Here is a 55127-nt window from a genome sequence, read left to right on the forward strand (position 1 = left end):
CTTGCCTGCGATAGCGGTGTATCAGTGCCATATTTGCTGGCTGACCCAGCGCCATCGCAGGCAAGCCAGCTCCCACAGTTGGATTGTGGTGTGCCTGGGATATTTTTTGCTTATGAATGTGATCGCCACGCTTGCCGTAGCGTCATTACTGGCTCAATTTAGCGGCATCGTCCCGGAAGACCCCAGCCTTCATGTCCTCGACCTCGTTCAAGCAGTCCATGCGGCGCCTTTGGGCACTGGATAAGTTCAGTTACAGCGTACGGGTGTTTATCGCCCTCACCGGCAGTATGGCGCTGTGCTGGTATCAGGATGAAATGTCGCTGCTGATCCCGCTGTTCCTGGGGATTATCGCCAGCGCCCTGGCCGAGACCGATGACAGCTGGCAAGGCCGCCTCAATGCACTGGCGGTAACGCTGGTGTGTTTCAGCGTGGCGGCGCTGTCGGTGGAGTTGCTGTTTCCCTACCCGTGGATCTTTGCCATCGCCATTGCCCTGGCGAGTTTCTGCCTGACCATGCTCGGCGCCCTGGGCGAGCGCTATGGCGCGATTGCCTCGGCCACCTTGATCCTGTCGGTCTACACCATGATCGGCGTGGACCAGCGCGGTGGCGCCCTCACCGACTTCTGGCACGAGCCTTTGCTGCTGGTGGCCGGCGCCGCCTGGTATGGCGTGCTGTCGGTGCTGTGGCAGGCGCTGTTTTCCAACCAGCCGGTGCAACAGAGCCTGGCCCGGCTGTTTCGCGAGCTGGGGCGTTACCTCAAGCTCAAGTCGTCGCTGTTCGAGCCCATTCGCCAACTGGACGTCGAAGCCCGCCGCCTGGAACTGGCGCAACAAAATGGCCGGGTGGTGGCGGCGCTCAATGCGGCCAAGGAAATCATCCTGCACCGTGTCGGCAATGGCCGGCCGGGCTCCAAGGTCAGTCGCTACCTCAAGCTGTATTTCCTGGCCCAGGACATCCACGAACGCGCCAGTTCCTCCCACTACCCCTACAACGCCCTGGCCGAGGCGTTCTTCCACAGTGACGTGCTGTTCCGCTGCCAGCGCCTCTTGCGCCAGCAAGGCAAGGCCTGCCAGGCCCTCGCCGAGTCGATCCAGTTGCGCCAGCCGTTTGTCTATGACGCCAGCTTCGCCGAGGCCCTGGGCGACCTGAATGCCTCCCTCGAACACCTGCGCATCCAGAGCAACCCGGCCTGGCGCGGGCTGCTGCGTTCGTTGCGTGCGCTGGCGGCCAACCTGTCGACCCTCGACCGCCTGCTCAGTGACGCCAGCAACCCCGACAGCCTGGCCGATGCCAGCGACAGCAGCCTGCTGGACCGTTCGCCGCGCAACCTCAAGGAAATGTGGACGCGCCTGCGTACCCAACTGACCCCGACTTCGCTGCTGTTCCGTCACGCCCTGCGCCTGCCCCTGGCGCTGAGTGTCGGCTACGGCATGGTGCATTTGATCCACCCGTCCCAGGGCTACTGGATCATCCTCACCACTCTGTTTGTCTGCCAGCCCAACTACGGCGCCACGCGGCGCAAGCTCGGCCAGCGGATCGTCGGCACAGCCATTGGCCTGACGGTGGCCTGGGCGCTGTTCGACCTGTTCCCCAGCCCCCTGGTGCAGTCGATGTTCGCCATCGCCGCCGGGCTGGTGTTCTTTATCAACCGCACCACCCGCTACACCCTGGCCACCGCCGCCATTACCCTGATGGTGCTGTTCTGCTTCAACCAGGTGGGCGATGGCTACGGGCTGTTCCTGCCGCGCCTGTTCGATACCTTGCTCGGCAGCCTGATCGCCGGGCTCGCGGTGTTCCTGTTCCTGCCAGACTGGCAAGGCCGGCGCCTGAACAAAGTGCTGGCCAACACCCTGACCTGCAACAGCATCTATTTGCGCCAGATCATGCAGCAATATGCCGCCGGCAAGAGCGACGACCTGGCCTACCGCCTGGCCCGGCGCAATGCGCACAACGCCGACGCCGCGCTGTCCACCACCCTGGCCAATATGCTGATGGAGCCTGGGCACTTCCGTAAGGAAGCCGATGTGGGTTTCCGCTTCCTGGTGCTGTCCCACACCTTGCTCAGCTACCTGTCGGGGCTGGGTGCACACCGCGATACCCAACTGCCGACGGACGTGCGCGAGCACCTGATCGAAGGCGCGGGCAAGACCCTGGCCAGCAGCATCGACGAAATCGCCACGGGGCTGGCGAACAAACAGCCGATTGCGGTGCAGAGCGATGCCGAGGAAGCGCTGGCGGTGGAGCTGGAGCAGATGCCGGATGAGATCGATGAGGCGCAAAGGCTGGTGCAGACGCAACTGGCGTTGATCTGTCGGCAGTTGGGGCCGCTGCGTACGCTGGCGGCGCATTTGATCAAGGAAACCAGTGCGGCCTAGGGCCCTATCGCGAGCAAGCCCGCTCCCACACTTGAAAGTATTCGCAGATCAAAATGTGGGAGCGGGCTTGCTCGCGATGGCGGCCTTAAGAACACTACATCCCATGTTGCTTAAGAAGACGCGCATAACTGCCATCCGCCTTCATCTTGCTGATCTCCCGATCAAACCCGGCAACAATCTGCTCATGCTTGGGGTTTTTCAGGCTGACCAGAATATGCAGGCTGTTCTCGCTCAAGGCCTTGGGCAAAAACTCCACCGCATTGCGTACCCTGGGTGACTCCCGTGCCAGGTAAAAACGCGCGACATACTCGTCCTCCACCGTCAGCCGCACCCGCTGGGCCGCCAGCATGCGCACGGCCATGGCGAAGTTATGCACCGGGACTTTGTGCAAATGGGGATCGGCATCAAAGTCTGCCGAATAGGCGTAGCCACGCACCACGGCGACAGGGTAGTCGTGCAATTGCTGCAGGTTCTGGAACTCGATGGGGTCATTGCGGCGCTTGATAAAACGCACGCGGTTGAGCAGGTACTCGGCGGAAAACTGCCCCAAGTGCGTGCGCGCCTCGTCGTACCAGGCATTGATCAGCACGTCATAACGCCCGTCACCCACCCCCATCAATGCCCGCGCCCACGGCACCTGCTCGAAATCACTGGCATAGCCGGCACGCGCCAGGGCGGTGCTGACAATATCAGTGGCCAGGCCACCATTGACCAGGCTCGCATCGGTAAACGGCGGCCACGCATCCGCCACCAGGCGCAAGCGTTCTGCGGCCACCGTCGGGACCAACAACAGCAATACGATCAAAGCAACGGCACGAGACAATCGCAGCATGCTTAATGTCCTTGCACAACGGGCAGTTCCTTGCGGGCGATGGCACCTGGCGGGAGGTCTTCCAGGTTCTGACTGTAGCTTATCGCTCGCGGTGTACCGCAGATTACACAAAGAACCCCACGGCGAAAGCACTCAATGATGGCAAATTGACGCCACTCACAAAAAACGCGGTTTTACCGGTGTTTGCACCGTCGCCCAAGACAGTCGCCGGCCAGGGCATTACTATCCGGGTCAGGTCTTTATGCGAGATGGAACAATGACTGTCGATTGGGTTTGCAAGCACCACAATGATCTGGGCAAGGAACAGCTCTACGCCATTTTGCGTCTGCGGGCAGCGGTGTTTGTGGTCGAGCAGAAATGCATCTACCAGGATATCGATGACCAGGACCTGGAAGGCGATACCCACCACCTGATGGCCTGGCAGGACAACCAACTGGTGGCCTACCTGCGCCTGCTGGACCCGGAGCTGCATGGCGGTGACGTGGTTATCGGCCGTGTGCTGGTGGCCGAGGTGGCCCGGGGCACCGGCCTGGGCCACCAGATGCTGGAGGAAACCCTCAAGCAGATCGACGATATCTGGCCGCAGACGCCGATCTTTCTCTCAGCCCAGGCGCATTTGCAGGGGTACTACGCCAGATATGGGTTCAAGGTCGAGGGGGAGGTGTATCTGGAGGATGATATTCCGCATATTGGGATGCGGCGCGCCTGAGGACGCCATCGCGGGCAAGCCCGCTCCCACATGTGGCCGCAATCAACCTGTGGGAGCGGGCTTGCCCGCGATAGCGCCAGGCCTGTCACCGCGAACTCAGGGATAACCCAACACCTGCTTGACCTGCATCAGGTTGCGCTCAATCCAGCTGCGGTCAATCACCCCCCAGTCGCGAATCCGATAGCGCCCGGCATGATTGCGGGCGCCCTCTTCCTGCTCGAATTCACAGACGATATCCAGGTCCGCCAACGCGGCGATGGTGTCCTGGGCCGTGCGCCGGGGCATGCCGGTCGCTTCGGTCAATGCCGGGACGCTGCTGGCCAATTGGCTATCGATCAGATACGCCACATACAGGCGGCGGTAGAAACTGCTCTTGGTCTTGCTCACATCCATGCTCGCTTCCTCTTGGTTCAATCCCGCGCCGCACCCTGCAAGTCGCGGTAGGTCAGGTACACCCGCAGGTCGAACTCCACCTGGTGGTAGCCGGGCAACATGTATTCGCAGAGTTTATAGAACGCTTTGTTGTGGTCCGATTCCTTGAAGTGCGCCAGTTCGTGGACGACGATCATCTTCAGGAACTGCGGCGCCGCCTCCTTGAACAACGCCGCGATGCGGATCTCTTTCTTGGCCTTGAGATTGCCACCCTGTACCCGCGAGATCGTGGTGTGCAGGCCCAGGGCGCGGTGGGTCAGGTCCAGGCGGTTGTCGAACAGCACTTTGTCGATGGCCGGCGCATTGCGCAGGTGCTCCTGCTTCAAGGCCAGGGCGTAGCTGTACAACGCCTTGTCACTCTGCACCCCATGGCGCTCGGGGTAACGCTGGTGCAGGTAGTCGCCCAGTCGATCCTTGGCGATCAATTGGCGCACTTGCTCTTGCAGGGCGGCGGGATAGGCCTGGAGGTATTTCAGCGCAGTCATGGGTTCAAACGGCAGGGGCGTGAGGCCGCCAGTGTAGCGAATTCAGCAGGGGCCTGCGCGCAGGGCAAACGACTGTGGCCAGTGGGCAATGTCCTCGGCGGTCAGGGACAGGGCCACCAGCGGCCCCTGGATGAATTGGCAGCCATTGGCCTGCAGCCAGTGGCATTGCTCAAGGGTTTCTACCCCTTCGGCAATCACCAGCAAACCGAAGTGCCCGCACAGCTCGATAATGCTGCGGGCCAGCGCCGCCTCCCGGGGCGAGCCGAGCACGCGGGCGACCAGGCCCGGGTCGAGCTTGAGTGTGTCGAACTCCAGGTCACGCAGGTGCGCCAGGGAGCAGTGGCCCGAGCCAAAGTCATCCAGGGCAATCCGCACGCCCAGGCGCCGTAGCTGCTTGAGCTGCTTGGTGGACTCTTCAATATTGTGCATCAGGCTTTCTTCGCCGATTGCCACTTCCAGTTGCCGCCCCTGCAGCCCATGTCGCTCCAGTGCCTGCTGCAGTTGGGTCGCCAGGTTGGGCATATTGAACTGGCTGCTGCTCAGGCTCACGCTCAGCACCCAGTCGTCGTGCATGACCGGTGCCCAGGCCTGTCGCGCCAGTGCCACCTGGTGGTAGATCCAACTGCTGAGTTGGCTGATCAGGCGCGTCTCTTCCAGCAAGGGCAGGAACAACCCAGGCGGCACATCGCCAACACTCGGGTGCTGCCAGCGCAACAAGGCCTCGACCCCGCGCAGGTGCCCATCCACCAGGGACACCTGGGGCTGGTACACCAACGTCACCTGCTTGTTGTCGATGGCCTCGCGCACACTGCTTTCAAGCAGCAGGCGCGAGCGGGCGCGGCCGTTCATTTCCTGATCGTAATAGCGATATTGCTGACGCCCCGCCCGCTTGGCTTCGTACATGGCGATATCGGCGGCGCGCAGCAGGCCCGTGAGGTCGCGACCGCAATCGGGGAAGGTGGCAATGCCGATACTGACCCCCAGCATCACCTCCAGGCCATCCACTTGCTGGCAAATCGACACCCGCTCGATCAACTGCTCGGCGAGCTTGGCGGCCTGTTCCGGGTATTGCAGTTCCAGCAACGCGACGAACTCATCCCCCCCAAGGCGGCCAAGAATGTCACAACTGCGCAGGCACAGCTCCAATTGCTCCGAGACCCAGCGCAACACCCGGTCGCCGGCGTCGTGCCCCACGCAATCGTTGACCCGCTTGAAGCCGTCCAGGTCCATGTACAGCAGCACCGTGGCCTGCTCGCTGCGCTCGTGGCGCAACAGGCTCGTTTCTACGGCCTGGTAGAACCCCCGCCGGTTGAGCAGGCCGGTGAGCGGGTCGGTGACGGCCTGGGATTCGAGTTGTTGATGCAGGTGCCGCACTTGCGACATGTCCTGCACGGTCACCACCATGGCCTTCTGCTCCCGGGGCAGCGGCGCACAGGACATCGCCACCGGCAGCTGCTGGCCGGGCGCGGTGCGCAGGATCGCGTCATGCAGGCGCCAGGTTTCGCCGCGGCGGTAAGCGGCGTACAGCTCGCAGCCGAACCAGTCAGGCATATGGGGCTTTTGCAGGAAGCCCAGGAGCGCCTGGCCTTGCAACTCGCCCACCGTGGCATTGAGCAAGCGCGAAATGGCAGGGTTGGCATAGCTGATCACCCCGTCTTCGCCCACCACCAGGATGCCCTCGGCGGCGTTGTCGAGCACCGAGGCATTAAAGGCCCGGGCCAGTTCCAGGTCATGACTCAAACGCTGCAAGGCCCGCCGGTTGCGCTGATGCTCCAGCAAGGCCTGGACCTTGGGCTTGAGGATATGCGGGTCGAAGGGCTTGAACAGGTAGTCGATGGCGCCGCTGGCATAGCCTTCCAGCACCGCGGCGGGCGATTGCTCATTGGCACTCAGGAAGATGATCGGGGTCATGCGGGTACGCTGGCTGCCGCGCATCAAGCGCGCCACTTCAAAGCCGTCCATGCCCGGCATCCGCACATCCAGCAGCACCAGGTCGACGTCACGTTCGAGCAACAGCCCCAGGGCTTCCTCGCCAGAGGCCGCCGTCACCACCTGCCAGTCGTCGCGCTGCAGGAGCGCACGCATGCTGATCAGGTTTTCCGGGTAGTCATCGACCACCAGGAGCACTGAACAGCCTTCGGCTGGGGTTGGAGCACCTTCCATGCGGACTCTCTTCCTTGAGGATTCATTCCGGTCATTTTTGTGACAAAACCGGACATTCTATGTGGAGTCACTCTAGCCCTGGATCCCATAAAGCAGAAGGCGCGACAGTGCCATCATTGCGCCAAAGACCACACAACCGACTAACGGTCAGCACCTACAGCCCACGGATTACGGGAAAGATGGCTTTTTGACAGACTATTGGCGCCAATAAATCGCCATAAAGTCATTAACAAACAGTGACCAGCCGCTTATAAAGAACGCGGCAACCCTTGGGCCAAAGCCTTTTGACCCCCTCTTTACGTACAGCAAAGGCGCACTCAATGATTGATCTGTCCACCTGGAACCTGAGCATCCCTGTCGGCACCCCGCCCGCCACCATCGACACGCCCAAACTGCTCAGTGGTTTCAATGGCAAATACTTCCAGGCCGAAGGCAGCAGCGTGCAATTCTGGTCTCCCGTCACCGGCACCCGTACCGAAAACGCCATCTACCCGCGCAGCGAACTGCGGGAAACCTATGCCGACGGCCGACTGCGCAACTGGACCTACCCCGAAGCCGACAACTACCTGCGTGCCACCCTGGCCATCAACCAGGTGCCCTCCTCGGGCAAGATCGTGATCGGTCAGATTCACGCCTATGACAGCCAGAAACCGCTGCTCAAAGTCGAATACCAGTACAAGGAAAAAACCCGGACCGGCAACATCGTCGCCAAGGTGCGCATGCGCCCGGATGACAGCAAGGGCCGGGTGATTATCGTGGCCGAGAATGTGCCCCTGGAGCGCAACTTCACCTACGTCATCCACCTGAACAAGGCCGGGCTGCTGAGCATCGAGGCCGCCAACGGGCAATGGAACGAACGCCTCGGCGCGGCCTGGGGCAAGAAGCCGCTGTACTTCAAGGCCGGTGTGTATGTGCAAGACAACAGGGGCGATAGCCAGGAAGGCGGCAAGGTGACGTTTGCCAAGCTGGATATCGATCACCACTGAATTGGCAGGCCTGGATCAACGGGTTAGTGAATGTTGATACAGGCCTTCGGACCACTATGGCTCAAAGCCACAGTCCTCCACCGAGGAAGCGCTGCACAGGTTTTCCTGCCAGTGAGTGCCCACTGCCTTGGGCAGTGCCGTAAAACGGCGCGACATACGCAAATAGTCGTTCATGTCTGTCCCTCCGTAATCGCAACTCACATAGTAGATAGTCTCCTTGGTCTCCGAGTCTTTTCCCGTTTTGATGGCTGCTCTCTCAAACTTCAACTTTTCTACCAGTGACGCCTCCGCTGTCGAGCCTTCCCCTTCCCAATTTCCACCCACCGCCATAGCGCTGTAGCTGGAACCGTCCCCGGCATTCTTTTGGAGGTTTTCAACCGGAGGGCACGTCCATTGCGCAGCATAGCTATTGCTCATCAGGGCTAGCAGCCCGATTGCCGTCAGCGAATAAAACTTCAAAATGCTTACGCCAGGAAAAGCCTTTGCTGTGTTGGCAGTGATCATTTTGCGTACTCCTTTACTGGGTTCGAGCCTTGATAGTGCAAGACTCAATCAAGTGGGAGCTACTGTGAGTTCTGACAGTTTTTTAGAAGGTTTCGGTATAGCTTCTATTCCATTGCACGACGCTTTAGGACAGAACCGCGACCCAGGGTCTCGACTTTTTTGTAGGACAATTCGAGTATGGCGCCGCGCACGCGCAATGCTTCCCTATAAGAAAGTCATGGAGACTCACAATGCCCTTCACTCGCACCCTACTCGCCCTGTCCATGGGCATGGTTCTGCTGCAAAACCCGGCCCTCGCTGCCCCGCCGCTGTCGATGACCGACGGGGTGGCCCAGGTCACTATCCAGGACAGCAACGCCTGGGTTGAGATCAGCAAAGCCGCGTTTGAACACAACATCCGCACCCTGCAAACCAGCCTCGCCGACAAATCGAAAATCTGCGCGGTGCTCAAGGCCGACGCCTACGGCCACGGCATTGGCCTGCTGATGCCCTCGGTGATCAAGCTCGGCGTGCCCTGCGTGGGCGTGGCCAGCAATGAAGAGGCCCGCGTGGTACGCGAAAGCGGCTTCAAGGGCCAACTGATCCGCGTACGCACCGCCGCCCTGAGCGAGCTGGAAGCCGCCCTGCCGTACAACATCGAAGAACTGGTGGGCAACCTCGATTTCGCCGTGCGCGCCAGCCTGATCGCCGAGCATCATGGCCGCCCGCTGGTGGTGCACCTGGGCCTGAACTCCAGCGGCATGAGCCGCAATGGCGTGGAAATGACCACCGCCCAGGGCCGCCGCGACGCCGTCGCCATTACCCAGGTGCCAAACCTGGAGGTGAAGGCGATCATGACCCACTTCGCCGTCGAAGACGCCGCCGACGTGCGCACCGGCCTCAAGGCCTTCAACGAACAGGCCAACTGGCTGATCAACGTCGCCCAACTGGACCGCAGCAAAATCACCCTGCACGCCGCCAACTCCTTCGCCACCCTGGAAGTGCCCGAGTCGCGCCTGGACATGGTGCGCCCCGGCGGCCTGCTGTTCGGCGACACCGTGCCGTCGTTTACCGAATACAAACGGGTGATGCAGTTCAAATCCCACGTGGCCTCGGTCAACAGCTACCCCAAGGGCAACACCGTCGGCTACGACCGCACCTACACCCTGGCGCGGGACTCGAAACTGGCCAACGTTACCGTGGGCTATTCCGACGGCTATCGCCGGGCGTTCACCAATAAAGGCATCGTGCTGATCAATGGGCATCGCGTGCCCGTGGTGGGCAAAGTGTCGATGAACACCCTGATGGTGGATGTGACCGACGTGCCGACCGTGAAGAGCGGCGATGAGGTGGTGTTGTTTGGCAAGCAGGGCAATGTGCAGACGACCCAGGCGGAGGTAGAGGATATTAATGGGGCGTTGTTGGCGGACCTGTATACGGTTTGGGGGAATTCAAACCCCAAAATACTGGTCGATAAATAAGCCGAACACCCTCCAAATGTGAAAGCGGGCTTGTCGGGTCGCCGCATCGCCGCGATGGCGGTGTATCAGTCAGCATTTTTAGTGACTGACCCGCCGCTATCGCGGGCAAGCCCACACATGAATGTATTTTCAAAGCCCAGCCACAAAAAAACCGCATCTCTGCGGTTTTTTTATTAACACCTGAGGTTTAGTTAGCCTTATTACTCACTTTAAAAAGCCCTTCAAATTTACCACCCTTACACAACTTACATTTCTAAATAACAGTCATTCCAAAAAATTCTAAAAAACTGTCATTTCTTACAGATGAAAGTAACAATCACCGCCCCTATCATTTTCCTCGCACCACCCAGGAAGGGTGAAGCTGAAACCGGGAGTTATCTGATTCGCCCATCAACTTTCTCTAATAAAGGAATATGAAATGGCCATTTCAATCAACTATGCACAAAGCACTTCAACCGGGACCATTACCGTCGGCGGCACAGGCGCCGCACCAAATACTGTTCTAAACTTACAGCAAGCCAACACCGGATATCTCTATGGGCAAATGACCTCAAATTACGATGGCAATTTTGCTGGAACATTTGCAGGTATCCCTTCAGGAACACGACAAGATTTGACGATCTACGATATAACCAACGGTCGATACACGCCTTACCAGTATGTAGACGTCCGATAGACCAAGATTAATAATCTGAGACATCCCTCTAAACACTACAAAAGCAACCGAAGGAAGTTTGCTCAAACATCGCCACAAAAAAGCCCGCATCGCTGCGGGCTTTTTCAGTTAACGCTTCAGGTTTAATCAACCTTGGCGTTCAACTCACCCTTCAAGTACCGCTGATACATCGCTTCCAGCGAAACCCGCTTGATCTTAGGGTTAGAGGGTGAATCGATCCGCCCCGCTTACCCCTCTTCACAAATAACAAAACTTTTGCTTACAACAACTATCGCAAAAAAATATTAAAAACTGTGAATTATGACAGGTGCGCCACGCTGATTGAGGCTCTACTCTTTACACGAGTCCATATAACACCCTTATCTCTAAGATCGCACACTTATCTAACGGAGTAAAAATCATGAAAAACTTCACTCTTACGAAGCCACTTGACTTTAGAAAAACACTAACCACCGCTGCTCTCTTTGCATGCACACTTACCTTACCACTATTAAGCTATGCAAAGGAGACAACATACATCTGCTATATTTCACTACCTCAAAACCCAACTCAAACTGTCACAGCCTCCTCGGCGAGTGAGGCAGCTGAAAAAGTAAAAAAAGACATAGCAGATACAGCCAAAAGAATCTATGGCATGACTTCCGTAGACGTTTCATGCATAGAGGAAAAGTGAAAAATTAACGTCCGATTTTCGCCATATTCAAATAGCCCTATTTATGAACCCTGTTCAAAAATATTCATCGACCCAAAGTAAAACTTTCAGATATGAAAAAACCCGCATCTCTGCGGGTTTTTTCAGTTAACGCTTCAGGCTTAATTAACCTTGGCGTTCAACTCACCTTTCAAATACCGCTGATACATCGCTTCCAACGACACCGGCTTGATCTTCGACGCATTACCAGCAGTGCCGAACGCTTCGTAACGTGCAATACACACATCACGCATGGCCGTTACGGTGGCGCCGAAGAATTTACGCGGGTCGAACTCGCTCGGGTTGGTGGCCATCAGGCGACGCATCGCACCAGTGGAGGCCAGGCGCAGGTCGGTGTCGATGTTGACCTTGCGCACGCCGTGCTTGATGCCTTCGACGATTTCTTCAACCGGGACGCCGTAGGTTTCTTTGATGTCGCCGCCGTACTGGTTGATGATCGCCAGCCACTCTTGCGGTACCGAGGAAGAACCGTGCATCACCAGGTGGGTGTTGGGGATGCGTTTGTGGATTTCCTTGATCCGGTCGATGGCCAGTACGTCGCCGGTAGGCGGCTTGGTGAACTTGTAGGCGCCGTGGCTGGTGCCGATGGCGATGGCCAGGGCGTCGACCTGGGTGCGCTTGACGAAGTCAGCGGCTTCTTCCGGGTCGGTCAGCATCTGGCTGTGATCCAGCACGCCTTCGGCGCCGATGCCGTCTTCTTCACCGGCCATGCCGGTTTCCAGGGAACCCAGGCAGCCCAGCTCGCCTTCTACCGAAACACCGCAGGCGTGAGCCAGGGCGACGGTTTGTTGGGTAACACGCACGTTGTAGTCGTAGTCGGTCGGGGTCTTGCCGTCTTCGCCCAGGGAGCCGTCCATCATCACCGAGCTGAAGCCCAGTTGGATCGAGCGCTGGCACACGTCAGGGCTGGTGCCGTGGTCCTGGTGCATGCACACCGGGATGTGTGGGAATTCTTCGATCGCGGCGAGGATCAGGTGACGCAGGAACGGGGCGCCGGCGTATTTACGCGCACCGGCCGAAGCCTGGACGATCACTGGGGAGTCAGTCTTGTCAGCGGCTTCCATGATGGCGCGCATCTGCTCAAGGTTGTTGACGTTAAAGGCTGGGACGCCGTAGCCGAATTCGGCTGCGTGGTCCAGCATTTGACGCATGCTGATAAGTGCCATTGTGTTGTCTCTCCCGGTCGAGGGTCGTTAATCGTGCAAGCCTGCCGTAGCGGCGGCTGCTATTCAAGTTATTGCAGATCAAGGGGTTGAGCCTTGGCCTGCTGAATCGTTATTGCAGGGTGCGGTTCGCAATCTTTGTCGAATTGGAACCGGATCCCATGTGCTCTGTATTACTGGGCCTTGCAACCCCGGCCGATCAAATCATCGGTGGCAACCCAGTAAACCAGGCCTTCCTCACCTTTTGTGTGAAACGCCAGCTGCTCATTGCTGTACAGCGCGCCGGAGGCCGCCACGTCTTGCTTGAGGCGATACACCTGGTCGGAGCCGCCAAGGCGCACATCCACCTGCTTGCGGTCGCTGCCGACAAACCGCCAGTTCACCTGGGCCTGGCTGTCACAGACCCAGGTGGTCCAGGTGTCTTGCTGCGGCTGTGCCTTGTTGAACATGTTCAGGTTGGCACAACCGGCCAATAGAGCCAGTGCTGCCAGGGCGATAACGCCTTTCATTGCCAATCCTCGAACGGCGGCCTGGGGCCGCCATTGCTGTCGGTTAGTGAGTCAGACCCATCAAGGGCAACCCTGTTCCTTACCTTTGGGCGGGGAGTCGTATTTCTCCAGCCTGTCAGGCCCTATGCGCTTGCTGATCACCGGCATGGTCTCAGCCTGCCAGTCGGCCTGGTAGCAGCCCGTGTGCGGCGCAGCCCCTGGTGCCTCTGGCGACGCCTTGGGCGCGCTGCCGCAGCCGGCCAACAGGCCCGCGGCAATCACCAGCGCGAATGGCTTGATCATGGGAACGCTCCTTTTCCAGACCGAGGGGCTCAGCCCTTGGCTCGACTTTCCAGCACTTCAACGGCTGGTAGCACCTTGCCTTCGACAAACTCAAGGAACGCGCCGCCACCGGTAGAAATGTAGGAGATCTGCTCAGCAACGCCATATTTATCGATGGCCGCCAGGGTGTCGCCACCACCGGCAATGGAGAATGCCGAGCTTTCGGCAATCGCCTTGGCCAGCACTTGGGTGCCGTTGCCGAACTGGTCGAACTCGAACACGCCGACCGGGCCGTTCCACAGGATAGTGCGGGAGGCTTTCAGCAGTTCGGCGAAGTTGGCTGCAGTTTGCGGACCGATATCCAGGATCATGTCGTCAGCCGCCACATCGGCGATCAGCTTGACGGTGGCTTCGGCGCTTTCGGCAAACTCCTTGGCCACTACCACGTCCACCGGCAGCGGCACGCTGACCTTGGCCGCGATGGCCCGGGCAGTGTCCAGCAGGTCCGGCTCGTACAGGGACTTGCCTACCGGGTGGCCAGCAGCGGCCAGGAAGGTGTTGGCAATACCGCCGCCAACGATCAGTTGGTTGCAGATCTGGCTCAGGCTGTTGAGCACGTCCAGCTTGGTCGACACCTTGGAGCCAGCCACAATGGCGGCCATTGGCTGGGCCGGTGCACCCAGGGCCTTGCCCAGTGCCTCCAGCTCGGCAGCCAGCAACGGGCCCGCAGCGGCCACCTTGGCGAACTTGGCCACGCCATGGGTCGAACCCTCGGCGCGGTGCGCGGTGCCGAAGGCATCCATCACGAACACGTCGCACAGCGCCGCATATTGCTGGGCCAGTTCGTCGCTGTTCTTTTTCTCGCCCTTGTTGAAGCGCACGTTTTCAAACAGCACGATGTCGCCGGCCTTGACGTCGACGCCGCCCAGGTAGTCAGCCACCAGCGGCACTTCGCGGCCCAGGGCCTTGCTTAGGTAATCGGCTACAGGCTTGAGGCTGTTTTCGGCGGAGAACTCACCTTCGGTCGGACGACCCAGGTGGGAGCAGACCATCACGGCCGCGCCTTTTTCCAGGGCCAGCTTGATGGTCGGCAGCGAGGCCAGGATTCGCGCATCGCTGGTGACTACACCGTCCTTGACTGGGACGTTGAGGTCTTCGCGGATCAGTACGCGCTTACCTTGCAGATCGAGGTCGGTCATCTTCAACACGGTCATGGGTCGCAGTTCCTGAATTACTGTTGAGGTTGTTTAGAGGCGATGTGCAGATAATGTTCCGCCACATCCAGCATGCGGTTGGCAAAGCCCCATTCGTTATCGAACCAGGCCAGGATATTCACCAGCCTTGGCCCGGAAACACGGGTCTGGCTGGCATCCACAATGGCCGAATGCGGGTCGTGGTTGAAATCACAACTGGCGTGCGGCAACTCGGTGTAGGCCAGCAAGCCCTTGAGCGGGCCGCTGGTGGCGGCGTCGCGCAGGATCCGGTTGACCTCGCCGGCGTCGGTGTCGCTGACGGTCTGCATGGTGATATCCAGGCACGACACGTTCACCGTCGGCACACGCACGGCTTTGGCCTGGATTCGCCCGGCAAGTTCCGGCAGCAGGCGTTCGATACCACGGGCCAGGCCGGTGGACACCGGGATCACCGACTGGAACGCCGAGCGGGTGCGGCGCAGGTCTTCATGGTGGTAGGCGTCGATCACCGGCTGGTCGTTCATCGCCGAGTGAATGGTGGTGATCGACACATACTCCAGGCCAATCGCCTGGTCCAGCAGGCGCAACAACGGCACGCCGCAGTTGGTGGTGCAGGAGGCGTTGGACACCAGCAACTCGTCACCGGTCAGGCAGTCCTGGTTGACGCCATAGACGATAGTGGCATCCACATCCGCCTCGCTGGCCATCGGCTGGGAAAACAGCACGCGCGGCGCACCGGCGTCGAGGAAGCGCTGGCCATCGGCACGGGTGTGGTAGGCACCGGAGCATTCCAGCACCAGGTCGACGCCCAGCGCCGCCCAGTCGATGCCCTCGGGCGTGGCACTGCGCAAAACCTTCACGCAGTTGCCATTGATATGCAGACAATCGCCGTCGATCCGCACTTCGCCGGGGAACCGGCCGTGGGTGGAGTCGAAGCGTGTCAGGTATTCGATGCTGGCCATGTCGGCCAGATCGTTGATGGCGACGATTTCAAACCCGGCCGCCGCCCCTCGCTCGAACAGCGCACGCAAGACGCAACGACCAATCCGGCCGTAGCCGTTGAGTGCAACTTTGTAGGGACGGGGTTCAGGCATGGGGTTCTCGATCAATGTTCGTTCAGTGTTGAATGTTCCATCGCTATCGCGGGCAAGCCCGCTCCCACATTAGACCGCGATCCAAATGTGGGAGCGGGCTTGCCCGCGATGGCGCCAGTACAGACAACGCAGACTGACTTAGTCTTCCAGCAGCTCTTCAGCCTGACCCAGGATGTTTTCCAGGGTGAAACCGAACTCTTCAAACAACGCTGGCGCTGGCGCCGACTCACCGTAGGTGGTCATGCCGATCACGCGGCCTTCCAGGCCCACGTACTTGTACCAGTAGTCGGCGTGAGCCGCTTCGATGGCGATACGCGCGCTGACCTGCAACGGCAGGACCGATTGCTTGTAGTCCGCGTCCTGGGCTTCAAACACGCTGGTGCACGGCATGGACACAACGCGTACGTTGCGGCCCTGGGCGGTCAGCTTGTCGTAGGCCTGGACGGTCAGGCCCACTTCGGAACCGGTGGAGATCAGGATCAGCTCCGGCTCGCCGATGCAGTCCTTGAGCACGTAGCCACCACGGCTGATCGCGGCGATCTGCGCGTCGGTACGCACCTGGTGTTGCAGGTTCTGGCGGGAGAAGATCAGCGCCGATGGGCCATCCTTGCGCTCGATCGCGTGCTTCCAGGCCACGGCCGATTCGACCGCGTCCGCTGGGCGCCAGCAGTCCAGGTTCGGCGTGGTGCGCAGGCTGGTCAGTTGCTCGACCGGCTGGTGCGTCGGGCCGTCTTCGCCCAGGCCGATGGAGTCGTGGGTGTACACGTGGATCACGCGCTTCTTCATCAGCGCGGCCATGCGCACGGCATTGCGCGCGTATTCCATAAACATCAGGAAGGTCGCACCGTAAGGCACCAGGCCGCCGTGCAGGGCAACACCGTTCATGATGGCGCTCATGCCGAACTCGCGCACGCCGTAGTACATGTAGTTGCCGCTGGCGTCTTCAGCCGAGACACCTTTGCACCCTTTCCACAGGGTCAGGTTGGAACCGGCCAGGTCAGCCGAACCACCGAGCAACTCAGGCAGCAGTGGGCCGTAGGCATTCAGCGCATTCTGGCTGGCTTTGCGGCTGGCAATGGTTTCGCCTTTGGCGGCCACTTCGGCGATGTACTCGTCAGCCTTGGCCGAGAAGTCCAGCGGCAGGTCGCCATTGAGGCGGCTCATCAGCTCATTGGCCAATGCCGGGAATTGGGCGGCGTAGGCTTCAAAACGCTGGTCCCACTCGGCTTCAGCGGCGCGGCCGGCTTCCTTGGCGTCCCACTCGGCGTAGATATCCGCCGGGATTTCAAACGGGCCATGGTTCCACTTCAGCGCTTCGCGGGTCAGGGCGATTTCCGCGTCACCCAACGGGGCGCCGTGGCTGTCTTCCTTGCCTTGCTTGTTCGGCGAACCGAAGCCGATGGTGGTCTTGCAGCAGATCAGGGTCGGCTGCTCGCTTTTACGCGCCGTTTCAATAGCAGTCTTGATCTCTTCTGGATCGTGGCCGTCGACATTGCGGATCACCTGCCAGTTATAGGCCTCGAAACGCTTGGGCGTATCGTCGGTGAACCAGCCTTCGACTTCGCCGTCGATGGAGATGCCGTTGTCATCGTAGAAAGCGATCAGCTTGCCCAGGCCCAGGGTGCCAGCCAGGGAGCTGACTTCGTGGGAAATGCCTTCCATCATGCAGCCATCACCCAGGAACACGTAGGTGTGGTGATCGACAACATTGTGGCCGGGACGGTTGAACTGCGCCGCCAGGACTTTTTCCGCCAGGGCAAAGCCCACGGCATTGGCTAGGCCCTGGCCCAGGGGACCGGTGGTGGTCTCCACGCCTGGGGTGTAGCCGAATTCCGGGTGGCCCGGGGTGCGGCTGTGCAGTTGGCGGAACTGCTTGAGATCGTCGATGGACAGGTCGTAGCCGGTCAGGTGCAGCAACGAATAGATCAACATCGAGCCATGGCCGTTGGACAGCACGAAGCGGTCGCGGTCGGCGAACGATGGGTTGCTCGGGTTGTGTTTCAGGTAGTCACGCCAAAGTACCTCGGCGATATCCGCCATGCCCATCGGGGCACCGGGATGGCCGCTGTTGGCTTTTTGCACGGCATCCATGCTGAGGGCACGAATGGCGTTGGCACGCTCACGACGGCTGGGCATCGCTGTTCTCCTGAGGGTTGAATAAAAGAAACGGAAAAAAGGACCGGCATTTTCCCTCAGCCAACGCCTTCGGGGCAATGACAGATACCGACTTATGTAGGTTTTTCCTGTGGTTTGGACTGCATTGGCGGCCAGAACACTTCCCGCCGTTCGTCTAAAGGTTATAGCGCCTGCTTATAACCACCGATTATCGACCAATATCAAAACTTTTTGATATTGGCCTTGCGAGGATTTGACCTCATCACTAGACTGCTGGCCTTATGAACTTACCTGCGCCTTCCATTCGCCCCGACGATTGCGATGAGCTGGCCGCCCTGTGCAAGGCCGGCGGCGATTCGCTGCGCCTGAATGTACTGCGCGCCCTGGCCAACGATTCGTTTGGCGTGCTGGAACTGGCGCGGATCTTTGCCATTGGCCAGTCCGGCATGAGCCACCACTTGAAAGTGCTGGCCCAGGCCGACCTGGTGGCCACCCGCCGTGAAGGCAATGCGATTTTTTACCGTCGCGCCCTGCCCCACACCGATTTGCTGGGGGGCAAGCTGCACGCAGCCTTGCTGGAAGAAGTAGACAACCTGGCCCTGCCGGCTGACGTGCAGTCGCGGATCGCTCAGGTCCACGGGCAACGCGCCGCAGCCAGCCAGGATTTTTTCTCACGGGTGGCGGACAAGTTCCGCGCCCAGCAGGACCTGATTGCCGGGCTGCCCCAATACCGCGAAAGCGTGCTGGCGCTGCTCGACAAACTGGGCTTCGACCAAGGCGCCACGGCGCTGGAAGTCGGCCCGGGCGACGGCGGGTTCCTACCGGACCTGGCCCGCCGCTTCCACCAGGTGACGGCGCTGGACAACAGCCCGGCCATGCTGGAACTGGCGCGCCAGCTGTGCGAGCGCGAGCACTTGGGCAACGTCAGCCGGCGGCTGGCCGATGCCTTGGATGATGTAGGGCTACAAGCCGATTGCGTGGTGTTGAACATGGTCTTGCACCATTTCGCCGCTCCGGCCGATGCCCTCAAACAAATGGCCGGTTTGCTGCAACCGGGCGGCAGTCTTTTGGTAACCGATTTATGCAGCCACAACCAGAGTTGGGCCAGGGAGGCCTGCGGTGATCTCTGGTTGGGGTTTGAACAGGACGATCTGGCCCGTTGGGCCACTGCTGCGGGACTCGTTCCCGGGGAAAGCCTGTATGTAGGCTTACGTAATGGTTTCCAGATTCAGGTCCGCCACTTTCAGCGGCCAACTGGCGACACTCACCATCGGTAAATATCAGGAAAACATCGAGATGAGCGAATATTCCCTTTTCACCTCCGAGTCCGTGTCTGAAGGGCATCCGGACAAAATCGCCGACCAGATTTCTGATGCGGTGCTGGACGCCATCATTGCTGAAGACAAGTTCGCCCGCGTGGCGTGCGAGACGCTGGTGAAAACGGGCGTAGCGATCATCGCCGGTGAAGTCACCACCTCGGCCTGGGTCGACCTGGAGCAGATCGTCCGTGACGTGATCACCGACATCGGCTACACCAGCTCCGACGTCGGCTTCGACGGCGCGACCTGCGGCGTGATGAACATCATCGGCAAGCAGTCGCCCGACATCAACCAGGGGGTCGACCGCGCCAAGCCGGAAGACCAGGGCGCCGGCGACCAGGGCCTGATGTTCGGCTACGCCAGCAACGAAACCGACGTGCTGATGCCGGCGCCGATCACCTTCTCGCACCAGTTGGTCAAGCGCCAGGCCGAGGCCCGTAAATCTGGCCTGCTGCCTTGGCTGCGCCCGGATGCCAAGTCCCAGGTCACCTGCCGTTACGAAGGCGGCAAAGTGGTGGGGATCGACGCCGTGGTGCTGTCGACCCAGCACAACCCGGAAGTCTCCTACAAAGACCTGCGCGAAGGCGTGATGGAGCTGATCGTCAAGCACGTGCTGCCTGCCGAGCTGCTGACCAAGGACACCCAGTTCCACATCAACCCGACCGGCCAGTTCATCATTGGTGGCCCGGTGGGCGACTGCGGCCTGACCGGGCGCAAGATCATCGTCGACAGCTACGGCGGCATGGCCCGTCACGGCGGCGGCGCGTTCTCCGGCAAGGATCCATCCAAGGTTGACCGTTCGGCCGCCTACGCCGGTCGCTATGTGGCCAAGAACATCGTCGCGGCCGGCCTGGCCGAGCGTTGCGAGATCCAGGTGTCCTACGCCATTGGTGTGGCCCAGCCTACATCGATCTCGCTGAACACCTTCGGTACCGGCAAAATCAGCGATGACAAGATCGTCAAGCTGGTGCGTGAGATCTTCGACCTGCGTCCGTACGCAATCACCACCATGCTCGACCTGCTGCACCCGATGTACCAGGAAACCGCGGCCTACGGCCACTTCGGTCGTACCCCTGAACAGAAGACCGTCGGCGACGACACCTTCACCACGTTCACCTGGGAAAAAACCGACCGCGCCGACGACCTGCGTACCGCCGCCGGCCTGTAATCGCTGTATGCAACACCCAAGGCCCTGCCGGGTTTTCCCGGCGGGGCTTTTTGTTGCAGTTTTTTTGCCGGCCCGACTGGCTCGCGATGGCGGGCCTGGCAAATAGTTCACATTTATTGGATCCAACCCTTGCAGGCCAAATGATGGCCCACTAAAATCCGCGCCCTCCCGAGCATTCACCCCACCTGGATATTGCATTGCGCCTGCTCGGGACAGCCAAGTGCGCAGGCAATCGAACATTGAGGTTTTTCATGCGTATTTCCACGCTCGCCCCTGCCGCCCTGCTGCTCAGCCTGTTCACCCTGTCCGCGCAAGCTGCTGACCTGAGCGGCCTGACTGGCGCCCTGACCTCCCAACTGGGCGGTGCTACCGGCAACTGCGAAAAACAGAGCCAGGAGCTGCAAGCCAAGGTCGATGCGGCCAAAGCCAATGGCGAAGACCTGAAAGTGAAAGCCATGCAGGCTGCACTGGACCAGGTAAACAAAGGTTGCAAAAAAGTCGGCGAGTCCCAGGGCAAGCTCGACGAAGCCTCGCAAAAGCAGCAAGCCAAGGCTGACAGCAATGACACCGTGAAAGCCCTGGGCGGTCTGTTCAAGTAAGCAGAAACACCCAGTAAAAAGCCTCGCGCCTGCGGGGCTTTTTTATGGGCGTTTGCTTGTTTTAGGCTGGGCGCCCCTTCAGAGCAAGGATGCTCATGATGACGCCACGCCTGCTGACCTCCCTGCTGTTGATGCTCTTTCCCCTCGCCCCTTGGGCGCAGGGCTGCCCGGACTGGCCAGCCGACAAGGCCCGGGACGAAATCACCGCCCTGCAACGGCAAATCAGCCTGTGGGACGACAGCTACCATCGCCTCGGCCAATCCCTGATCAGCGACGAACTCTACGACCAGGCCCGCTGGCGCCTGGAGCAATGGCGGGGCTGTTTTGCCCAGGCGCCGTCAGCGGCCGACAATCCCCTGTCCAGCGCGCGGGGCAGCGTCGCCCATCCAGTCCCGCACACGGGGCTTGAGAAGCGGGTCAATGACCGCGCCGTGGCAGACTGGATCCAGGCCCGCAGCGACCTGTGGATACAACCCAAGGTCGATGGCGTGGCCGTGACCCTGGTCTATCGCGCGGGGCGCCTGGCCCAGGTCATCAGCCGCGGCGATGGCCTGTTCGGCCAGGACTGGACCACCTCGGCCCGCAAGATCCCCGGCATCGTGCAACAACTGCCCGAGGCCATCGACCTGCTCTTGCAAGGCGAGTTGTACTGGCGCCTGGAGGCCCATATCCAAGGGGAAACGGGCGGCCTGAATGCCCGCAGCAAAATCTCCGGGCTGATGAACCGCCAACAACTGAGTGATGCCGACGCCGCCGGTATCGGCCTGTTCGTCTGGGCCTGGCCACAAGGGCCGGCGGACATCAGGCAGCAATTGGACAGCCTCGCTCACTGGGGCTTTGTCGACAGCCGGCGCTACAGCCAGCCTATCGGCACCTTTGAACAGGCGCGTTACTGGCGCGCTTTCTGGCTTGGGCATCCATTGCCCTTCGCCACGGATGGCGTGGTGCTGCACCAAAGCCAACGTGCCCCGGCCAGTCGCTGGCAAGCCAGTGCGCCGTACTGGGCCATCGCCTGGAAATACCCGGTCATCAAAGCCCTGGCCCATGTTCGCCAGGTGCGGTTCAAGATCGGCCGCACCGGCCGTATCACACCGATCCTGGAACTGGACCCGGTGCTGCTCGACGATCGCCAGATCAAGCGCGTCAGCCTCGGCTCGTTGAAACGCTGGCAAGCGCTGGATATCCGCCCCGGCGACCAGGTGTCCATCAGCCTTGCCGGCCAGGTGATCCCACGGCTCGACCAGGTCATCCTGCGCAGCTATCCACGGGTCGATGTCGCGGTACCGCTAGCCAGCGATTTCCATCACCTGAGCTGCTGGCGGCTGGCCCCGGCCTGCGAGGAACAACTGCTGGCCCGGCTGACCTGGCTCAGTGGCAAGCAGGGCCTGGATCTGCCACACATTGGCCGCGAGACCTGGAGCCACTTGATCCAGGCCGGGCAAATCAACGGTTTGGTGGATTGGTTGAACCTTGATGAGACAGAGCTTGCTACCATTGACGGATTCGGCGACCGCAGCAGTGCACGCCTGCTTGCGAGCCTGCGCAGTGCGCGCCAGCGGCCGTTCGCTCAGTGGCTGACGGCGCTGGGCGTTCCACCCACTGCGCGCAACAACCTGGCCGGCGGTTGGCATGCCCTGGCCGCCCGAGACACGCAAGCATGGCAGGCCGAAGCGGGAATCGGCCCGGGGCGGGCGGCGCAGTTGAGCGCTTTTTTTCGCGACCCCCAGGTGGTGGCCATGAGTGAAACACTGCGGGCAGCCGGGATAGACGGCTTTTAGTCCCAACCCGCGACATTAACCGGTGCTGGCAGAAATCACCCTGCCCACCTGACAACGATCTTGTTGATTTTGGAGTTTTTATGAAGTTTCTTGCACCGCTTGCCCTGCTGACCCTCACCAGTTTCCTGGCCACGCCATTGCTGGCGACCGAGACAGCCGCGCAACTGACCGGTTGCGCCGCCAAGCGCCAGGCCATCAGCCAGCAGATCGAACAAGCCAAGGCCCACGGCAACAGCGAGCAACAAGCCGGCCTGGAAAAAGCCTTGAGCGAAGTCACCGAGCACTGCACCGACGCCGCCCTGAAAAAGGAACGCGAGAACAAGGTGCTGGATGCCAAGCACGAAGTCAGCCGCCGTCAGGCCGACCTCGACAAAGCCATGAAAAAGGGCGACTCCGAGAAGATCAACAAGCGTAAGGACAAGCTCGCCGAATCGCGCAAAGAACTACAGCAAGCCCTCGACGATCTGGACAAGTAAGACCCATAAGACCGAGCCTCAATGGTCGCGAAACTGCTTATGACAGGCGCTGCAGGCATCTTCGACCTTCTGCACGGCCGGCCCCAGGTTACTGGCCTTGTAAGGCTGCACCTGGCTGGCGATCACCAATTCACCGGTGGCCGCCTCAAGGTTGCGCGCCAGTTCCTGGAACTGGGCCTGTTTCTGCCATACGTCGTCCTTGGCGCTGGTGTGGTCTTCTTCGCGCACCGTTGGAAAGTGTTGCCACGGCTCGTGGGACAGGGCGTCGAGCTTGACCGCACCCTCGGCAAATTTCGCCCCGTCGAACGGGATGCGACCACGCAGCATGCCACCCAGGTCTTCGCCGGTCTTGAGCATCTGCTTGAAAATGGCCTTGCGCTGGCCCAGCGGCGAGTTCGGGTCCACGCCACCGCAGGCGGTCAGCGTCAGGCAGGCCAGCAATACAACAGTCAGTTTTTTAAAAGTCATGGTGGCTCAGGGTCACGGGAAACGGCGGCCAGTATCCTCGCCCCACCCGTAAAGGCCAATAGCCCTATTAATAATATGGATGCTTGCGCGGTAACGTGCGTGGGCAATCGCCTTGGGAATTACTTGCATGAATAACCTGTTCAACCCCTGGAGCCGCCGGCTGGCCTGGGCTCTGCCGATGATCGCGCTGCTGGCCGGATGCGACGGCGGCAATGCTCCGGCCCCCAAGCCCGAGCCGGAAAAACCCCACGCCGTAGCGACCTATGTCAGCGCCACCTGGGAAGCCCTGCCGACGGTCTCGGACAACGACCTGCTAGCCGGCTTCGAGTCCTGGCGCAGTGCCTGCCAACGCCTGAAAAACGACCCGGTATGGGGCACCACCTGCGCTGCAGCCGCCAATGTGCCGGGCAACGCCAGCGATATCCGTGGCTTCCTCAAGCAACAGCTGGACGTGTATGGCTTGCGCTCGGCGGACAATACCCCCAATGGCCTGATCACCGGCTACTACGAACCGGTCTACCCGGGCAGCCTCACCGAGACCAAGACCGCCCATGTGCCCGTGTTTGGCGTGCCGGACGACCTGATCATCGTCAACCTGGAAAGCATCTACCCCGAACTCAAGGGCAAACGCCTGCGCGGGCGCCTGGAAGGCCGGGTGCTCAAGCCCTATGACGATGCGGGCACCATCAACCAGCAAGGCTCCAGTGCCAAGCCCATCGCCTGGCTGACCCAGCCGATGGACCTGCAATTCCTGCAGATCCAGGGTTCGGGCCGTATCCAACTGGCGAACGGGCGCCAACTGCGCGTGGGCTATGCCGACCAGAACGGCTTCCCTTATCGCCCTATCGGCCGCTGGCTGGTGGAGCAAGGCGAGCTGAAGAAAGACGAAGTGAGCATGGGCGCGATCAGTGCCTGGGCCAAGGCCCATCCTGAACGGATCCCGGAACTGTTGGCGAGCAACCCAAGCTACGTCTTCTTCAGCACCCGCCCCGACAGCAATGAAGGCCCACGCGGCTCGCTGAACGTGCCGCTGACCGCCGGTTACAGCGTGGCCGTGGACCGCAAGGTCATCCCACTGGGCAGCCTGTTGTGGTTGTCGACGACCCGTCCCGATGGCGCGCCGATCGTACGACCGGTAGCGGCCCAGGATACAGGGGGGGCGATTGTCGGTGAGGTGCGTGCGGACTTGTTCTGGGGCACGGGTGATGCAGCGGGTGAATTGGCCGGGAATATGAAGCAGCAAGGCCAGATCTGGATGCTGTGGCCCAAGGGCGCGGCACTGCCTAAAGTGCCGGACGCCCCGACAGGAAGCTAAGATGCAAATGTAGGAGCGGGCCTGTGTGGGAGCGGGCTTGCCCGCGATTGCAGTGGGTCAGCCAACCAATCTGTCGCTGATACTCCGCTATCGCGAGCAAGCCCGCTCCCACACGGGATCTACGGTGGGCTTTACATCGAGACGAAGAAGAAGCTCGCAATCAACGCCATGCCCACGAACCACACCAGCGAACGCAAGATCGCCCAGTCCGCCAGGTAGCAGATGATGTACAGCAGGCGGCTGGTGATAAACAGCACCGCCAGTACGTTGATGGTCACCAGTTCCGCGTTGCCGGCCAGGTGGGCAATGATCACCGCAGCGGCAAACGCCGGGGTCACTTCAAAGCTGTTGAGCTGTGCACTATGGGCGCGCTTAGCGAAGCCTTCGAGGGTTTCGAGGAAGGCCCGGGGGTCATGGTTCTGCCGGGGGCCGAACTTGCCACCACTGAACTTGGCCACGCCGGTACACAGGTAAGGCAGAAAAATTGCGATCAACACACACCAGAAAGCGACAGTCATCACTCATTCCTTTTTTGGTTTTATCGGCTGGTTAGAGTTTCATCACGAACATGCCGATCAGCACCAACCCACAGGCTAAGAGCCGGGAGCGGCCGAAAGGTTCTTTCAGGTAACGCATACCGAACAACACCACCAGGATCACGCTGACTTCCCGCAGCGCGGCGGCCTCGGCAATCGAGCCCAACTGCATGGCCCAAAGTACCAGAGCGTAGCTCAACAACACGCACAATCCCACGCTCAACCCCAACCGCCACTGGGTGCGCCAGAACAGGCTGAACGCCGCGCGCTTGCGCACCATGGCCAGCAAGGGAAAGGGCCAGGCGCTAATCAGGGTCAGCCAGACCAGGTAGTCCAACGGGTGCGACCAGCGTCGCAGCGCCTGCCCATCAAGGAAGGTATAGCAGCCAATGCACAGGCCGATCAGCGCCACCACCGGTAACATCGACCAGGGCAACCGATCCCCGCCACCGCCTTGCCACAACAGGCACAACATGCCGAACGGGATCAGCAGGATGCCGACAATCTGCTGGGTACTGAGGACTTCCCCGGCAAACACCAGGGTCAACGCCAGCACCACCAGCGGCGACAAACCACGCATCAGTGGATACACCAAGCCCAGGTCGCCGACGCGGTAGGCCTGGATCAGCAGGTAACGGTAGAGCAACTCGAACAGGGCCGACGCGATGATCCACGGCCAGATTTCCAGGGGCGGCAGCGTCACAAACCCTACCGCCAATAGCACAAACAGCAGCGCAACGCTGTCCATGCAGGCGATCACCAACAGGCGTTCGCCGCTGAATTTGATCAAGGTGTTCCACGTCGCATGCAACAGTGCGGCTATCAGTACCAGGACTGTCGCAAGCAATGGAACCTCCTGTAAGTGATTCGTGATGTGTCAGCACATACATATACCAAATACCGCGCTGGCGCACCCTGGCCTCACTGATCCTTGTCGGTCCGCTGCGGATGCCTGGGGGCCGCCGCCTTTTTGCCCGGCAGGCTGCATTCGCTGCGAATCTGCGCATGGCTGATCAGCGCGAAGATAAAACTGCCGCCGATGATATTGCCGGCCAGGGTCGGCCCGGCAAACACCAGCCAGAAGTCCTTCCACGGCAGTTCGCCGGCAAATACCAGGTAGGACACCTCTGCCGAACCGACGACGATGTGGGTAAAGTCGCCCAGCGCCATCAGGTAGGTGATCAGGATAATGATCCACATCTTGGCGCTTTCCATGGACGGGATCATCCACACCATGGTGGCGATCATCCAGCCGGAAACGATGCCCTTGGCGAACATCTGGCCCGTGTCGTTTTCCATGATCTTGCGCCCGATTTCGAGGAAGGCCTGGTCAGTCCTGGTGTCGAAGATCGGCAAGTGCAACATCACATAGGCCACCAGCAACGTGCCACACAGGTTGCCCACCAGCACCACCGTCCACAGCCGCATCAGGCGCCCGGCATTGACCAGGGTCGGCTTGCTCATCACCGGCAGCACAGCGGTCAGGGTGTTTTCGGTGAACAGTTGCTGGCGTGCGAGGATCACCGCGAGAAAGCCCGCGCAGTAGCCAAAGCTGGCGATCACCTTGAAGGCTTCGCCGTCGGGCAGACGGGAATTGAGCAACCCCATGGCCATCAATGACAGGCCCATGGTCAGGCCGGCGGCCAGCGCCGACCACCATAGCGCCGCGACGCTGCGCTCCAGCTCCTGGTCGCCCTGGGTGCGGATGATTTCATGTAACACCGCCGCCCGGGGTGGCTGGTTCTTGTCCACATCCTGCTGCTCTGCCTGCGACAGGTTGGGAGTCTTGCCGTCTTCTTGCGTGGCCATGGGCGTACCTGAACGTTGGGTGACGATGTTCAGGTACGACCTACCAGCCATCACCAGCGTTCAATGGCCACTTACTGACAAGGAAGGTTACTCGCTGTCGTCCTTGAACTGGTCTTTGACGTACTTGATCTCGGTACGACCATGGGGGGCCGGCAGGCCGTCTTCGCCGAGGTTGACGAAGACCATTTTTTCCACGGTGAGGATGCTCTTGCGCGTGATCTTGTTGCGCACTTCACAGGTCAGGGTGATGGAGGTGCGGCCAAACTCGGTGGCGGTGATGCCCAGTTCGATGATATCGCCCTGGCGCGAAGCGCTGACAAAGTTGATCTCGGAGATGTACTTGGTCACCACCCGCTGGTTGCCCAGTTGAACGATGGCGTAGATCGCGGCCTCTTCGTCGATCCAGCGCAGCAGGCTGCCACCGAACAGGGTGCCGTTGGGGTTGAGGTCTTCGGGTTTTACCCATTTGCGGGTGTGGAAGTTCATGTTCACTCCAAAGCGTCTTGCCGAATGATGGCCGACATCATGGCAGAGCGCCGGCCCAAGCTCTACGAGCCATTACCTATCAGCGCCATGAGCGATCTTCATGAGCCCGACAGAAAGGCTTGGGAAGTCAGGCGCAGGCAGCTATAATCGCCACCGCTTCAAACGGTCATCGGTGATCGATACCGTTCTCCCGCCACCTGTCCGAGGGGCGCTGCAGCAGGCCCTGGCCTGTCAGGCTCGGATGGGGCGTTGCCCAGCCGGGTTGTCCTGGCTGGATACTAAACGCACAACGGCGCCCATTCGCACACTACGAATGGAGGCTCTTCATGAGCGCTGTAATCACGCCTGCAGGTTTTACCGACTACAAAGTCGCCGATATGTCCCTCGCTGCCTGGGGCCGTCGCGAAACCTTTATCGCCGAATCCGAAATGCCTGCCCTGATGGGTCTGCGCCGCAAGTACGCCGCCGAGCAGCCGCTCAAGGGCGCGAAGATCCTCGGCTGCATCCACATGACCATCCAGACTGCCGTACTGATCGAGACCCTGGTTGCCCTGGGTGCCGAAGTGCGCTGGTCGTCCTGCAACATCTTCTCGACCCAGGACCAGGCCGCTGCCGCCATCGCCGCTGCCGGTATCCCGGTCTTTGCCTGGAAAGGCGAGACCGAAGAAGAGTACGAGTGGTGCCTGGAGCAAACCATCCTCAAGGATGGCGCGCCTTGGGATGCCAACATGATCCTCGACGACGGCGGCGACCTGACCGAGCTGCTGCACAAGAAGTACCCGGCCATCCTCGACCGTGTCCACGGCGTGACCGAAGAAACCACCACCGGCGTGCACCGCCTGCTGGACATGCTGGCCAAGGGCGAGCTGAAAATCCCGGCCATCAACGTCAACGACTCGGTGACCAAGAGCAAGAACGACAACAAGTACGGCTGCCGTCACAGCCTCAACGATGCGATCAAGCGCGGCACCGACCACCTGCTGTCGGGCAAGCAAGCCCTGGTGATCGGCTACGGTGACGTGGGCAAGGGTTCGTCCCAGTCCCTGCGCCAGGAAGGCATGATCGTCAAGGTTTCCGAAGTCGACCCGATCTGCGCCATGCAAGCGTGCATGGACGGTTTTGAAGTGGTCTCGCCGTTCATCGACGGCCAGAACGACGGCACCGAAGCCAGCATCGACAAGGCCCTGCTGGGCAAGATCGACCTGATCGTGACCACCACCGGTAACGTCAATGTCTGTGATGCCAACATGCTCAAGGCCCTGAAAAAGCGCGCCGTGGTGTGCAACATCGGTCACTTCGACAACGAAATCGACACCGCTTTCATGCGCAAGCACTGGGCATGGGAAGAAGTCAAACCTCAGGTACACAAGGTTCACCGTACCGGTGCTGGCAGCTTTGATCCGCAGAACGATGACTACCTGATCCTGCTGGCCGAAGGCCGCCTGGTGAACCTGGGCAACGCCACCGGCCACCCAAGCCGCATCATGGATGGCTCGTTCGCCAACCAGGTACTGGCGCAGATCTTCCTGTTCGGCCAAAAATACGCCGACCTGTCGCCTGCCCAGAAAGCCGAGCGCCTGACCGTGGAAGTACTGCCGAAGAAACTCGACGAAGAAGTGGCCCTGGAAATGGTCCGCGGCTTCGGCGGCGTGGTGACGCAACTGACCAAGACCCAGGCCGACTACATCGGCGTGACGGTTGAAGGTCCGTTCAAGCCGCACGCCTACCGCTACTGATCGGCCCTGCCGGCGCCGGCTCCTCTGTGGGAGCCGGGCTTGCCCGCGATGCAGGCACCACGGTATTCCAGCAATACCGCGCTGATGCTATCGCAGGCAAGCCAGCTCCCACAGAAAGCCCGGCACCCGCATCGATTGTGTATGCCTTCCAGGTTTTTGAGTTTCCAAGGGTATTACCATGTCCCAAGACCGTCGCTACAGCTTCGAGTTCTTCCCGACCAAGACCGATGCTGGGCATGAAAAACTAATGGCGACTGCCAAGCAGTTGGCCAGCTACAACCCCGATTTCTTCTCCTGCACCTACGGCGCAGGTGGCTCGACCCGTGATCGCACGATCAACACCGTGCTGCAGCTGGAAAGCGAAGCCAAGGTGCCCGCCGCGCCGCACCTGTCGTGCGTGGGCGACAGCAAGGCCGACCTGCGTGGCCTGCTGAGCCAATACAAGGCCGCCGGCATCAAGCGTATCGTTGCCCTGCGTGGCGACCTGCCGTCCGGCATGGGCATGGCCAGCGGCGAGTTGCGCTATGCCAATGACCTGGTGAGCTTCATTCGTGAGGAAACCGGTGATCACTTCCATATCGAAGTGGCCGCCTACCCGGAAATGCACCCGCAGGCACGCAACTTTGAGGACGATCTCAACAACTTCGTGCGCAAGGCCAATGCCGGCGCCAACAGTGCGATCACCCAGTACTTCTTCAACGCCGACAGCTACTTCTACTTTGTCGAGCGCGTGCAGGCCATGGGTGTGAATATCCCGATCGTGCCGGGCATCATGCCGATCACCAACTACAGCAAGCTGGCGCGCTTCTCTGACGCCTGCGGTGCAGAAATCCCACGCTGGGTACGCAAGCAGCTGGAAGCCTATGGCGATGACGTCAAGAGCATCCAGGCCTTTGGCGAGCAGGTCATCAGTGACATGTGCGAGACCTTGCTGCAAGGTGGCGCACCGGGGCTGCACTTCTACACCCTGAACCAGGCCGACCCGAGCCTGGCGATCTGGAACAACCTCAAGCTGCCACGCTGAGGCTGCCCTCCCGTACCGCCGACCCGGACTCCTTCCCGGCTCGGCGGCACAATAAAAGTTCAGGTTTGCGGCCTGAAGATCCCCGATCCAGAGCTTCTCTTTACCCTGAGACAGTCGTAACCTCAGGGTATGCCCGTCATTCTCCAGTTGTTGACCGCTGTCCTTTTCACTTGCCTGAGCCTAGCCGCCCACGGCGAGAAACTACGCATTGTCACCGAGCCCTGGGCACCTTACGTCTACGAAGAAAACGGCCAGATGCGCGGGCTCGACTACGAGACCACCGTCATCGTGTTCCAGCGCCTGGGGATCGAGGTGCAATGGCAGTTCCTGCCCTGGAAACGTTGCCTGGCCATGCTCGACCAGGGCCTGGCCGATGGCGCGCTGGATATTTTCCACAGCCACGAACGCGACGCTGCGCTGCTTTACCCCAGCGAACCGCTGTCCAAGGTTGAGTTTGTGATGTTCTACGCCAACGAACGCCCGCATCCATTCCAGACCCTGGATGACCTCAAGGGGCTGACCATCGGCACCTCCCCTGGCTACCTGTATAGCGCCGGGTTCAGCGAATCCACCCTGTTTACCCGGGAACCGGCGCCCAGCCATGAGGCCAACTTCGGCAAGCTGGCCCGTGGTCGGATTGACCTGGTGATCACCGACCGCCGGGTTGGCCAACATGTGCTCAAGGCGTTGGGCCTGGAACACCAGGTCACACAGGCGCCACCGGTGATCAGCAGCCAGAAGCAATTCCTCGCCGTGCGCCGTGGCGCGGGCATGGACCTGCTGGTGCAGCGCTTTGCTGCCGAACTCAAGCGCTTCAAGCAAGAGCCGGCCTACGCAGCCCTGAGTGCGAAATATGCCGGTATCCATGCGAAAATAGCGCCCTCGCCGCGGCTGGACGACACCGTTGAGCAGCAGGAAAGCAGCGCGCAGTGATTGCTCTGTTATACTCCGGCCTTTCCGCCAGGCTTACGCCCGGCCGCTGTGGTCGTCTAACAGGCATCCAACCCCGCTACTGCGCAGCTTTGCAGCCCGCGCGAGCTGTTGGAGTGCGTGCCAGCCCCAGCAGGACCGGACGGGGTTGCGTTCCTCTAAACGCGATTCGCGCCCGGCAAGATTATCCCTTTGGGCCAAGCCCTAACTACAAACAGGATTACTCATGTCCTTTGCTTCCCTCGGTCTCTCCGAGGCTTTAGTCCGCGCCATCGAGGCAGCGGGCTATACCGAGCCTACTCCGGTGCAACAGCGGGCTATTCCCGCCGTGTTGCAAGGTCGCGACCTGATGGTCGCGGCTCAGACAGGTACTGGTAAAACCGGCGGCTTCGCCCTCCCGATTCTGGAGCGGTTGTTCCCCAACGGTCACCCGGACAAATCCCAACGTCACGGCCCGCGCCAACCCCGCGTACTGGTCCTGACCCCCACCCGCGAACTCGCCGCACAAGTGCATGACAGCTTCAAGCTCTATGCCCGCGACCTGAAGTTCGTCAGCGCCTGCATCTTCGGCGGCGTCGGCATGAACCCTCAGGTTCAGGCCATGTCCCGCGGGGTTGACGTGCTGGTCGCCTGCCCAGGTCGCTTGCTCGACCTGTGCGGCCAAGGCAGCGTCGATCTGTCCCACGTGGAAATCCTCGTGCTGGACGAAGCCGACCGCATGCTCGACATGGGCTTTGTGCATGACGTGAAGAAAGTCCTCGCGCGCCTGCCGGCCAAACGCCAGAACCTGCTGTTCTCGGCAACGTTCTCCAACGACATCACCGCCCTGGCCGGCAAGCTGCTGCACAACCCCGAGCGCATCGAAGTCACGCCGCCCAACACCACGGTCGAGCGTATCGAGCAACGGGTGTTCCGCCTGCCTGCCAGCCACAAGCGTTCGCTGCTGGCCCACCTGATCACCGCCGGTGCCTGGGAACAGGTCCTGGTGTTCACCCGCACCAAGCACGGCGCCAACCGCCTGGCCGAATACCTGGACAAGCACGGCCTGACCGCCGTCGCCATCCACGGCAACAAGAGCCAGAACGCGCGGACCAAGGCCCTGGCCGACTTCAAGGCCGGCTCCGTACGGATCCTGGTCGCCACCGATATCGCCGCCCGTGGCCTGGATATCGACCAACTGCCGCACGTGGTCAACTTCGAGCTGCCAAACGTCGATGAAGACTACGTGCACCGTATCGGCCGTACGGGCCGGGCCGGTCGTTCGGGCGAGGCCATTTCCCTGGTCGCCCCGGATGAAGAAAAACTGCTGAAAAGCATCGAGCGCATGACCAAGCAGAAAATCGCCGACGGCGACCTGATGGGCTTCGATGCCAGCACCGTGGAAGCCGAGAAACCGGAAGTGCGCGAGCGCCCGGACGTGCGTAACCCACGCAACCCACGCGGTCCCAAGGGCGATGGCCCGAACGGCGGTGGTGGTGGCGGTGGTCGTCGCGACAAAGGCAAGGACAAGGGCGGCAAGGACAAGGCGCCCACCAACGGCCGTGGCGAACGCCCAGCCCGTGAGCAGAAGCCCCGCGAAGGCACCCCGGCCCGTGAACAGCGCCAGCCGAGCCAGCCGCCACGCGCCGCAGCCGACCGCGCACCGGATGAGTTCCTCGACGATGACGTGGATAACTTCGGTAACCGCGTAGACTACGTGCCCCAGGCCAAACCGGCCCAGGGTCGTGGTCGTCGCCCGGGTGCCCCGGCACCGGGTGCAGGTGCTCCGCGCACCGGCGGCCAGCCACAGGGTCGCCAGAACGCTCCGCGCAGCAGCAACGGCGCCACCACCGGCACCCCACCGGCCAAGCGCAATGGTCCGCGTAACGGCGCACCACGTGACGGCCAGGCCCGTCGCGAAGAGTCGCGCAACCGCCGCCCCGCCCGTGATGAGCAGCCACGCTCCTCCGAGCCAGCCGTGCAGAACCCGCGCAGCGGCACCACGCCGAAGATCATCCACAAGGAGTCGAAAAGCGATCGCTTCCCGACACCTGAGCAGTTGGATCAACTGCCAGGCCGCCCTCGTGGTGAAAAACCAGCGTTGCTGACCCGCAACCGCTAAGTTGCTGGCATAAAAAACGCCCCGTATCTTGCGATACGGGGCGTTTTTTTATGCCTTCAAACTACTGTAGGAGCAAGCTTGCTCGCTCCTACAGACAAAGCATTACTTCGCTTTTACACCTTCAAAGGTGATGTACAGCTCAACCTTGTCGGACTGTGGACCTACATCCATACCATCCTTGTTGAACTCTTTGCGGCTGATGCTGGTGGTGCCTTCAAAGCCGGCACGGTAGCCACCCCATGGATCCTTGCCTTCACCCAGGAACGTAGCCTTGACCACGATTGGCTTGGTGACCCCGTGGAAAGTCAGGTCGCCAGTGACATCGGCAGTCAGCTTGCCATCGGCATTCTTGCCGGTTGGCTTGACGCTGGTGGAGACAAACTTGGCATCCGGGAATTTGCCCGACTCCAGGAAGTCCTTGCTGTTAACGTGCTTGTCGCGCTCGGCATGGTTGCTGAAGATACTGGCGGTGCGCACATTCACTTCGATCTTGGCATCTTCAGGCTTGGCAGCGTCAAAGCTGAACTTGCCGTCCAGGTCCTTGAAAGTACCGGTGATGAAGCTGTAGCCCAAGTGGCTGATCTTGAAATCGACGAAGGCGTGCTGGCCTTCTTTGTCGATCACGTAGTCAGCCGCCATCGCCGAACCAGCAGACAGCAGGGCAGAACCAATTGCCAGAGCGGCGAGAGTTTTTTTCAACATGCTTTCTATTCCTTGTGAGTCGAGGTTGAACATCAGGCTTTGCGCCCCAGCATACGGACCAGGGTTGCATCACGATCAATGAAGTGGTGTTTCAAGGCAGCCACGCCATGCAGGCCGGCAAAGACCACCAGCACCCAGGCCAGGTACAAATGCACCAGCCCGGCTACATCTGCCTGGTCCGGTAGACCGGAAACCACGGCAGGAATTTCAAACAAACCAAACACCGGGATCCCGACACCGTCTGCGGTGGAAATCAGATAGCCGGCAATCATCACCGCAAACAGCCCCAGATACAGGAACCCGTGGCCGAATGCGGCACCGATACGAGTCAGACGGCTATAGCTGGCCAACGCTGGCGGCGGCGGGCTGAGCAGGCGCCAGACAATGCGCACCAACATGACCGCAAACAACGTAAGGCCAATGCTTTTGTGCAAATCCGGCGCGTCTTTACGCCAGGCGCTGTAATAGTCGAGACCGACCATCCACAAGCCCAGCGCAAACAGACCGAACACCACCAGTGCCACGCCCCAATGAATCACAATGCTGACCCAGCCGTAGCGGGTCGATGAGTTTCGTAGTTGCATTAACCAAATCCCGTAAGAGCCGTGCTCAAGACTAGCGTTTTACTTATCGATATAAAGCGGAAAATTTCGCTATGAAACATCGAAAAAAACGATCTTAAAGAGTACACAGATTAAGTTAACGATGGATTAACGACTATTCCTAAGATACGTGACAGACCGTCCTGCATTTATCGCGAATTATCCTACAAACGCTCAATTGGGTTGTGACACCGCCCGCCATTGCATAGGCTTGCGCGATTGTTTTGCCTGCGCGGGTCACGGCAGCGCTTCGAGGAGACGAAAAGATGGGCTTGAATAACCAGTGGATGCAACGCGACCTGGCGGTGCTGTGGCATCCCTGCACCCAGATGAAAGACCACCAGCAGCTGCCGCTGGTGCCAATCAAGCGCGGTGAAGGCGTGTGGCTGGAAGACTTTGAAGGCAAGCGCTACCTCGATGCTGTCAGCTCCTGGTGGGTCAACGTGTTCGGCCACGCCAACCCGCGTATCAACCAGCGTATCAAGGATCAGGTGGACCAACTGGAGCACGTGATCCTCGCCGGCTTCAGCCACCAGCCGGTGATCGAGCTGTCCGAGCGCCTGGTCAAGCTCACCCCCGAAGGCCTGACCCGCTGCTTCTACGCCGACAATGGCTCATCGTGCATCGAAGTCGCGCTGAAAATGAGCTTTCACTATTGGCTCAACCGCGGCCAGCCGAATAAAAAGCGCTTTGTCACCCTGACCAACAGCTACCACGGCGAAACCATCGCCGCGATGTCGGTTGGCGATGTGCCGCTGTTCACCGAGACCTACAAGGCCTTGCTGCTGGACACCCTCAAGGTGCCAAGCCCGGACTGCTACCTGCGCCCCGATGGCATGAGTTGGGAAGAACATTCGCGCAACATGTTCCAGGCCATGGAACAGACCCTGGCGGATAACCACGCCAGCGTCGCCGCCGTGATCGTCGAGCCGCTGATCCAGGGCGCCGGTGGCATGCGCATGTATCACCCGGTGTACCTCAAGCTGCTGCGCGAAGCCTGCGACCGGTATGGCGTGCACCTGATCCACGACGAAATCGCCGTGGGCTTCGGCCGCACCGGCAGCATGTTCGCCTGTGAACAGGCGGGTATCCGCCCGGACTTCCTGTGCCTGTCCAAGGCCCTGACCGGCGGCTACCTGCCCCTGGCCGCCGTGGTCACCACCGAAGATGTGTACAGCGCCTTCTACGACGACTACCCGACCCTGCGCGCCTTCCTGCATTCCCACAGCTACACCGGCAACCCGCTGGCGTGTGCGGCGGCCCTGGCGACCCTGGATATCTTTGAAGAAGACAACGTCATCGAACACAACAAGGCCCTGGCCCAGCGCATGGCCACCGCCACCGCACACCTGGTGGACCATCCCCATGTGTCGGAAGTGCGCCAGACTGGCATGGTGCTGGCCATCGAGATGGTGCAGGACAAGGCCACCAAGGCCGCCTACCCGTGGCAGGAACGGCGTGGCCTGAAAGTGTTCGAGCACGCCCTGGAGCGCGGCGCGTTGTTGCGGCCCCTGGGCAGCGTGGTGTATTTCCTGCCGCCGTATGTGATCACCCCGGAGCAGATCGACTTTTTGGCCGAAGTGGCCACTGAAGGCATTGATATCGCCACCAACAGCACAGTCAGCGTGGCCGTACCCAAGGACTTCCACCCAGGCTTTCGCGACCCCGGCTGATTGAACCCAGCCTATTAATCTGGCGCCTGGCCTGCCGCATCGCGGGCAAGCCCGGCTCCCACAGGTTTTGCATTTTCCCGAGAACAGAAATGAGACTGTCCCGCTTTTTCACCGATACCCCGTTGAGCCTTGGCGACCACGAGTTGCCCGAGGCCCAGGCGCACTACATCAGCCGCGTGCTGCGCATGAATGAAGGCGATGCCGTGCAACTGTTCGACGGTTCTGGCCAGGAATTTCGCGGCAGCCTGCTGGAAGTCGGGAAAAAACGCGTGACGGTGCAACTCACCGAAGCCTTCGCCGGCCAGGTCGAATCACCGCTGCACATTCATCTGGGCCAGGGCCTGTCCCGGGGCGAGCGTATGGACTGGGCCATCCAGAAAGCCACCGAGCTTGGGGTCAACGCCATCACGCCGATCTTCAGCGAGCGTTGCGAAGTACGCCTCAAGGACGAACGCGCCGACAAGCGCCTGCTGCACTGGCGCCAGGTCGCAATCAGCGCCTGTGAGCAATGCGGGCGCTCCACGGTGCCGGTGATTCACCCACCGTTGTTGCTGGCCGATTGGTTGCAACAGGCCGAAGCGGATTTGAAGCTGGTGCTGCACCCGGTGGCCGAGCCACTGGTGAGCCATGCCAAACCGTCGAGCCTGGCGTTTTTGATCGGCCCGGAGGGAGGCTTGACCGATGGCGAAGTCCAGACCGCGCAAGGCGCAGGCTTCCACGCCGCACGGCTGGGGCCGCGGGTGTTGCGCACCGAGACCGCGCCGGTGGTGGCACTGGCCGTTGCACAACAGCTATGGGGCGACTTCTAACCCCACCTTGCAAACCCAATCAAACTGTAGGAGCTGGCTTGCCTGCGATGGCGGCATCAAGGCCTGCGCAAGACTTGCGGGCATCATCGCCGGCAAGCCGGCTCCTACAGGCTGGGTGTTTTATTCCACCGGATCACTCACCGGCTTGGCAATAATCGCCTTCAGCTCGCTGGTCATGGGGAATTCCAGGTTCAAGCCCTTCGGCGGGATCGGCTGTTCAAACCAGCGCTGGTAGATCCCGTTGATTTCCCCCGAGCTGTACAGCTCGCCCAGGGTCTCGTTGACCACCGCCAGAAACTGCGGGTCGTCCTTGCGCACCATGCAGCTGTAGATTTCCCGCGACTGCTCCTCGCCCACCACCACCCACTTGTGCGGGTCTTGGGCCTTGGCGCGCTCGCCGTAGAGCAATGCGTCGTCCATATAGAACGCCACGGCCCGGCCCGACTGCAGCATCTGGAACGCCTCGCCGTGATCCTTGGCGCTGATCACCGACATATCCAGCTTGTGCTCATGGTTGTAGCTCTTGAGGAACCGTTCGTTGGTGGTGCCGGCGGTGGTCACCACGTTCTTGCCGCGCAGGTCGGCGAAGCGCTGGATGCCGCTGTCGTTGGCGGTAAGCAACTGGCCCTTCACATAGATAAAGCCATAGGAAAACGCCACCTGCTTCTGCCGCTCGGCCGTCACCCCGGTGGAGCCGCACTCCAGGTCCACGGTGCCGTTGATCACCAACGGGATGCGCGTCTGCGAGGTGACCAGGTTGTACTTCACGTTGAGCTGGGGCACGCCGGTCTTCTGCTGGATGCGCTCGACTATCTTGCTCGCCAGGTCCACCGAATAGCCCATGGGCTTGCCAGTGTGGTCACCGACATAGGAAAACGGCACCGACGCATCGCGATAGCCCAGGGTGATGCTCTTGGCATTCGCGATCTTGGCCAGGGTGCCTGTCAGCGGCGCTTCATTGGCCTGGGCCTGGGCCGCCAGTAACAGCCCGAGGGCCGTGCCGATCAACGTGATTTTTTGCATTGTTATTCTCCGTTGGTTTTCTTGTTATGGGCGGCGTACAGCGATAACGCTGATTTCCACCAGCACACCGGGGCGTGCCAGTTCCGCCTGCAGGGTGGTGCGGGTCGGTGCCTGGCCGGGCGTGAGCCAGGCGGACCAGACATCATTCATCGGCGCAAAGCCCTCCTGGATATTCTTCAGGTAAATGGTCGCGTTGAGCAGATGATCCTTGTCGCTGCCGGCTTCGGCCAGCAGCGCATCAATTTTGGTCAGCACCTCTTGGGTCTGGGTGGTCACGTCCTGGCCGTCGCCCGGCACCTGGCCGGAGAGGAAGACCAGCTCCTGGTAGGTCACGGCGCCCGACAGGCGATTATTGCTGTTGATCCGGGTGATGGTCATTGCAGTGTCCTAAGCGGCGCGGGGCGCAAGGCCCTGCATATCAATGGAAGTGGTGTGCTGGCCGATCAACTCCGCCAACAGCTGGCCGCTGCCACAGGCCAGGGTAAAGCCCAGGGCGCCGTGGCCAAGGTTGAGCCACAGGTTGCGGTACACACTGGCGCCAATCAACGGCACGCCACTGGGGGTGGCCGGGCGCATGCCGGCCCATTCGATGGCCTGGCTGTAGTCGCCGGCCAGGGGGAAGGTCTCACTGGCCTGGCGCTTGATCAGGGCCAGGCGCTTGGGCTCAAGGCCGGTATCAAAGCCGACGATGTCGACCATCGCCGCCACCCGCAATTGCTCGCCGATCCGTGCATAGACGATCTTGCGGTCATAGTCGGTGATGCTGATTTTTGGCGCGGCGTGCTGCGCGCCAATCGGTACGCTCAGGCTGTAGCCCTTGAGCGGGTACAGCGGCAGCACGATGCCCGGCAAGGCCAGCTCGGGGCTGCGGACTCCAGCGGCCAGCACCAGATGCTGCACCGGCATCACCTCGCCGCCCAACTCAATCCCCTGCACCGTGCCGTTGGCCTGGCGGATACCCGTGACCTTGCGCCCCAGCACAAACCGGCAACTGCCCGACGCGGTAAGGCGTGCCGCCAATTGCTGACAGAAGCCATGACAATCCGCCACTTCTTCATTGGGTGTGTAGATGCCCCCGACAAAATCCGTGGCCCCCAGGGTCGGCTCCAGGCGTGTGCAGTCGGCCGCCGACAGCACTTGCTGTTGCAGGCGATCAAGCACCTTATTGCGAGCGTGTTCAAAGGTGTGGTGGCTGCGAAACGTCACCAGCTTGCCATTGCGTTTCCAGTCGAAGCCGTCCAGCCCGTCTTCTTCACGCCACTGCTGCAAGGTGCCCTGGCTCAAGGTGGCCAGGCGCAACAAGTGGCCAGCATTGCGCTTGTTGACGGAGGCCCGGCAGGCACCGAGGAACGCGGCCATCCAGCGCCATTGCGCCGGGTCCAGGCGCGGGCGCAGCTTTAACGGCGAGTCGCCGCGCAACAGCCAGCCAATGGCTTGCAACGGCACGCCTTTGTCCGCCAGCGGCGCAACGTAGCGATAGGACAACTGGCCGCCATTGGCAAAACTGGTCTCGCTGCCCAGGCTGTCGCGGGCTTCGACCACCGTCACGTCCATGCCGGCGCGCACCAGGGCATAGGCGCTCGCCAGACCGATGACCCCACCGCCAATGATGCAAACCTGCTGAGCCATGTCGATTCCCGAGCGTTGTAATGAACACCAAGATTAGGGCCAGGTGACAGGCGCCGGACAATGAATAAAGATGGGCCACCTATAAACAAAGGTTATGGACTCGTCATGCGCTTGCGTCATATCGAAATCTTCCAGGCCATTCGCCAGACCGGCTCGGTCAGCGCCGCCGCGCAGTTGCTGCATGTCTCACAACCGGCGGTGACCAAGGTGCTGCAACATGCCGAGCTGCAGTTGGGTTTCCCGCTGTTCCTGCGCATACGCGGCAAGCTGCAGCCAACCCCGGAGGCCCTGGCTCTGGAACGTGAAGTCGATAAGGTCAGCGAAAGCCTGCAAGGCGTGCGGCGCCTGGCCCAGAACCTGCGGCGCGCACCCGGCCAAAGCCTGCGCATCGGCGCCACACCGGCCCTGGCCTTGTCGTTGTTGCCACCGGCGATTGGCGAATGGACCCAGCGCTACCCGGACATCGCCTGCGAACTGTCCAGCGCCCACAGCCGCGAACTGGTGCAAAACCTGCTGATGCGCGAGATGGATGTGGCGCTGACCCTCAAGTCCCCGGACCATCCCGGGCTCAAGGCCCAGGCATTGGCCCACGGCGTGCTGGTGGCCCTGGCGCCACGGGGTTTCTGGCCGGCGGCGGAGCTGGGCAAACCCTTGCCGTTGATGGCCCTGGCGGGCGCGCCGTTGATTGGCCTGTCCAGTGCCGACCCACTCTCAGCGCGGCTCGACAGCTACCTCGAAGCGGTCGAGCCGCCGCCCAGGGTGCGGATCTCGGTACAGACCTATTCCCTGGCCCGCGCCATGGTGGAATCCGGCGCCGGCCTGGCGGTGATCGACCCCTTCACGGCGCTGGGCGCCTCCACCGACAGCACCTGCATCCGCCCCCTGGCCCCGCCGCTGCCCATCACCTTATATGCCCTGACCCGTGCCGACGAGCCACCGCCGCATATGTTGGCGAGCCTGCTGGAGATCTTTGGCAGTCGTGCCCAAGAGCAGTTGGACCGCCTGTAAAACACCACAAAATCCATGTGGGAGCTGGATTGTGTGGGAGCTGGCTTGCCTGCGATGCAGGCACCTCGGTTTATCAGTTACACCGCAGTGATGCGATCGCAGGCAAGCCAGCTCCCACACAAGCCAGCGCCTACAGCTTCAGAGCACATAGCGCATGATCGCCACAAAATGCAGCAGGCTGCCGCCAATCACAAACAAGTGCCAGATCCCATGGGAATGCCTTAACCGGTGCTCCAGGGCAAAAAAGATAATCCCCACCGTGTACAACACCCCACCCGACGCCAACCAGATAAACCCATGCGTACCCAGCGCCGCGATCAGCGGCTTGACCGCCACCAACACAATCCAGCCCATCACCGCATAAATCACAATCGACAAAATCCGCGCCTCCGAGCGCGGCTTGATCTCCTGCAGGATGCCGATCACCGCCAGCCCCCAGACAATCCCGAACAGCGTCCAGCCCCACGCCCCGTTCAGGGTCACCAGGCAAAACGGGGTGTAGCTGCCGGCGATCAGCAGGTAGATCGAAAAGTGGTCGACCTTCTGCATGATCGCTTTCTTGCGCCCGCGCACGCTGTGATACACCGTCGAGGCGCTGTACAGCACCAGCAGGGTAAAACCATAGATCGCCACGCTGACGATCTTCCACGGGCTGCCGTCCAGGCTCGCCACCACCAGCATCCACACCGCGCCGATAAAGGCTGCCACGGCGCCGAGCAAATGGCTCCAGGCGTTGAATCGTTCGCCGTGATACATACCTCATCCACCTCCAAAACGGCTGCACGTCCCCGTAAGGCTCATGCCTGACAGACGAGAGTGCAAGACCGTTATGACGGTTGCGGCGCTTTAAGGGCACAATCGAGCGCATTCCAATAAGAGCCACCGCCATGCTGATCGACGAAGAATTCACCCTCAAGAAACTGGAAATCTTCCTGGCCTTCATGCGCACCGGCAACCTGGCCCGCGCCGCCGCCGAATTGCACACCAGCAATGTCAGCGTGCACCGCGCCATCCACTCCCTGGAAAACGCCCTGCGCTGCCCGCTGTTCAAGCACGAAGGGCGCAACCTCACCCCGCTGGAAAGCGCCTACGTGCTCGAAGAACGCGCGCAAAAGCTGGTGCAGGACGTGGTCGACAGCGTGCGCCTGACCCGCGAAGCCGCTGGCTTCTCCGCCGAGCGTTTCAAGCTCGGCGCCTTGTATTCACTGACGGTCAAGACCGTGCCGCAACTGATCATGGGCCTGAAAATCAGGCGCAGCGAGCTGAATATCGACCTGATCCTGGGCTCCAACGTCGACCTGATGTACAAGCTCAAGAACATGGAAGTGGATGCGATCCTGATCTCCCTCGACGACCAGGCCGTCGAGCCGGACTGCGCGCAGATCCAGCTGTTTTGCGACGACATCTTCCTCGCCACCCCCGCCGACTCGCCCCTGGACCGCGAACAGGAAATCGACCTGGCCCAGGTGCGCGACGCCACCTTCATCACCCTGACCCAAGGCTTCGCCACCCACCAGGACGGCGCACGGGTGTTCAAACAGGCGGGTTTCGAGCCGAAGGTGGCGATGCAGGTCAACGACATCTTTACCCTGCTGAGCATGGTCAGCTCGGGCGTTGGCTATGCGCTGCTGCCGGGGAGGATTGCGGCGGTGTATGAGAACCGGGTCAAGCTGATCCCGTTGCAGCCACGCTACCGGTTGCAGCAGCACATAGGCGTGGTGTTCTTGAAAGCCAAGGAGCGCGATCCGAATTTGCTGGCGTTGTTGGCGGAGTGTCGGATGTATGCCAATCGGCAGGTTTGAAACCGCCATCGCAGGCCCTATCTTTCAATAACGATCTACGCCCTAGCCCACCAACCCCCGCATCACCAAAAACAACAACGAAGGCCCCAACAAACACCCCAGCGCCGTATAAAACGCCGCTGTCAGGCAACCATAAGGCACCAGCTTCGGGTCAGTCGCCGCCAACCCGCCCGCCACACCGCTGGACGTGCCCATCAACCCGCCAAAGATCACCGCACTGCGCGGGCTATTCAGGCCGATCAGCGGCGCGACGAACGGGGTCATGACCATCACCAAAATGGCCTTGATCAACCCCGCCGCAATGGACAGCGCCATCACCTCGGAACTGGCGCCAATCGCCGCGCCGGTCACTGGCCCGACGATGTAGGTCACAGCCCCGGCGCCGATGGTGGTCAGGCTCACTGCATCGGTATAACCAAACGCCATGGCCACCCCGACGCCGGCGATAAATGACGAGCCGACGCCGACAAACAATGCCAGCACCCCCACATACCCGGCGCGCTTGAGCTCATCGACACTCACCCCGAACGCGGTGGCGACGATGGCAAAGTCGCGCAGCATCGCCCCGCCCAGCAGGCCGATGCCCGACAGCAGCGGGATATCCACCACGCCCTTGGCCCCGCCGGTAAACGCACCGCCCACATAGGACAACACCAGCCCCAGCAGGATTGCGATGGCCGAGCCATGCAGGCGGCCTTTGGTGAAGGTGTCGCTGATCCAATAGGACACCCACATGGTCAGGCCGATCACCGCAAAACCACTGATCAGGCCGTAGCCGGTGATGACTTTCATCAAGGATTCATACATGGCGCTCACCCTGCCGACTTGGGAGTGACGACCGCATCCGGCTCACGCTTGCCGATGCGTACCAGCACCGGCACCAGGGCAAATGCCACCAGCACCGCGCAGGTGCCGGCAAGGATCGCCATGGGGCCGCCACTGATGGCGCCATACACGTTTTGCTGGGCGGCCATGGCCACCACAATCGGGATATACACCGCCGCCCAGAAGCTCACACCCTGCTCCGACTTGCCGGTAAACAGGCCACGCTTGCCCAGGTAGCTGCCCAGGCCGATCAGCAGCAACATCGCGATCCCCACCCCGCCGACGTTGGCCGGGATGCCCATCCATTGGCCCAGCAGCTCGCCGACAAACAGGCCTGCCAGGGTACACAGGGCCAGAAACGCCACACCGTAAATAATCATGCTGGTAGTCCTCTTGATGCTTGATCGAAATTGTTGTTTTTGTGCTTCGACAGCCAAGGTCATGCTTTATCGATGGTGGCGGCCCTCCTGTTCCAGCAAGGCCTGCAAGGTGTCCAGGCGCGCGCCCTCGAAGGCGATCACCGTGCCTTGCTCAAATACCCGCCGCGCAAGGCCGGTGAGGACCGCACCCGGGGGCAGTTCGATATGCAGGCGCACGCCGCGCTCATAAGCGCTTTGCACAGTGCCGCGCCAATCGACGAGGCGACACATGTTGGACGCCAGGTCGTCGCGCAACTGCGCGGGATCACGAATTGGCCGCGCCCGGGTGCTGCTCAGGTAGGGGATGGCCGGCGCCTTGAGCGTGACCTTGGCGAACGCCTCGGCCAGTGTTTGCGCAGGCGTATCCAGCAACGCGCAATGGGACGGCACGCTGACGGCCAGGCGCTTAGCCACGCCCTGGCCTTTGACGCGATCCGCGACCCGTTGCATGGCTGCGTCGCTGCCGGCAATCACGCACTGGTTGTCGGCATTGATATTGGCCAGGTACACCGGTGAATCGGGGCCATGGACTTCGGCCAGCACATTTTCGACGGTGGATAACTCCACGCCGATCAGCGCGGTCATGCCATAGCCCTGTGGATAAGCGCGCTGCATCAGCTCGCCGCGCAGGCTGACCAGCCGCAGCGCATCGGCAAACGCCAGGGCGCCGGCAATCACCGCCGCCGGATACGCGCCGATGGACAGACCCGCCACGTAGTCCGGCGTGTGTTGCAACTGACGGGCATGGGCCACGCCGGTGATCAGCAGGCACAGTTGCACAGCGCGGGTGCTGGCCAGGGCCTGCGCCGAATCGAGCTGGCGTACATCTTCGCCCAACACGTCACGGGCCTCATCGAGGACGCTGGCGGGCAGTTGCTGGAGCATGCCCGGGCGTTGGGCGCCCTGCCCCGGAAACACCAGGAGGCTGCTCATGCCACGGCCTGCCAAGGGTCGCTGACCAGTTGCGCACCGCTGGCGGTTTTCAGCAGCACCCGCCGCGCTGGGCCGGCCCATTCCCGCAAGGCGACCGCGCCGTAAGGGGTTTGCAATTGCAGGTCCACGGCACACGGCGCGGTGTCCAGAATCGCCAGCAGAGCCTCGGCCTCGCCACGCTCAAGACGCTCGGGAGTGCGCAGCAGCAAATCCAGGTCGCTCTGGGCATGCAGTGCCTCAATGCCCGTGGCCAACTCGAAACCCGCGCTGCCGGTAATCCCCCAAACCTTGCACGCCAGCACCGGGCGCAGTTGATCGAGGGCGCACAACGCCGGCAAATCCCGGGGCGAAATCACCCCGCACAGCGCCTCCGGCGTCACCCGCCTTTGCACTATCGCCTGGGGCATCACGGCCGCAAAACGCTGCTCACGCAAACGCCCGCGCACACCCACCGCCACATAGCCCGGTTCGGCCAGCGCCCGGCGCACCACCACCGGGTGTCCCGCAGCGATCACCGCCCGTACCCAGGCCGGTGCGTCAGCCGGCAGGTGCGCCAGGGTCATGCCCCAGAGCAAGTCGTGGGCGTTCACCATTGTTCCCGCAGCAGCTGGCGTACATGGCTGGACGCGGCACGGTTGGCGGCGCCCAGGCGCCCGCGCAAATCCCGCACGCCGCTGTTCTGCACCTCCTCGATCGCCTGCACCAGGCAATCCCTGACCTGCGCCAGGTCGGCGGCGGTTGGTTGTTCAATCTGGCTGACCGTCAGGGTTTCCCAGAGCAAGCCGAGGCTGGCATAGCTGTCGATGTCATAGGCCATGGGCGGCACGCTGGCAGCCAGGGCTTCCAGTTCTTCGACGCTGCGCAGGGTGACTCGCGCCGCCGAGGCCTTGCCCATGGCGTGCACCATCACCCCAGGGTCGCGCAGGGCAATCAGACGATTGGCCTGGTAGCCATGGGCGAGAAACGCCCCGGACATGGCCTTGCCCACCAGCAACCCGATCACCGGGTGCCCGGCCAGGCGCGCACGGGCATAACTGTCCGCTGCCGCCGCCAGGGCCTGATGAATGCCCAGGGCTTCTTCGCGGCGCCCATAGGCCTGGCTCGGCACGTCGACGATGGCAATGATCGGGCGCTGATCGCCGCAGGCGATGGCTTCATCCACCGCCTTGGCCAGGCCCCAGCCTTCCAGCAGGCCGACTTCGCCCTGGCGAGCACGGGGGAAGCGGTTGGCGGCATCCGGCACCACCGCGATAAAGCGCACGGCCTGCTCGCCGAGCAGGCCATCGGCGACTTTCAACGATGCCGGCAAACCCGCCACAGGCGCTGCGCCAGCGCTTAATGCGTTGAACCACTGCAAGCCTCTCATGGGCGTTCTCCCTGATACAGGTCGCGAACCGTGGCCGGCTCGATCTGCGGCTCGGTGTCCAGCGCAGCCAGGCGCGCCAGGTAATAGTCAGCCTGGCGGCTGCGTTGCGAGGCCGGCAAACCTTGCTGCAACAGTTCACTGATCTGCTGGCGGATCTGCGCCACATCGTCCGCCACATAGCGGTCGGCCAAACCCGTGTTGAAGCGCTGCTCGCCGCCGGTCAGGCTCCAGATAAAGGGCCGGTCGCGGGAGTCGTATTCTTCCAGGCCGGCTTCCTGCTCGATCACTTGCGGACCGTTCAGGCCCAGGCGCGCTTCGCGGGTCACCAACAGGTAGCTGCACAGGCCTGCGGCAATCGACATGCCGCCAAAACAGCCAACGCTACCGGCCACCACGCCGATCACCGGCTGGTACTGGCGCAGGTCGACAATCGCCGCGTGGATATCGGCAATCGCCGCCAGCCCGAGGTTGGCTTCCTGCAAGCGCACGCCGCCGGTTTCCAGCAGCAACACAGCCCGCGTGGGAATGCCATTGCGGTTGTCCTCGGCGGCCAGTTCCAGGGCACCGGCGATTTTCGCGCCGCCCACTTCACCCAGGCTGCCGCCCTGGAAGTTGCCTTCGATGGCCGCAATCACCAGCGCCAGGCCGTCGAGCGTGCCCTTGGCAATCACCACCCCATCGTCAGCCTGCGGCACCACGCCCTGGCGGCTCAACCACGGCGACATCACACGCTGGAACGGGTCGATCAGTTCGCGGTAGCTGCCGGCATCGAGCAAGGCCTTGGCCCGCTGGCGGGCGCCGAGTTCGACGAAGCTGTGCCTATTGAGTAAATCAGTCATGACCCAGCTCCTCGAAACCTTGCTCCAGGCGCAAACGCACCACGCCGGGGGTGGCGCCAAAATCGTGGATCTGGATGTTCAAGGCCGGTGGCGTCTGCTCCTGGAAGATCCGTTGGAACAGATGCTGCCAGCGTTGCTCGGCGCCATTGACCGAGGTGTGCACCTGGATGCTCAAGGTGCCCGCCATGCCCGGCTCCAGCAGCACTTCAAGGTCGCCGGAACCGACGCAACCCACCAGCGCACGGCCTTTGGGCGGCTGACCGGCGGGGAATTCAAAGGATAGGGTTTCCATCAAAACGCTCCGTCGCAAGACTCGATGCGGTCGATAAACAGGCAGGCGGCCAACAGGTCGGCGGCGCCACCGGGGGAGGCATTCAGCGCCAGCAGTTGCTGGTCCAGCTCATTGAGGCGACGCCGCCCGGCCAGGCTCGCGCTGCCGCCCGCATCCAGCACGGCCTGGGCGCCCCGTTGCATGGCCTGCAAGCCATCGGTGCCGGCGCGGTAGAGCACGCAGGTGTCGGCCAGTTGGGTCATGATCGCCAGCAGCGCATCGAGGCGCGCGTTCTGCTCGCCGTGTTGTTGCAAACGGCTTGCGCGCAGTTGCGGCAGGCCCCGTTGCAACACCGCGGGGAAGCCCAGTTGCGCCTCTTCGCGGGCGCCACGTACGCCATAGCGTTGCGCGACCTGCGCGCCATGGCTCAACGGTTGCGGGGCAAAACGGTCATTGAGCAGGGCCAGGCGCGCAGCCCTTAAAGTCAGCGCATTGGCCGTGCGCGAAGCAGGCGCCAGCGCGGCGGCGGCCACCAGCAGGCCAAGGGCCCAGATCGCACCACGGTGGGTATTCACGCCCTGGGTAGTGGCGAGCATCGCCTGCTCGCCTTCGCGGCCGATCCGGCCCAGGGCTTCGCGCAGCGGCAGGCCGATCTCGCCCAGGGCAATCGCCGCTTCGGCCATTTCCTTGAAGGCCGGCCACAAGGACAGCGCCGAGGCGTGCATCAGGCCCAGGTGCAAATCGTGATGGGCGCCATTGCCGCGCCGATCCACCAGCGCCGGCTTGGGCGACAGGTCCGCTTCGTCGATCAGTGCATCGACCGCCAGGTCCGCCAGTTGCTCGGCCAGGGTCAGAGTGTGCCGTTTGAGTGCGTGCATTTACCAGCTCCTGAACTTGGCGGGCGGGTTGTACAGACCACCGGACCAGTCCACCAGGTCGGCCACGCTTTTGGCCGCCAGCAGTTCGCGGGTGGCGTCGGTGCGGCGGATGCCGAGGTCTTCGGGCCAGGCGATCAGGCCTTCGCGGCGCATGCGCGCGGTGTCCTTGGGGTTGTGGCGCAGGCCGATGGCGGTCACCCCGGCCACTGCGGCGATCATCGCCTGGCGCTCTTCCAGGGAGCGTGCCTTGTATAGATAGGCAATGCCTTCTTCGGTGAGCAAGTGGGTCACGTCGTCGCCGTAGATCATGATCGGCGCCAGGGGCATGCCGCTTTTGCGCGCCACTTCCACCGCGTCGAGGGTGTCGACGAAGGTCGGTTTGCCGCCCTCCTGGAAGGTCTCGACCATTTGCACGACGAGTTTTTTGCCGCGCTCCAGCAGGGCTTCGGGGGCATCGTCATGGCGCATATCGAGCCAGGCCGGGGTGCCGTGGCGGCGCCCGCGTGGGTCGTGGCCCATGTTCGGCGCGCCGCCAAACCCGGCGAGCCGGCCACGGGTCACGGTGGACGAATGACCGTCGCCATCCACCTGCAACGTGGCGCCGATAAACAGGTCCACCGCGTATTGCCCCGCCAGTTGGCAGAACATCCGGTTGGAACGCAACGAGCCGTCGCGGCCGGTGAAGAACACATCCGGGCGCGCGGCGATGTAGTTTTCCATGCCCAGTTCGGTGCCGAAACAATGCACGCTTTCAACCCAGCCGCTTTCGATGGCGGGGATCAGCGTGGGGTGCGGGTTGAGGGTCCAGTTGCGGCAGATCTTGCCTTTAAGGCCCAGGGACTCACCGTAGGTCGGCAGGATCAGTTCAATCGCGGCGGTATTGAAACCAATGCCATGGTTCAGCGACTGCACGTTGTGTTTTTCGTAGATGCCACGGATCGCCATCATCGCCATCAACACATGCACCGGCTTGATATGCCGGGGGTCGCGGGTGAACAGCGGTTCGATATAGAAAGGCTTGTCGGCCACCACCACGAAATCCACCCAACTGGCCGGGATATCCACCCGGGGCAAGTCGCTGACGTCGTCCACCAATTGGTTGACCTGCACGATGACGATGCCATCGCTGAAGGCCGCCGGCTCGATCAGCGCCGGGGTGTCTTCGGTACTGGGGCCGGTGTAGATATTGCCGGCGCGGTCGGCCATAAAACCGGCGGACAGCACCACGTTGGGGATCAGGTCCACCACCAGCCGTGCATAGAGTTCGATGTAGGTGTGGATCGCGCCGACCTCCAGCAGGCCGTCTTCGAGCAACTGGCTGATGCGCAGGGATTGGGTGCCAGCAAACGAAAAATCGAGCTTGCGCGCGATGCCCTTTTCAAACAGGTCCAGGTGCTCGGCGCGCCCGACGCTGGGCATGATCATGTGCAAGTCGTGGAGCACGGCCGGGTCGGCCTTGGCCAGGGAGCGCGAGAGAAAGTCGGCCTGCTTCTGGTTATTGCCTTCCAGCACCACACGGTCGCCGGGCAGGATCAGGGCTTGCAGGGCCTCGACGATCCGGTCGCTGGGCAGCACGGCCCCGTCGGCAAACGCCTGGACCAGCCCAAGCCGCCGCTGCTTCTCGTCGCGGCGCCGCGTCCAGCGCGAGTCGGGGGTTATGGTTGTTGTCATGGTCGCTCCACGGGTTCGCTGTCGTGGGGCTCACCATAGGAGTGAATCGCAGGGGTATCAATCAAGCTCGGTGGTGGACTGTTACGGTTGGAGTAACGGTCCTACAACCATTCCATACGCTGGCGCCATACGGTCCAGCCCATGGCAATGCCTGCCACAGTATGAAACCCCAGCACCGCCGCCAGGCTCCAGCTCACCAGCCCGGCAATCGCCTGCACATAGATCGGCACAAGCAGCAGCATCCATCCAAACAACAGGCACGCACCACGCTGCTCCCACTTCTTCAACCTACGCAGGTAGGCGACGATGGCACAGCCCAACGCGGCGCCCAGGAACACAACCAGCAGGCTCGTCACTGCATATCCTGTCATCACCGGCCAGCCCAGAGACCACAAGGGCAGGCAGACGACCGACAGGCTGAGGGCGCACACCAGAATAAACACAAACACATATTCAAAGATCGTCAGGCCCAGGCCACGGACGAAGATGCGTGCCTGCTCGCTTTCGTCCTTGGTCGGACCTTCCGAGATCGCCACCGCAAGCAGGCCCGAGCCCAGGCCTCCCAGGGTCATGACCACAAAATTGGTCACGATCTCTTTGATTTCCTTGCCGGTGTCGCTGAGCGTCAGCAGTTGCAGAAACCCCAGAATCAGCATCGCGCCCACCGACGTGATCCCGAACCCCACGAGCTTGCCGCGCCTGGTCGGGTATTGCATCGTCACGCTGGCGGTGATTACCAGCACCACAAACCACATCATTAAAGCGAAGGTAAACGGGTTGAGGTTATACAGCCGGGCAAATACGTCAAATAGCCACATTGGGTTGTTGCTTCCACCGAAAGACTCCTCGGGTTATCGGCGGGTTTACGTGAGGCTTTACCCGAGCAGGCATCAGTCCCAAAAAGGGAACGAACGGTCCCTTTCTGGGACTGATCAAGTTTTACGCAGCGACCGCAGGCGATATCTGCTCCAGCGCGCGTTCGACCAGCAGTTGGCCCAGTTCGGTCATTTGTTGGATGGCCAGGAGTACGCCGCGCTGGGCGCCGTTCAGCTCAAAGGCCAGGCCGCAGGTCAGGCCGCAGGTCAGGGCGTTGAGGGAGGCGAGGGTTTCGCTGGCGTTGACCAGCAGGGTTTCGGTGTTCTGGTGCGGGTTGACGGTGAAGATACTGGATGAGGTAGGCGGATTAGGGGTGGGTTTGATCATGGTGAACATCTCCGATATGTGAAGGAGACTGACACCGCTTGCTTGCACGCAAATCGGGTGGCAGCTGTGCGCAGGTGTGCAAGACCGGGCATATCGGACCCCGGCAGACCCGAAGGTCTCCCACGCACAGCCGCCATAACAAACACAGCAAGCATAAAAACGCCCGTTGAATGGCTATGGGCGTTGGTGCGCCGATATGTAACCGGACTTGCACGTCCGTGTCACCGTTTTTTGCGATGACCGACCAAGCCTAGGCGCGAAGGCGGCGAGCGACAAGTTCATGGGCGGCGCGAAAACGTGCGGGAAAAATCTGAAGGCATCATGCCGCACGATCATTCCTATAGGTTTTTAGGGTTGTTGCTCGGATGGCACCTCTCTAGCCTTTGGAATTTGAATCATCTCACCAGCAGAACATTATGAATCTGACCCTAAAACCCGATACAAGGCCATTGCAGAGCGTGATGTCTCACATCACAATCCATCCATGATCGTCAGTTGGAAACACAAGGGGCTCCAGAGCTTTTATGAAACAGGATCAACCAAAGGCATCAACGCGGGTCATGCGAAACGCTTGCGTCGTGTACTGCTGATTCTGGATAGCGCAGGACACCCGGGCGAATTGAATCTCCCAGGATGGCGTTTTCATCGACTCAAAGGCGATCTGCTCGACTACTGCTCCGTCAGCATTAGCGGTAACTGGCGCATCATTTTTCGTATGCTTGATGATCACGTCGAACTGGTTGATTACCTTGACTACCATTGAACAGGGGCACGTACATGGGTATGCACAACCCGCCACATCCCGGCGAAATCCTGCTTGAGGATGTGATGCCCAGCTTGGGCATCACCATTACCGAAATGGCCCGGCGGCTCGGCTTTGCCAGGGAAACATTCTCCAGGATCCTGCATGGTCACGCGCCAGTCAGCCCAGACCTTGCCGTGAGGTTGGAGCGGGCAGGCATCAGCAAAGCGCGGTTATGGTTGTCGATGCAAAGTACCTACGATCTTTGGCAAGCAGAGCACCGTGAACAACCGGTCATTGAGCGTTTTGCGCAGATTAAGTAAGGTTTGGCGCCAAGCGCAATCCAATATGGGAGCTTGCCTGCGATGCAGACGCTTCGGTGTGTCAGTTAAACCGAGGGGATGCTATCGCAGGCAAGCCAGCTCCCACACAAGCCAGCTCCCACATTGGGTCTTCAGAGATGCTGAGTACGGGTGTTCAGGCCAACCCAGCCTCGACCAGTAGCGCTTCCAGCCCCATCAGGTCCGGCACTTTCGCCACATGCTCGCCGACCTGTACCGCCGCCAGTTCCAGCGGTGATAGGGGGACGTCCACATAGCTCAACTGGCTGTCGAGCTTGTACGAGCGGGGAATGCCCTGGATCACCAGCGCGATAAATTTCAACGTCGGCCGCCCGCCCAGGGCGTTGAGCACCACAATCCGTGCGCGTTCGCTGACAACGCTGGTGCCACCGCAGGCGGCTTCAAAGCTGATCAGGGGCAGTTGCTGGTCGCGCCAGGTCACGGGCCGCAGGTACCACGGCGGGGCGTCGCTGGCCGGTTCGCCGCGCTGGAAGTCGATCAGTTCGGCCACCGCTACGTTGGGCAGCAGCAGGTGGCGATCAGCCAGGGGCAGCAGCAAGCCGGTGAGTTGGCTGGTGCGGTGGTCAAGCATGTTTCGGGCTCCAGTAGGCGATGCTTTCGAGCAACACCGACTCTTGATAGGGCTTGCCAAGGTAGTCGTTGACGCCAATCGCCATGGCCCGGTCGCGGTGTTTCTGGCCGGTGCGCGAAGTGATCATGATGATCGGCAGGCGTGCAAGCCGTGGGTCGTTGCGCACCTGGATCGCCACTTCAAAGCCATCCATGCGCGGCATTTCGATATCCAGCAACATCAGGTCGGGGGTGTGTTCTTCAAGCAAGGTGATGGCGTCGATGCCGTCCTTGGCGGTCAGCACGTTCATGCCGTTGCGTTCCAGCAGGCGGCTGGTGACTTTGCGTACGGTCACCGAGTCGTCCACCACCAGCACCAGCAACCGCTGTTTTTTCTGCGGTTCGTTGACCGCCAATGCCGTGTCCGCCGCCTGGGCCGGCAAGGCCGGGGCCAGGGCGCGGATATGCGCCAGCAGGTCGATGATCAACACCACGCGGCCATCGCCGAGGATGGTCGCCCCCGACAGCCCCTGCACCGCCGCAAACTGCGGGCCCAGGCCCTTGACCACGATTTCCCGGGTGCCGGCCATGTCATCCACCTGCACCGCAATATGCCGGTCGTTGCACTGCATCAGCAGCACCGGCAGCGGCTGGTTCTGCCCCAGCAGCTTGGGCCGGGCCACGGTGTGCAGCAGCTCGCCCAGGTAATACAACTCGTAGCGCTGACCGGCGTATTCATACACCGGCGGATCCAGTTGGTAATGCCCTTCCAGCTCGTTGGGCAATACGCGCACCAGGCCCTGGATGGTGTTCAGCGGAATCGCGTATTGGTCATCAAAACACTGCACCATCAATGCCCGGTTGACCGACACGGTAAACGGCAGGCGAATGCGAAAGTGCACGCCCAGCCCCGGCGTGGAGTCGATCACCATGCTGCCGCCCAACTGGCGCACTTCTTCATGCACCACGTCCATGCCCACGCCGCGCCCGGAGATCTGGGTGATTTTTTCGGCGGTGGAAAAGCCCGGCTGCAAGATGAACTGCAACACGTCGCGGTCGCTGATCTCCGTAGCCGGGTCCAGCAGGCCACGCTTGATCGCCTTGCGCCGCACCGCATCCAATGGCACGCCAGCGCCGTCGTCGCGCATGTCGAAGATGATGTCGCCGCCTTCGTGGCTCAAGTCCAGGGTGATTCGGCCTTTTTCCGGTTTGCCCGCCAACAGCCGTGCATCCCGCGATTCCAGGCCATGGTCGACGGCGTTGCGCAGCATATGTTCCAGGGGCGCGGCCATGCGCTCCAGCACGTTGCGGTCCATCTCGCCCTCGGCATTGCCGACCACGAACTCCACGTCCTTGCCCAGCTCGCCGGCCACTTGCCGCACGATCCGCTTGAGGCGCGGCAGCATGCGCTCGAACGGCACCATGCGCGTGCGCATCAGGCCTTCTTGCAGCTCGGTGTTGATCCGCGCCTGTTGCTGCAACAGGTTTTGCGCGTCCTGGTTGCGCTGGTCGAGGGTTTCCTTGAGGTCCAACAGGTCCGAGGCCGACTCGGACAACGCGCGGGACAGCTGTTGCAACTGGGAATGGCGATCCATTTCCAGCGGGTCGAATTCTTCGTAGCCCAGGCGCTCGGTCTCGGCGTGCTGGCGGCTGAGGATGCGCCCCTGGGTCTCGGTATCGAGGCGGCGCAGTTGGTCGCGCATGCGCTCGATGGTGGTTTCCACCTCGCTGAGGGCGGCGCGGGCATCGTTGACCTGCTGCTCGATGCGCCCACGGAAAATCGAGGTTTCGCCGGCAAGGTTGACCAGGTCATCCAGCAGCTCGGCAGAGATCTTCACCATGTCCGCGCCCGGCTCGCTGGCGGCCGGGGCTTCGGGTTTGCCGGTGGCCATGGCGACCGGTGCGGCCTGCTCTTCGCTAGGCTGGACCAGGCTTTTGATGCGCTCGATCAGGCGCTCCACCGAACCGACCGGCAACCCCGCCGCCACCGCCTCAACCATCTGCGCCAGGCGGTCGTGACAGCCCTGTAGCAGCGCAAACAGTTCGCTGGTGGGCGCCAACAAGCCCGCCGACAAGCCTTCGTAGAGAAACTCCAGCTCATGGGCCAGGTCGCCGATGGGGCCGATCTCGACCATGCGCGCGCCGCCCTTGAGGGTGTGCAGGTCGCGCAGCAGGGTCTCGACTTCCTGGCGGCCCTGGGGCTCGGCCTGCCAGCGCAACAGCGCGGCGCCGGAGCTGTCGAGGATGTCGGCGGCTTCTTCAAGGAAGATATCCAGCAGCTCGGGATCACTGCCGGCCCCCTGCACCTCGGGCGGCGCAGGCGCCGCCAGGGGCACGGCGTTCTGGCGCACTTCGCGCAAGCGGCTGATCAGGGTGCTGGAGTCGCTCAACGGTTGCTGCTCTTGCA

The 55127-nt window shown here is 61.5% G+C and carries 58 protein-coding genes, 1 pseudogene and 1 riboswitch (1 of these 60 running past the window's edge); of the genes and pseudogenes, 23 read left to right on the top strand and 36 right to left on the bottom strand.

Going from position 1 to position 55127, the window contains the following annotated elements:
- Window positions 1-244, top strand: a 244-nt coding sequence (locus tag AC07W7_RS23365; protein WP_495040206.1) for a hypothetical protein, incomplete at its 5' end; no start/stop codon positions are given.
- Window positions 192-2375: a YccS family putative transporter gene (yccS, locus tag AC07W7_RS23370; RefSeq protein WP_495040207.1), complete on the top strand. Its 2184-nt coding sequence runs from the start codon at window positions 192-194 to the stop codon at window positions 2373-2375. The genes AC07W7_RS23365 and yccS, both read left to right, overlap by 53 nt.
- 94 nt (window positions 2376-2469) lie before the next feature.
- On the opposite strand, the gene AC07W7_RS23375 is transcribed toward yccS, so the two are convergent.
- Complete coding sequence (locus AC07W7_RS23375; protein ID WP_076965314.1) at window positions 2470-3207, bottom strand: substrate-binding periplasmic protein; 738 nt, start codon at window positions 3205-3207, stop codon at window positions 2470-2472.
- 256 nt (window positions 3208-3463) lie between these two features.
- Between AC07W7_RS23375 and AC07W7_RS23380 the strand changes: the two genes are divergently transcribed.
- Entirely contained in the window at window positions 3464-3916 is a 453-nt protein-coding gene (locus AC07W7_RS23380; RefSeq protein WP_076965316.1) for a GNAT family N-acetyltransferase, read from the top strand.
- A 96-nt stretch (window positions 3917-4012) separates the two neighbouring features.
- Here the strand turns inward: AC07W7_RS23380 and AC07W7_RS23385 are convergent, their stop codons facing one another.
- Genes AC07W7_RS23385 through AC07W7_RS23395 form a run of 3 tightly spaced genes read right to left on the bottom strand, consistent with a single transcriptional unit; the run spans window position 4013 to window position 6996 of the window.
- Entirely contained in the window at window positions 4013-4309 is a 297-nt protein-coding gene (locus AC07W7_RS23385) for a winged helix-turn-helix domain-containing protein (protein ID WP_495040208.1), read from the bottom strand.
- Between the two features lie 17 nt (window positions 4310-4326).
- A complete protein-coding gene (locus tag AC07W7_RS23390; RefSeq protein ID WP_495040209.1) occupies window positions 4327-4833 on the bottom strand; it encodes a YgjP-like metallopeptidase domain-containing protein in 507 nt (168 codons plus the stop codon).
- Window positions 4834-4875: 42 nt separating this feature from the next.
- Window positions 4876-6996 (bottom strand): putative bifunctional diguanylate cyclase/phosphodiesterase, encoded by a 2121-nt coding sequence (locus tag AC07W7_RS23395; RefSeq protein ID WP_076965319.1) that lies wholly within the window; start codon window positions 6994-6996, stop codon window positions 4876-4878.
- Window positions 6997-7316: 320 nt separating this feature from the next.
- Here AC07W7_RS23395 and AC07W7_RS23400 point away from each other — a divergent pair, with 320 nt between their 5' ends.
- Window positions 7317-7982, top strand: a complete 666-nt coding sequence (locus AC07W7_RS23400; RefSeq protein WP_495040210.1) for a polysaccharide lyase family 7 protein — start codon at window positions 7317-7319, stop codon at window positions 7980-7982.
- Between the two features lie 54 nt (window positions 7983-8036).
- On the opposite strand, the gene AC07W7_RS23405 is transcribed toward AC07W7_RS23400, so the two are convergent.
- Window positions 8037-8486, bottom strand: a complete 450-nt coding sequence (locus tag AC07W7_RS23405) for a DUF3757 domain-containing protein (protein WP_169897546.1) — start codon at window positions 8484-8486, stop codon at window positions 8037-8039.
- A 230-nt stretch (window positions 8487-8716) separates the two neighbouring features.
- Here AC07W7_RS23405 and alr point away from each other — a divergent pair, with 230 nt between their 5' ends.
- A complete protein-coding gene (gene alr / locus AC07W7_RS23410; RefSeq protein ID WP_495040211.1) occupies window positions 8717-9946 on the top strand; it encodes an alanine racemase in 1230 nt (409 codons plus the stop codon).
- 418 nt (window positions 9947-10364) lie between these two features.
- The gene (locus tag AC07W7_RS23415) at window positions 10365-10622 is read left to right on the top strand and encodes a hypothetical protein (protein WP_495040212.1); all 258 of its coding nucleotides are present in this window, start codon (window positions 10365-10367) and stop codon (window positions 10620-10622) included.
- Between the two features lie 122 nt (window positions 10623-10744).
- Here AC07W7_RS23415 and AC07W7_RS23420 read toward each other — a convergent pair.
- Window positions 10745-10819: pseudogene (locus tag AC07W7_RS23420) on the bottom strand (class II fructose-bisphosphate aldolase); the annotation flags it as partial.
- A 203-nt stretch (window positions 10820-11022) separates the two neighbouring features.
- On the opposite strand from AC07W7_RS23420, the gene AC07W7_RS23425 reads away from it, so the two are divergent.
- Window positions 11023-11295, top strand: a complete 273-nt coding sequence (locus tag AC07W7_RS23425) for a hypothetical protein (RefSeq protein ID WP_130898224.1) — start codon at window positions 11023-11025, stop codon at window positions 11293-11295.
- 140 nt (window positions 11296-11435) lie between these two features.
- Here the strand turns inward: AC07W7_RS23425 and fba are convergent, their stop codons facing one another.
- The 6 genes from fba to tkt all read right to left on the bottom strand — a co-directional run bounded on the left by fba (window position 11436) and on the right by tkt (window position 17690).
- On the bottom strand, window positions 11436-12500 hold the full coding sequence (gene fba / locus AC07W7_RS23430) for a class II fructose-bisphosphate aldolase (RefSeq protein WP_029297347.1): 1065 nt from the start codon (window positions 12498-12500) through the stop codon (window positions 11436-11438).
- A gap of 170 nt (window positions 12501-12670) precedes the next feature.
- Window positions 12671-13006, bottom strand: a complete 336-nt coding sequence (locus AC07W7_RS23435) for an MliC family protein (protein ID WP_076963212.1) — start codon at window positions 13004-13006, stop codon at window positions 12671-12673.
- 60 nt (window positions 13007-13066) lie between these two features.
- Entirely contained in the window at window positions 13067-13288 is a 222-nt protein-coding gene (locus tag AC07W7_RS23440) for a hypothetical protein (RefSeq protein ID WP_076963211.1), read from the bottom strand.
- Between the two features lie 29 nt (window positions 13289-13317).
- Window positions 13318-14481 carry a phosphoglycerate kinase gene (locus tag AC07W7_RS23445; protein WP_495040213.1) on the bottom strand — a complete coding sequence of 388 codons (1164 nt, stop codon included), beginning with the start codon at window positions 14479-14481 and terminating at the stop codon, window positions 13318-13320.
- A 17-nt stretch (window positions 14482-14498) separates the two neighbouring features.
- Window positions 14499-15554, bottom strand: coding sequence for an erythrose-4-phosphate dehydrogenase (gene epd, locus AC07W7_RS23450; protein WP_099168646.1), 1056 nt, complete (start codon window positions 15552-15554; stop codon window positions 14499-14501).
- A gap of 138 nt (window positions 15555-15692) precedes the next feature.
- Window positions 15693-17690, bottom strand: coding sequence for a transketolase (gene tkt / locus AC07W7_RS23455; protein WP_076963208.1), 1998 nt, complete (start codon window positions 17688-17690; stop codon window positions 15693-15695).
- Window positions 17691-17950: 260 nt separating this feature from the next.
- Between tkt and AC07W7_RS23460 the strand changes: the two genes are divergently transcribed.
- From AC07W7_RS23460 to AC07W7_RS23480, 5 genes are all read left to right on the top strand, one after another.
- Entirely contained in the window at window positions 17951-18946 is a 996-nt protein-coding gene (locus AC07W7_RS23460; protein ID WP_495040214.1) for an ArsR/SmtB family transcription factor, read from the top strand.
- 19 nt (window positions 18947-18965) lie between these two features.
- Window positions 18966-20156 carry a methionine adenosyltransferase gene (gene metK / locus AC07W7_RS23465; protein WP_029297363.1) on the top strand — a complete coding sequence of 397 codons (1191 nt, stop codon included), beginning with the start codon at window positions 18966-18968 and terminating at the stop codon, window positions 20154-20156.
- A gap of 251 nt (window positions 20157-20407) precedes the next feature.
- A complete protein-coding gene (locus AC07W7_RS23470) occupies window positions 20408-20755 on the top strand; it encodes a DUF1090 family protein (protein WP_076963206.1) in 348 nt (115 codons plus the stop codon).
- Window positions 20756-20850: 95 nt separating this feature from the next.
- Window positions 20851-22533 (top strand): NAD-dependent DNA ligase LigB, encoded by a 1683-nt coding sequence (ligB, locus tag AC07W7_RS23475; RefSeq protein WP_495040215.1) that lies wholly within the window; start codon window positions 20851-20853, stop codon window positions 22531-22533.
- Between the two features lie 80 nt (window positions 22534-22613).
- Entirely contained in the window at window positions 22614-23009 is a 396-nt protein-coding gene (locus AC07W7_RS23480) for a DUF1090 domain-containing protein (RefSeq protein ID WP_076963204.1), read from the top strand.
- Window positions 23010-23027: 18 nt separating this feature from the next.
- Here the strand turns inward: AC07W7_RS23480 and AC07W7_RS23485 are convergent, their stop codons facing one another.
- A complete protein-coding gene (locus AC07W7_RS23485) occupies window positions 23028-23477 on the bottom strand; it encodes a c-type cytochrome (protein ID WP_076963203.1) in 450 nt (149 codons plus the stop codon).
- A gap of 127 nt (window positions 23478-23604) precedes the next feature.
- On the opposite strand from AC07W7_RS23485, the gene mltA reads away from it, so the two are divergent.
- Window positions 23605-24792 (top strand): murein transglycosylase A, encoded by a 1188-nt coding sequence (mltA, locus tag AC07W7_RS23490; protein ID WP_076963202.1) that lies wholly within the window; start codon window positions 23605-23607, stop codon window positions 24790-24792.
- A gap of 131 nt (window positions 24793-24923) precedes the next feature.
- On the opposite strand, the gene AC07W7_RS23495 is transcribed toward mltA, so the two are convergent.
- From AC07W7_RS23495 to AC07W7_RS23510, 4 genes are all read right to left on the bottom strand, one after another.
- Entirely contained in the window at window positions 24924-25310 is a 387-nt protein-coding gene (locus AC07W7_RS23495) for an MAPEG family protein (RefSeq protein WP_076963201.1), read from the bottom strand.
- Between the two features lie 31 nt (window positions 25311-25341).
- Window positions 25342-26175, bottom strand: a complete 834-nt coding sequence (locus AC07W7_RS23500) for an EamA family transporter (protein ID WP_076963200.1) — start codon at window positions 26173-26175, stop codon at window positions 25342-25344.
- A 74-nt stretch (window positions 26176-26249) separates the two neighbouring features.
- On the bottom strand, window positions 26250-27137 hold the full coding sequence (locus AC07W7_RS23505) for a formate/nitrite transporter family protein (protein WP_495040216.1): 888 nt from the start codon (window positions 27135-27137) through the stop codon (window positions 26250-26252).
- A gap of 87 nt (window positions 27138-27224) precedes the next feature.
- The gene (locus AC07W7_RS23510) at window positions 27225-27623 is read right to left on the bottom strand and encodes an acyl-CoA thioesterase (protein WP_076963198.1); all 399 of its coding nucleotides are present in this window, start codon (window positions 27621-27623) and stop codon (window positions 27225-27227) included.
- 197 nt (window positions 27624-27820) lie between these two features.
- A riboswitch (S-adenosyl-L-homocysteine riboswitch) is annotated at window positions 27821-27928 on the top strand.
- A gap of 21 nt (window positions 27929-27949) precedes the next feature.
- On the opposite strand from AC07W7_RS23510, the gene ahcY reads away from it, so the two are divergent.
- The 4 genes from ahcY to rhlE2 all read left to right on the top strand — a co-directional run bounded on the left by ahcY (window position 27950) and on the right by rhlE2 (window position 33414).
- The gene (gene ahcY / locus AC07W7_RS23515; RefSeq protein ID WP_076963197.1) at window positions 27950-29359 is read left to right on the top strand and encodes an adenosylhomocysteinase; all 1410 of its coding nucleotides are present in this window, start codon (window positions 27950-27952) and stop codon (window positions 29357-29359) included.
- Between the two features lie 178 nt (window positions 29360-29537).
- Window positions 29538-30383 (top strand): methylenetetrahydrofolate reductase [NAD(P)H], encoded by an 846-nt coding sequence (gene metF, locus AC07W7_RS23520; protein ID WP_076963195.1) that lies wholly within the window; start codon window positions 29538-29540, stop codon window positions 30381-30383.
- Window positions 30384-30512: 129 nt separating this feature from the next.
- On the top strand, window positions 30513-31316 hold the full coding sequence (locus AC07W7_RS23525) for a substrate-binding periplasmic protein (protein ID WP_197883261.1): 804 nt from the start codon (window positions 30513-30515) through the stop codon (window positions 31314-31316).
- 223 nt (window positions 31317-31539) lie between these two features.
- A complete protein-coding gene (rhlE2, locus tag AC07W7_RS23530) occupies window positions 31540-33414 on the top strand; it encodes an RNA helicase RhlE2 (protein ID WP_076963193.1) in 1875 nt (624 codons plus the stop codon).
- A gap of 102 nt (window positions 33415-33516) precedes the next feature.
- Here rhlE2 and AC07W7_RS23535 read toward each other — a convergent pair whose 3' ends face one another.
- Together AC07W7_RS23535 and AC07W7_RS23540 are read right to left on the bottom strand one after the other, a co-directional pair.
- Window positions 33517-34116 carry a YceI family protein gene (locus AC07W7_RS23535; RefSeq protein ID WP_076963192.1) on the bottom strand — a complete coding sequence of 200 codons (600 nt, stop codon included), beginning with the start codon at window positions 34114-34116 and terminating at the stop codon, window positions 33517-33519.
- A gap of 32 nt (window positions 34117-34148) precedes the next feature.
- Entirely contained in the window at window positions 34149-34700 is a 552-nt protein-coding gene (locus AC07W7_RS23540) for a cytochrome b (RefSeq protein WP_076963191.1), read from the bottom strand.
- 284 nt (window positions 34701-34984) lie between these two features.
- On the opposite strand from AC07W7_RS23540, the gene AC07W7_RS23545 reads away from it, so the two are divergent.
- Together AC07W7_RS23545 and AC07W7_RS23550 are read left to right on the top strand one after the other, a co-directional pair.
- Window positions 34985-36391: an adenosylmethionine--8-amino-7-oxononanoate transaminase gene (locus AC07W7_RS23545; RefSeq protein WP_169900926.1), complete on the top strand. Its 1407-nt coding sequence runs from the start codon at window positions 34985-34987 to the stop codon at window positions 36389-36391.
- Window positions 36392-36480: 89 nt separating this feature from the next.
- Window positions 36481-37200: a 16S rRNA (uracil(1498)-N(3))-methyltransferase gene (locus tag AC07W7_RS23550; RefSeq protein WP_169900925.1), complete on the top strand. Its 720-nt coding sequence runs from the start codon at window positions 36481-36483 to the stop codon at window positions 37198-37200.
- A gap of 120 nt (window positions 37201-37320) precedes the next feature.
- Here AC07W7_RS23550 and AC07W7_RS23555 read toward each other — a convergent pair whose 3' ends face one another.
- From AC07W7_RS23555 to AC07W7_RS23565, 3 genes are read right to left on the bottom strand one after another with little or no spacing between them, the layout of a single operon-like run.
- Window positions 37321-38223, bottom strand: coding sequence for a transporter substrate-binding domain-containing protein (locus tag AC07W7_RS23555; protein WP_076963188.1), 903 nt, complete (start codon window positions 38221-38223; stop codon window positions 37321-37323).
- A 24-nt stretch (window positions 38224-38247) separates the two neighbouring features.
- Window positions 38248-38601: a RidA family protein gene (locus AC07W7_RS23560; RefSeq protein ID WP_495040217.1), complete on the bottom strand. Its 354-nt coding sequence runs from the start codon at window positions 38599-38601 to the stop codon at window positions 38248-38250.
- Window positions 38602-38610: 9 nt separating this feature from the next.
- Window positions 38611-39852, bottom strand: coding sequence for a D-amino acid dehydrogenase (locus AC07W7_RS23565; RefSeq protein WP_495040218.1), 1242 nt, complete (start codon window positions 39850-39852; stop codon window positions 38611-38613).
- A gap of 105 nt (window positions 39853-39957) precedes the next feature.
- Between AC07W7_RS23565 and AC07W7_RS23570 the strand changes: the two genes are divergently transcribed.
- On the top strand, window positions 39958-40860 hold the full coding sequence (locus AC07W7_RS23570; RefSeq protein WP_057960866.1) for a LysR family transcriptional regulator: 903 nt from the start codon (window positions 39958-39960) through the stop codon (window positions 40858-40860).
- Window positions 40861-40998: 138 nt separating this feature from the next.
- Here the strand turns inward: AC07W7_RS23570 and trhA are convergent, their stop codons facing one another.
- Entirely contained in the window at window positions 40999-41616 is a 618-nt protein-coding gene (trhA, locus tag AC07W7_RS23575; RefSeq protein ID WP_076963185.1) for a PAQR family membrane homeostasis protein TrhA, read from the bottom strand.
- Between the two features lie 131 nt (window positions 41617-41747).
- On the opposite strand from trhA, the gene AC07W7_RS23580 reads away from it, so the two are divergent.
- A complete protein-coding gene (locus AC07W7_RS23580) occupies window positions 41748-42662 on the top strand; it encodes a LysR family transcriptional regulator (RefSeq protein ID WP_076963184.1) in 915 nt (304 codons plus the stop codon).
- Window positions 42663-42704: 42 nt separating this feature from the next.
- Here the strand turns inward: AC07W7_RS23580 and madM are convergent, their stop codons facing one another.
- The 11 genes from madM to AC07W7_RS23635 form a co-directional block, all read right to left on the bottom strand.
- Window positions 42705-43469, bottom strand: a complete 765-nt coding sequence (gene madM, locus AC07W7_RS23585; RefSeq protein ID WP_495040219.1) for a malonate transporter subunit MadM — start codon at window positions 43467-43469, stop codon at window positions 42705-42707.
- Between the two features lie 5 nt (window positions 43470-43474).
- A complete protein-coding gene (gene madL, locus AC07W7_RS23590; RefSeq protein WP_076963182.1) occupies window positions 43475-43867 on the bottom strand; it encodes a malonate transporter subunit MadL in 393 nt (130 codons plus the stop codon).
- Between the two features lie 66 nt (window positions 43868-43933).
- On the bottom strand, window positions 43934-44839 hold the full coding sequence (mdcH, locus tag AC07W7_RS23595; RefSeq protein ID WP_495040220.1) for a malonate decarboxylase subunit epsilon: 906 nt from the start codon (window positions 44837-44839) through the stop codon (window positions 43934-43936).
- Entirely contained in the window at window positions 44836-45432 is a 597-nt protein-coding gene (locus tag AC07W7_RS23600) for a malonate decarboxylase holo-ACP synthase (protein ID WP_495040221.1), read from the bottom strand. Before AC07W7_RS23600 ends, mdcH begins: the two co-directional genes overlap by 4 nt.
- Window positions 45426-46205: a biotin-independent malonate decarboxylase subunit gamma gene (gene mdcE / locus AC07W7_RS23605; protein WP_495040222.1), complete on the bottom strand. Its 780-nt coding sequence runs from the start codon at window positions 46203-46205 to the stop codon at window positions 45426-45428. Before mdcE ends, AC07W7_RS23600 begins: the two co-directional genes overlap by 7 nt.
- Window positions 46202-47044: a biotin-independent malonate decarboxylase subunit beta gene (locus AC07W7_RS23610; RefSeq protein ID WP_076963178.1), complete on the bottom strand. Its 843-nt coding sequence runs from the start codon at window positions 47042-47044 to the stop codon at window positions 46202-46204. Before AC07W7_RS23610 ends, mdcE begins: the two co-directional genes overlap by 4 nt.
- Entirely contained in the window at window positions 47037-47336 is a 300-nt protein-coding gene (locus AC07W7_RS23615; protein WP_495040223.1) for a malonate decarboxylase subunit delta, read from the bottom strand. The genes AC07W7_RS23610 and AC07W7_RS23615 overlap by 8 nt, the downstream gene beginning before the upstream one ends.
- Window positions 47336-48193 carry a triphosphoribosyl-dephospho-CoA synthase gene (locus tag AC07W7_RS23620; RefSeq protein ID WP_495040224.1) on the bottom strand — a complete coding sequence of 286 codons (858 nt, stop codon included), beginning with the start codon at window positions 48191-48193 and terminating at the stop codon, window positions 47336-47338. The genes AC07W7_RS23615 and AC07W7_RS23620 overlap by 1 nt, the downstream gene beginning before the upstream one ends.
- Window positions 48194-49864, bottom strand: coding sequence for a malonate decarboxylase subunit alpha (gene mdcA / locus AC07W7_RS23625; protein WP_197883269.1), 1671 nt, complete (start codon window positions 49862-49864; stop codon window positions 48194-48196).
- A gap of 101 nt (window positions 49865-49965) precedes the next feature.
- Window positions 49966-50682 carry a hypothetical protein gene (locus AC07W7_RS23630; RefSeq protein WP_495040225.1) on the bottom strand — a complete coding sequence of 239 codons (717 nt, stop codon included), beginning with the start codon at window positions 50680-50682 and terminating at the stop codon, window positions 49966-49968.
- Window positions 50683-50803: 121 nt separating this feature from the next.
- Entirely contained in the window at window positions 50804-51067 is a 264-nt protein-coding gene (locus tag AC07W7_RS23635) for a DUF6124 family protein (protein ID WP_495040226.1), read from the bottom strand.
- Between the two features lie 484 nt (window positions 51068-51551).
- On the opposite strand from AC07W7_RS23635, the gene AC07W7_RS23640 reads away from it, so the two are divergent.
- A complete protein-coding gene (locus AC07W7_RS23640) occupies window positions 51552-51830 on the top strand; it encodes a type II toxin-antitoxin system RelE/ParE family toxin (protein WP_076963173.1) in 279 nt (92 codons plus the stop codon).
- A 14-nt stretch (window positions 51831-51844) separates the two neighbouring features.
- Window positions 51845-52132 (top strand): HigA family addiction module antitoxin, encoded by a 288-nt coding sequence (locus AC07W7_RS23645; RefSeq protein ID WP_099168625.1) that lies wholly within the window; start codon window positions 51845-51847, stop codon window positions 52130-52132.
- 154 nt (window positions 52133-52286) lie between these two features.
- On the opposite strand, the gene AC07W7_RS23650 is transcribed toward AC07W7_RS23645, so the two are convergent.
- Both AC07W7_RS23650 and AC07W7_RS23655 read right to left on the bottom strand, forming a co-directional pair.
- Window positions 52287-52742 carry a chemotaxis protein CheW gene (locus AC07W7_RS23650; RefSeq protein ID WP_057440365.1) on the bottom strand — a complete coding sequence of 152 codons (456 nt, stop codon included), beginning with the start codon at window positions 52740-52742 and terminating at the stop codon, window positions 52287-52289.
- A protein-coding gene (locus tag AC07W7_RS23655; RefSeq protein ID WP_495040227.1) for an Hpt domain-containing protein crosses the window boundary here: on the bottom strand, window positions 52735-55127 show its 3' end. Its footprint extends 3463 nt past the window's final position; 2393 of the gene's 5856 nt are visible here — the last part of the coding sequence; the start codon falls outside the window, past its right edge; it ends in the stop codon at window positions 52735-52737. Before AC07W7_RS23655 ends, AC07W7_RS23650 begins: the two co-directional genes overlap by 8 nt.

The organism is Pseudomonas sp. GW821-FHT01D09, assembly GCF_059422465.1.

Excerpts from the sequence above, each read along its gene's own strand:
- yccS (WP_495040207.1), top strand. The coding sequence starts at position 192 with ATGTCCTCGACCTCGTTCAAGCAGTCCATGCGGCGCCTTTGGGCACTG.
- AC07W7_RS23375 (WP_076965314.1), bottom strand. The coding sequence starts at position 3,207 with ATGCTGCGATTGTCTCGTGCCGTTGCTTTGATCGTATTGCTGTTGTTG.
- AC07W7_RS23380 (WP_076965316.1), top strand. The coding sequence starts at position 3,464 with ATGACTGTCGATTGGGTTTGCAAGCACCACAATGATCTGGGCAAGGAA.
- AC07W7_RS23385 (WP_495040208.1), bottom strand. The coding sequence starts at position 4,309 with ATGGATGTGAGCAAGACCAAGAGCAGTTTCTACCGCCGCCTGTATGTG.
- AC07W7_RS23390 (WP_495040209.1), bottom strand. The coding sequence starts at position 4,833 with ATGACTGCGCTGAAATACCTCCAGGCCTATCCCGCCGCCCTGCAAGAG.
- AC07W7_RS23395 (WP_076965319.1), bottom strand. The coding sequence starts at position 6,996 with ATGGAAGGTGCTCCAACCCCAGCCGAAGGCTGTTCAGTGCTCCTGGTG.
- AC07W7_RS23400 (WP_495040210.1), top strand. The coding sequence starts at position 7,317 with ATGATTGATCTGTCCACCTGGAACCTGAGCATCCCTGTCGGCACCCCG.
- AC07W7_RS23405 (WP_169897546.1), bottom strand. The coding sequence starts at position 8,486 with ATGATCACTGCCAACACAGCAAAGGCTTTTCCTGGCGTAAGCATTTTG.
- alr (WP_495040211.1), top strand. The coding sequence starts at position 8,717 with ATGCCCTTCACTCGCACCCTACTCGCCCTGTCCATGGGCATGGTTCTG.
- AC07W7_RS23415 (WP_495040212.1), top strand. The coding sequence starts at position 10,365 with ATGGCCATTTCAATCAACTATGCACAAAGCACTTCAACCGGGACCATT.
- AC07W7_RS23425 (WP_130898224.1), top strand. The coding sequence starts at position 11,023 with ATGAAAAACTTCACTCTTACGAAGCCACTTGACTTTAGAAAAACACTA.
- fba (WP_029297347.1), bottom strand. The coding sequence starts at position 12,500 with ATGGCACTTATCAGCATGCGTCAAATGCTGGACCACGCAGCCGAATTC.
- AC07W7_RS23435 (WP_076963212.1), bottom strand. The coding sequence starts at position 13,006 with ATGAAAGGCGTTATCGCCCTGGCAGCACTGGCTCTATTGGCCGGTTGT.
- AC07W7_RS23440 (WP_076963211.1), bottom strand. The coding sequence starts at position 13,288 with ATGATCAAGCCATTCGCGCTGGTGATTGCCGCGGGCCTGTTGGCCGGC.
- AC07W7_RS23445 (WP_495040213.1), bottom strand. The coding sequence starts at position 14,481 with ATGACCGTGTTGAAGATGACCGACCTCGATCTGCAAGGTAAGCGCGTA.
- epd (WP_099168646.1), bottom strand. The coding sequence starts at position 15,554 with ATGCCTGAACCCCGTCCCTACAAAGTTGCACTCAACGGCTACGGCCGG.
- tkt (WP_076963208.1), bottom strand. The coding sequence starts at position 17,690 with ATGCCCAGCCGTCGTGAGCGTGCCAACGCCATTCGTGCCCTCAGCATG.
- AC07W7_RS23460 (WP_495040214.1), top strand. The coding sequence starts at position 17,951 with ATGAACTTACCTGCGCCTTCCATTCGCCCCGACGATTGCGATGAGCTG.
- metK (WP_029297363.1), top strand. The coding sequence starts at position 18,966 with ATGAGCGAATATTCCCTTTTCACCTCCGAGTCCGTGTCTGAAGGGCAT.
- AC07W7_RS23470 (WP_076963206.1), top strand. The coding sequence starts at position 20,408 with ATGCGTATTTCCACGCTCGCCCCTGCCGCCCTGCTGCTCAGCCTGTTC.
- ligB (WP_495040215.1), top strand. The coding sequence starts at position 20,851 with ATGATGACGCCACGCCTGCTGACCTCCCTGCTGTTGATGCTCTTTCCC.
- AC07W7_RS23480 (WP_076963204.1), top strand. The coding sequence starts at position 22,614 with ATGAAGTTTCTTGCACCGCTTGCCCTGCTGACCCTCACCAGTTTCCTG.
- AC07W7_RS23485 (WP_076963203.1), bottom strand. The coding sequence starts at position 23,477 with ATGACTTTTAAAAAACTGACTGTTGTATTGCTGGCCTGCCTGACGCTG.
- mltA (WP_076963202.1), top strand. The coding sequence starts at position 23,605 with ATGAATAACCTGTTCAACCCCTGGAGCCGCCGGCTGGCCTGGGCTCTG.
- AC07W7_RS23495 (WP_076963201.1), bottom strand. The coding sequence starts at position 25,310 with ATGACTGTCGCTTTCTGGTGTGTGTTGATCGCAATTTTTCTGCCTTAC.
- AC07W7_RS23505 (WP_495040216.1), bottom strand. The coding sequence starts at position 27,137 with ATGGCCACGCAAGAAGACGGCAAGACTCCCAACCTGTCGCAGGCAGAG.
- AC07W7_RS23510 (WP_076963198.1), bottom strand. The coding sequence starts at position 27,623 with ATGAACTTCCACACCCGCAAATGGGTAAAACCCGAAGACCTCAACCCC.
- ahcY (WP_076963197.1), top strand. The coding sequence starts at position 27,950 with ATGAGCGCTGTAATCACGCCTGCAGGTTTTACCGACTACAAAGTCGCC.
- metF (WP_076963195.1), top strand. The coding sequence starts at position 29,538 with ATGTCCCAAGACCGTCGCTACAGCTTCGAGTTCTTCCCGACCAAGACC.
- AC07W7_RS23525 (WP_197883261.1), top strand. The coding sequence starts at position 30,513 with ATGCCCGTCATTCTCCAGTTGTTGACCGCTGTCCTTTTCACTTGCCTG.
- rhlE2 (WP_076963193.1), top strand. The coding sequence starts at position 31,540 with ATGTCCTTTGCTTCCCTCGGTCTCTCCGAGGCTTTAGTCCGCGCCATC.
- AC07W7_RS23535 (WP_076963192.1), bottom strand. The coding sequence starts at position 34,116 with ATGTTGAAAAAAACTCTCGCCGCTCTGGCAATTGGTTCTGCCCTGCTG.
- AC07W7_RS23540 (WP_076963191.1), bottom strand. The coding sequence starts at position 34,700 with ATGCAACTACGAAACTCATCGACCCGCTACGGCTGGGTCAGCATTGTG.
- AC07W7_RS23545 (WP_169900926.1), top strand. The coding sequence starts at position 34,985 with ATGGGCTTGAATAACCAGTGGATGCAACGCGACCTGGCGGTGCTGTGG.
- AC07W7_RS23550 (WP_169900925.1), top strand. The coding sequence starts at position 36,481 with ATGAGACTGTCCCGCTTTTTCACCGATACCCCGTTGAGCCTTGGCGAC.
- AC07W7_RS23555 (WP_076963188.1), bottom strand. The coding sequence starts at position 38,223 with ATGCAAAAAATCACGTTGATCGGCACGGCCCTCGGGCTGTTACTGGCG.
- AC07W7_RS23560 (WP_495040217.1), bottom strand. The coding sequence starts at position 38,601 with ATGACCATCACCCGGATCAACAGCAATAATCGCCTGTCGGGCGCCGTG.
- AC07W7_RS23565 (WP_495040218.1), bottom strand. The coding sequence starts at position 39,852 with ATGGCTCAGCAGGTTTGCATCATTGGCGGTGGGGTCATCGGTCTGGCG.
- AC07W7_RS23570 (WP_057960866.1), top strand. The coding sequence starts at position 39,958 with ATGCGCTTGCGTCATATCGAAATCTTCCAGGCCATTCGCCAGACCGGC.
- trhA (WP_076963185.1), bottom strand. The coding sequence starts at position 41,616 with ATGTATCACGGCGAACGATTCAACGCCTGGAGCCATTTGCTCGGCGCC.
- AC07W7_RS23580 (WP_076963184.1), top strand. The coding sequence starts at position 41,748 with ATGCTGATCGACGAAGAATTCACCCTCAAGAAACTGGAAATCTTCCTG.
- madM (WP_495040219.1), bottom strand. The coding sequence starts at position 43,469 with ATGTATGAATCCTTGATGAAAGTCATCACCGGCTACGGCCTGATCAGT.
- madL (WP_076963182.1), bottom strand. The coding sequence starts at position 43,867 with ATGATTATTTACGGTGTGGCGTTTCTGGCCCTGTGTACCCTGGCAGGC.
- mdcH (WP_495040220.1), bottom strand. The coding sequence starts at position 44,839 with ATGAGCAGCCTCCTGGTGTTTCCGGGGCAGGGCGCCCAACGCCCGGGC.
- AC07W7_RS23600 (WP_495040221.1), bottom strand. The coding sequence starts at position 45,432 with ATGGTGAACGCCCACGACTTGCTCTGGGGCATGACCCTGGCGCACCTG.
- mdcE (WP_495040222.1), bottom strand. The coding sequence starts at position 46,205 with ATGAGAGGCTTGCAGTGGTTCAACGCATTAAGCGCTGGCGCAGCGCCT.
- AC07W7_RS23610 (WP_076963178.1), bottom strand. The coding sequence starts at position 47,044 with ATGACTGATTTACTCAATAGGCACAGCTTCGTCGAACTCGGCGCCCGC.
- AC07W7_RS23615 (WP_495040223.1), bottom strand. The coding sequence starts at position 47,336 with ATGGAAACCCTATCCTTTGAATTCCCCGCCGGTCAGCCGCCCAAAGGC.
- AC07W7_RS23620 (WP_495040224.1), bottom strand. The coding sequence starts at position 48,193 with ATGCACGCACTCAAACGGCACACTCTGACCCTGGCCGAGCAACTGGCG.
- mdcA (WP_197883269.1), bottom strand. The coding sequence starts at position 49,864 with ATGACAACAACCATAACCCCCGACTCGCGCTGGACGCGGCGCCGCGAC.
- AC07W7_RS23630 (WP_495040225.1), bottom strand. The coding sequence starts at position 50,682 with ATGTGGCTATTTGACGTATTTGCCCGGCTGTATAACCTCAACCCGTTT.
- AC07W7_RS23635 (WP_495040226.1), bottom strand. The coding sequence starts at position 51,067 with ATGATCAAACCCACCCCTAATCCGCCTACCTCATCCAGTATCTTCACC.
- AC07W7_RS23640 (WP_076963173.1), top strand. The coding sequence starts at position 51,552 with ATGATCGTCAGTTGGAAACACAAGGGGCTCCAGAGCTTTTATGAAACA.
- AC07W7_RS23645 (WP_099168625.1), top strand. The coding sequence starts at position 51,845 with ATGGGTATGCACAACCCGCCACATCCCGGCGAAATCCTGCTTGAGGAT.
- AC07W7_RS23650 (WP_057440365.1), bottom strand. The coding sequence starts at position 52,742 with ATGCTTGACCACCGCACCAGCCAACTCACCGGCTTGCTGCTGCCCCTG.